We start from the raw sequence: 57671 nt of genomic DNA, 5'->3' as shown, positions 1-57671 counted from the left end.
TGTCGGCGATCGACCCCTGGAAGAGGAAGGACTCCTGCGTGGCGATGCAGACCTGCCCGGGTGACGGACGGCCGATCTTTGCCCCGTCGATCCGGACCGACCCCTCGGTGGGCGCGTGCAGGCCGGCGAGCAGGTGGCCGAGCGTCGTCTTGCCCGAGCCGCTCGGGCCGACGACCAGCGTGGTGGATCCGGCCGGGAGGGTGAGGTTCACGCCGTCCAACGCCGGACGGTCCTGCTCCCCTGCTGCGTACCGGAAAGTGGCCTCGCGGACGGCGAGCGCGCCGGGCCCGAGGGCGGGGTCTGGCCGCGGATCAGGCCCGGGCTCGGGCTCCATGTCGAGGTAGTCGAAGACCCTCTCGAAGGCTCCCTGGGCGGAGCGGAACTCGGTGGAGATGTGCAGGAGTTGCCACAGGGGCTGGTAGAGCCTGGCCTGCAGCACGGTGAAGGCGACCAGTGTGCCTGGGGTGATCCCGTCGGACAGTCCCGCCGCCACGAACACCAGATAGGGGGTCAGCACGAAGAAGACGTGTCCCGCGCTCAGCACCCCTTGGGCCACCAGTCCGGAGCGTACCCCGAGCCGGATCAGCCGCTGGCTTTCTGCGGCGAACCTGGTGGCCTCGTCCGCGCTTCTGCCGTGGACCCTGGCCAGGATGACGGCGCCCAGGCACAGCCGCTCCGCCACGATGGACGACAGTTGCGCGCGAGAGCGCTGGCTGACCTCCGACAGGTTCTTGAGCGCTCGCCCGGATCGGGAGGCCACCCAGACGACGATCGGCGCGAGGATCAGGGCGGCGCCCGCGAGCAGGGGTGACAGTGCCACCATCGCGCCGGCCGCGGCCACGAATCCGATGACGCCGGACAGCGTGCTGGGCAGGGTGTCCTTGACGGCGTGCTCGATCTGAGCGGTGTCGCTGGCCAGGCGCGACTGGATCTCGCCGCCTCGTGTCGCGGCGAAGAAGGCCAGCGACATGCGCTGGAGACGGCCGAACAGCTCCACGCGCAGCGCGTGCACCACTTGCTGCGCGACGCGGGCCGACACCCACGTCTGGCCGAGGTCCACCACGCCCACCGCGCAGGCGGTGGCCGCTGCCAGGCCGGCGATCAGCGCGAGCAGCGGCAGGTCGGGGCCGCCCGCGCCGAACAGCGCCCGATCGAAGACCAGCTGGGTCAGCAACGGGACGGCGGCGTTCAGAGCGGAGTAGGCCACGACGAGCAGGACGACGAAGCAGATGGCGGGCCGGTGCGGCATGAACAGCCGCACGACCCTGCGCCAGGTCCCGGGGGCGGGAGGCTTCTCCGAAGCGGAGAGGGGACGATCGTGCACGGGCCGGGCCTGTCCTTGTCTGGTGATCGAACGTCTGGTGATCGAACGTCTGGTGATCGAACGTCTGGTGATCGAACAGAGCCCCGCCCGCCCGTGTCCGGGCGGGCGGGTTCGGCTGTCAGTTGTCGGTGCAGCCGAAGTGCTTGATGCAGTGGGTCAGCCGGAGCGCCTCGTTGGCGCCGGGCTCGAGCTCCTGGAGCGCCTGCAGGTCCTGAACGTCGAAGGACATGGTCGTTCACCTCCTTGTGAATGCCGGGGCCGCCCGTGGTGCGGCCGTCTGTCATCGCCGTCCCGCTGCGGGAGCGGCGAGCCTGGGGGCCTCCTCCGGCATCCACAACCGGGCGGACCGGTCGCGCAGCCGGAGGAGGAAGGCGACGATCCCCGCCGTGCCGGCGAGAAAAGTCGGTGGGAAGTCTCCATGGGGTCCGGGGACGAGCAGGCGGCCGCGACGGTCGGCCGCGCGGATCTCCAGGCATCCGGCCAGATCTCGCGCCCACCGCTGGTAGCGGTCGTCATCGGTGAAGTCGGCCATGTCGAGCAGGAATTCACCGTCGCCGGGCAGTCCGTGACACGGCACCGGCCCTGACTGCCATCGGGTGCGGTGCACGGCCGCCGCGGCCTTGCGCGCCAGGTCCAACGCGGGCGGGTCGCCGGTGGCGCGCCAGTACCTCACGAGGAAGGAGCCGATCCCGGAGGAGCCGCTGCACCAGTACGGCCGGCGCGGGCGCACCGTCGACAGGTCGCCGCGCTGCGTCGGCCACCAGGCGGTGTCGCCGTCCACTTCGGCGTGTTCGTGGAGGGTGCGGGCGATCTCGTGGACGGTCGCCGTCCAGTCCGGCTGGTGGAGGGCCCGGCCCGCGTGGAGCAACGCGGTCCCGATGCCGGCGATGCCGTGCGCGAAACCGAAGTGGTTGGTCCCGGCCAGGCCCGAGTCGAACGTCTGCGGCGTCGGCCACTGCGGGTGGCCGCTGCTGTATGACCGCGCCTGGTGCAGGTTCTGGAAGGTCTCGGCGGCGCGGTCCCGCAGCGCGAGATCACCCGAGGCCAGTGCGATGTGCAAGAGCGCCATGCCGCATCCGGCCAGTCCGTGCGTCACGTCGGAGCTGGGGTGGTCGGTCGGCAGCTGCCGCGCTGTCCGCACCGCGAACCGTGCCAGCTCGGCGTCGCCCATGGCCGTCGCCGCGTCGTACAGCGCCCACACCGCGCCGGAGCGCCCGAAGTGAAGGCCGGGCGGCCAGACGTCGTCCTCGGCCGCCAGCCGCCGCCTCAGCCAGCGGGCGAGTTCGGCGGCCGCTTTCGCCTGCGGTTCGGCCCGCGTCAGGACGCTGAGGATTCCCGCAGCGCCGCCGTTGACCGAGCACGGATCGGCCTCGATGCCGTCGGCGGCGTTGGGCCACGGCGACGGGGCGTCCTCGCTCGTGTCCATGGTCTCCACCAGGTGCGCGATCCCGTCGTCGATCAGGCGGTCGATCCGCTGCGGTGGCCGGGCCTGGTGGTGGAGGGTGGCCCGCTCCGGTGTGAGCGCGGTGAGGAAGCGAAGGCATCTGTCCAGCGACCAGCGCCGCTCCGGTTCTGTCGCCAGCAGGCCTTCCACGAGCGGCCGCAGCAGGGCGAGCGTGGGGTTGGCCGCTGCCACCGCTGCCACCCTGGCCGCCCGGTCGGGGCCTGGCGGGTCCAGGTGGGCGCCGACCGCCAGGAAGTACACCATCGCGCCGAGGCTGTAGAGGTCGGCGCCCGTGTGCGGGGCGGGCCGGAACTCCCCCGTGTGGCCCGCCAGCTCCGGGGCGAGGTAGCCCGGAGTCCCGCCCACCATGACGGTGGTGCCCGGCACGGCCGCGTGTTCCAGGTCGATGAGCCGTAGTTCGCCGCCGGGCGAGAGCATCACATTGCTCGGCGACAGGTCGCCGAACACGTAGCCTCGGCCGTGCAGCGCCTTCAGCAACGCGGTCAGGTGGCTGATGACAGGAAGGACCTGCGCCGCCGCGTTGCCGAACCCGTCCTCGCCCAGCGGTCCGGCGTTCTCGTCCGACCAGCGCTGCAGCGTGATCCCTGGCACGAACTCTTCGACGAGAAAGGTGTGGCCGCCCTGCTCGAAGAAGTCCACCACGGCCGGCGTGATCCCGGCCGTGGCGAGGTCTTCCAGGCAGGAACGTTCGGCCGCGATCCGATCTCGCGCGTCGCGGCCGCTCAGATCGGCGCACGCGTGCGGACGCCCCTCTTTGACGACGACGTCGTGGCCGGTGGTGGTGTCCTCGGCGAGGTAGACGCCGCCGCGGTTCGCATGCCGTACGGCTTCGCGGACGATGAACCGGTCGTTGAGCATGACCGCGGCCGCCCGCGGGCGCCGGCTCGCCGCCGGAACCTCGAACGGGCAGGTCGCGAACGGTGGCGGGGAGAAGCTCGGCCGCCGTTCGTCGGGAACGAGCCGGCCCTGCGGCGAACGCAGCCGGATCTCGTAGAACCCGTCGTTGCCGAGCACGCGGTGCCCGCTGAAGGCGCCGTAGCGGTAGTGGACGATCCCGCCTGCCCGGTACGGACGGTCGGAAAGGATCACCGGGCCGGGAAGCCCCAGGGTGGCGTCGTCGAGCAGGGCGGCCAGGCGCACCGACTCGGCGTCGTCGAGGGGATAGACGGTGATGAACTTCCCGGCCTGCGCACGGCTGCAGTGCGGTTCGAGGAGTTTCCAGTAGTCGCTCAGCCGGGCGGGGAACTTGAAGGCGCAACGGGCCTCGGTGAGTACCCGCGAGACGCGGGCGAGCGCCAGCGGGGCGGAGAGCATCGTCGCGGAGACGTGCAGCTTCCATCCCTGGTCGGGCATCGGGTAGGCGTCGGGGGTGACCTTGCACCAGAGGTCGTCCTCGGCGATCGACCAGTCCTGCGCGCCCGCGCGCCCGAGTTCGGCGGTCACGATGTCGCGCAGAATGGCCGGGTCTTCCGAACGCATACCCACGTGAACCCACTTCCACTCGTCGCCGCTTTCCTGCGGAACCGAGAGTCGCGAAGCGCCCTTGCAAATGAATGGAAAATGAATTGAATGCGAGGTGAAAGCTGGTTTCCCGGCCGGAGGGGGTGCCGTCCCATTTATCGGTCGTGTTTCTCCGCCTTTTTGTTCCGCCCGTTGAATGGTCCGGAAATCGGGTTCACGGACGTGCGTATGAAGTGGACAGGCGACGCCGTCCAGTCGGGTTTGCCCCCCCGCCCTGACCTGGCGCGTTGGTGAGGGATGGTCACGGATGGCAACCTGGTGCTCGAACTGACGAGCTTCGTCGGTCGTCGCCGTGAGCCGGCGCAGGCTCGACGGTCCTTCGCCGAGACGCGCATGCTGGTCCCGCGGACTGCGCGGGTCGAAGTCGTCTGCGCGATCTCCGCACCAGACCCCTGACGGGAGATGCCCGGTCGCGGCGGCGGGCTGGTCGTCGAGCAGCCAGGGGGCAAAGATCAGGCCAAACGAATGAATCTTGCCCGTCCTGCGTCTTCGGGCCGGTGGGCGCATCGGCTAGCGTCCCGACTGGAGTCAGGCCATGAATGGTTCAGCCCGAAGCGAGGTCGTCGTGAGTGCCGTACACCTTCCGTCGAACGGAAGCCGCCCATCCTCGGCCTGAACGTGCTCTTGGCGGCGGTCTCGGCTCGTTCCTCTGATCGTCCACGTGATCGACGTGGACGAGGACCGCGCGGGAGAGACAAGCGGTACGTCGAGGGGGCGGCCACGCCGACGTGCGCCGGGCGGCTTCCGTGAGGAGACCCATGGTTGAGGTCTGCGCTTCGGCTGTCGTCCCTCCCGTCCCCGCTCGCCGACTGGGGCCGCTCCGCTCGCGCCGGCTACCGGCCGCGCTCGTCGCCCTGCTGGCGATCGTGACGCTCAACGCCAACGGCGTGCCCCTGCCCCAGATCGGAGTGTTCTGCGCCTACGTCCTCGTCGGCGTGACGCTGCCCGGAATGGTGTGGTGGCGGGCACTCTCCGGCACGCCGCGGTCGCCGGTGGCCGATGTCGCGGCGGGAACGGCCTTGGGCTACGCGCTGGAAGTGCTGACCTACATTCCCGCGCGCTGGCTGGACGTCCCGCAGGCGTACCTCGCCTGGGTCGTGGTGACCTACCTGCTCTTCGGCACGGTTCCCTCGTTGCGACGGCACTGGCTGGTCCGTGGCGAATCGGTCAGGGCGCCCCTGGGGTGGTCGTGGGCGATGGCGGGCCTGGTCGGGTTCGCGATCCTGTACGGCGCCGCCACGTTCTTCCGAGGTCACGGGCTGACCTGGCCGGGCAACGGTGACCCGTACATAGACATCCCCTATCACCTGGCGCTGGCAGGCGACGTCAAGCATCACGTCCCGGCGATGTTCGCCAACGTGGTCGGCGAGGCGCTGCACGACCACTGGTTCGTCTACGCCGACCTGGCGGCCACCAGCTGGGCAACCGGTTTGGAGCTCCAGACGCTGCTGTTCCGGCTGTCACCGATGCCGATGATCGCGGCCTTCACCGCTCTCATCGCGGTGGCGGCCTATCGCCTGAGCGGACGGTGGTGGGCGGGCGTCGCGGCAGTGGTGATCACGTTCTTCGTGACCGAGCCCGACCCTTACGGGTGGACGGGCGGGCCGGTGCCGAGCGGTGGCGTTCCGAGCCTGTTCTGGGTGAGTCCCACCCAGACCTTCGGCGCACTGCTGTTCGTGCCCCTGATGCTCGTGCTGATCGACCTGGTACGTCGCCCGGGCGGGTCGAACGGGCGATGGGCGCTGGTGGCGGTGCTGATGCTCGCGGAGGTCGGGGCGAAGGCCACATTCCTTCCGCTGACTCTGGCGGGCGTGACGCTCGTCCTGACCGTCCACCTGATCGTGCATCGCCAGGTGCACAGGGCGGCGGCGGTGCTGACGTGTCTCTGCTTGGCGCTGGTGGTCTTCGCCCAGATCGTGGTGTTCCAGGGCGAAGACAAAGGACTGCGCTTCGCGCCATTTCACCTCATGCGGTGGCACGAGGCCAGGCTCGGCCCAGGTGTCGGGCTGCTTTTCCCCGGACAGGGTGAACCGCCGGTTCTGCTGCTGCTCGTCGTGGCGATCTACGTGGTGGGCTGGGCGGCGACATGGGGCGGTGCCGCGGGGTTGCCGCGCAGGCAATGGCGGAGAGATCCAGCCGTGGTACTGCTCGCAGGCGTCGGCATGGCGGGGATAGGCGCCGCGTGCGTGTTCGGGCACCCAGGGGTGAGCCAGGGGTACTTTCTCCTGTCGGCGACGCCGTACCTGACGATCCTCGCGACCGCGGGTCTTTCCGCCACGCTGCCCCAGAAGCGGCCATGGCTGGTGGTCCTGCCCGCGTTGACGGCGGGAGCCGTCGCCATCTGGGCCGTCCAGTCGTGGACCGCCACCGCGCGGCCGCAGGGCGGGGACGTCGTGACCGGGCGGGCGGTCCCGTACGCGCTGCTGGTGGGGGTGGCGGCAGTCGTCGCGCTGGTGCTCGTCCTGACCGGACGGCGTGGCCTGACGTGGTGTGTCGTGCCGGTATTCGCACTGGGATGGGGGCTGTATTCGGGCGGCGCGCAGCGTCTGCATCCTTTGTGGAGCATCACGGAGCCGGCGCCGATCAGGGACCCGGAACGGCTGCCCGTCCCGGACGGCGGGGTGATCGCGGCGCGCTGGCTGCGGGATCACACCTCTCCCGACACTCTCGTCGCCGTCAACGCGCACTGCCGCGCGCCGGCAGGCACGTGCGACAATCGGCACTTCTGGATCTCCGCGTACGCGGAGCGCAGGATCCTCGTCGAGGGCTGGGGATACATCAACGGCGCGAACAGCAGGGCTGCCCTGATAGGGGCGCCCGGCATGGGCGCCGTCTCGTTCCAGCACCCGCAGTTGCTGGCGGACAACGACGCCGCCTTCCTCGATCCCACGGCGGAGACGGTCGGCAGGTTGCGGGACACGTACGGGGTCCGGTGGCTGTTCGTCGACGACAGGTACCCTGCGCGGACGACCGAGCTCGGCCGGTTCGCCGCCCTGATGTTCCGGACGGGCCACTGCTGGGTCTACGAACTCACCGACCCGCGCCGGTCGCGACACAGCAGGTGAACTCCACGTTTGCGCGATCCTGCGGGTGCCGGCCGCGCCAGGCGATGGAGCGCCGGATACCTCAGGGAGCAGGTCGAGGACGTAAGCTCCCGCCGTCGTGCGTCGCGGAACCGGTGGCCAGACCGGTCAGGAATCGAGAAGCGCCGATCACCGAGGCGCATCTAGTGTGACCGGCATGGACATCGCCATTCACGCGAGCTTCCGCCCGCGCGACACCCTAGGCCTCGAGGTCCGAAAGGACGTCGCATGCGGCGGGATGCGCTGGATCACGGACGGTCCCGCCGACCGGCCCGGCACGTCGAAGTCCCGACTTCCCGTTCGTCTTTGAGCCAGACGATCCCGACCAGACCCACGACTTCAGGAGTGACCATGACCGGCTCTTCCACCCAGGGGATCAAGACCGTGCTGCATCCCGTTTCCGACCTGGCGGTGGCCAAGGCGGTGTACGCCGCAATGGTGGCCACCGTCACCGACCCCGATGGCAACGTCCTCGGGCTGCTTCAGGACCGATGAGCGCCGACCCCCTCCCGGCGTCGCCGCGCGCACCGGGCTCGACCCGCGTGCGCGGTACGCCGCGTGGCCGGGGCCCATAGGCTTCACGGGCCGAAGCGAAGGAAACCAGACATACTCTCGAAGCCGGTCAGATCGAGCCAGGCGACACCGACGGAGACCGCAGAGGCGGCTCCGCCCAAAAGATGGAGACACGATGAGCATCGCCACGAGGACGGACGCGCAGTCGCCTGCGCCGCACGCTGCAGACAGCCACGATCTGATCCGCGTGCACGGCGCGCGCGTGAACAACCTCAAGGACGTCAGCATCGAGATCCCGAAGCGCCGGCTGACGGTGTTCACCGGCGTCTCCGGCTCGGGCAAGAGCTCGCTGGTGTTCGGCACGATCGCCGCGGAGTCGCAGCGGCTGATCAACGAGACCTACAGCGCCTTCGTGCAGGGCTTCATGCCGACGCTGGCGCGGCCGGAGGTCGACGTACTCGAAGGGCTGACGACCGCGATTATCGTCGACCAGCAGCGGATGGGCGCCGACCCCCGCTCCACGGTCGGCACCGCCACCGACGCCAACGCGATGCTGCGCATCCTCTTCAGCCGACTCGGGCAGCCGCACATCGGCTCGCCCCAGGCGTTCTCCTTCAACGTCCCCACGGTCCGAGCGAGCGGTGCGGTCACGATCGAACGCGGTGCCGGCAAGACCGAGAAACAGACCTTCACCCGCACCGGCGGCATGTGCGCGGGCTGCGAAGGCAGGGGCACGGTCACCGACATCGACCTCACCCAGCTCTACGACGACTCCAAATCGCTCGCCGAGGGTGCGTTCACCATCCCCGGCTGGAAGTCGGACAGCTTCTGGACGGTGCGGGTCTACGCCGAGTCGGGCTTCGTCGACGCGAACAAGCCGATCCGCAAGTACACCAAGAAGGAGCTCCACGACTTCCTCTACAAGGAGCCGGTCAAGGTGAAGGTCGACGGCGTCAACCTCACCTACGAGGGGCTGATCCCGAAGATCCAGAAGTCCTTCCTGTCCAAGGACAAGGAGGCGATGCAGCCCCACATCCGCGCCTTCGTGGAGCGGGCGGTCACCTTCACCACCTGTCCCGAGTGCGGTGGCACCCGGCTCAGCGAGGCCGCCCGGTCGTCGCGGATCGGCGGGATCAACATCGCCGACGCGTGCGCGATGCAGATCAGCGACCTGGCCGAATGGGTTGGCGGCCTCGACGAGCCGTCGGTGGCGCCGCTGCTCGCCACGCTGCGGCAGACTCTCGACTCGTTCGTGGAGATCGGGCTGGGCTACCTCTCGCTCGACCGGCCGGCGGGCACGCTGTCGGGTGGCGAGGCGCAGCGCGTCAAGATGATCCGCCACCTCGGCTCCTCGCTCACCGACACCACCTACGTCTTCGACGAGCCCACCATCGGCCTGCACCCCCACGACATCCAGCGGATGAACGACCTGCTGCTGCGGCTGCGGGACAAGGGCAACACGGTGCTCGTCGTCGAGCACAAGCCGGAGGCGATCGCGATCGCCGACCACGTCGTCGACCTCGGCCCCGGCGCCGGTACGGCGGGCGGCACCGTCTGCTTCGAGGGTACCGTCGAGGGGCTGCGGGCCAGCGGCACCATCACCGGCCGCCATCTCGACGACCGGGCCACCCTCAAGGAGACGGTGCGGACGCCCAAGGGCACGCTGGAGATCCGCGGCGCCACCGCCAACAACCTGCAGGACGTCGACGTCGACATCCCGCTCGGGGTGCTCTGCGTGGTCACCGGTGTGGCGGGCTCCGGCAAGAGCTCGCTCGTGCACGGGTCGATCCCCGCCGGCGCGGGCGTGGTGTCGATCGACCAGGGCGCGATCCGCGGCTCGCGACGGAGCAACCCGGCGACCTACACCGGACTGCTCGACCCGATCCGCAAGGCGTTCGCGAAGGCCAACGGCGTGAAGCCGGCGCTGTTCAGCGCCAACTCCGAGGGCGCATGCCCCAACTGCAACGGCGCCGGCGTCATCTACACCGACCTGGCGATGATGGCCGGCGTCGCCACCACCTGCGAGGAGTGCGAGGGGAAGCGGTTCGAGGCATCGGTGCTGGAATACCACCTCGGCGGCCGCGACATCAGCGAGGTGCTCGCGATGTCGGTGACCGAGGCCAAGGAGTTCTTCGGCGCCGGTGAGGCGCGCACGCCTGCCGCGCACGCCATCCTCGACCGGCTCGCCGACGTCGGGCTCGGCTACCTCAGCCTCGGCCAGCCGCTCACCACGCTGTCCGGCGGCGAGCGGCAGCGGCTCAAGCTGGCCACCCACATGGCCGAGAAGGGCGGCGTCTACGTCCTGGACGAGCCGACCACCGGCCTCCACCTCGCCGACGTCGAGCAGCTGCTCGGCCTGCTCGACCGGCTCGTCGAATCCGGCAAGTCGGTCATCGTCATCGAGCACCACCAGGCGGTCATGGCGCACGCCGACTGGATCGTCGACCTCGGCCCCGGCGCCGGCCACGACGGCGGCCGGATCGTCTTCGAGGGCACACCCGCCGACCTCGTCGCCGCTCGCTCCACCCTCACAGGCGAGCACCTCGCGGCCTACGTCGGCGCCTGACCGAGGCCCTCGCGGCACCGTGGGACGAGTTCTCTCACCTGTTTCGACTCGTCCCCCACCCCGCCGATGGCCGATCCGACCCCGCTTCCGCCGCCCTCAGGAGGTACCTCGGACAGGGTGTTCGCCTGGCTCGGTGAGAGGGCCAGGCCCTGTCCATGCCCGCGATCAGCGGCGCCAGCGTCGGGTTGTGCAGTCGACGGTGACCTGCCCGCGGGCACCCCGTGACCATCCGGCCGTAACCTCCGGGCCACCCGGGCCGTCTACCGTGCGCGCATGATGATCCGCAGGTTACTCGCGGGCGCGCTGGCCGTCCTGACGGGCGGTACGGTCGCCGTTGTGCTGTTCCAGTCCAATCCCGCCACGGCCGAGCGCCGTGGGCATGCACCCATCGTGATCGGCCACCGCGGCGCCAGCGCCCACCGTCCCGAGCACACGCTGCTGTCGTACGAGGCCGCCATCGCGATGGGCGCCGACTACATCGAGCCTGACCTGGTCTCGACCAAGGACCACGTGCTGGTGGCCCGGCACGAGAACGAGATCTCCGGCACCACCGACGTGGCCGCCCATCCCGAGTTCGCCGACCGGCGCACCACCAAGACGATCGACGGCAGGCCGGTCACCGGCTGGTTCACCGAGGACTTCACCCTCGCCGAGCTCAAGACGCTGCGCGCCAAGGAACGCGTGCCCGACCTGCGCCCCGACAACGCCGCCTTCGACGGCCTGGCGGAGATCCCCACGTTCGAGGAGGTCGTCCGCCTCGCCCAGCGCCACGGCGTGGGCGTCTACCCCGAGACCAAGCACCCGACCTACTTCGACTCCATCGGCCTGTCGCTGGAGGAGCCGCTGCTCGAGGTGCTGAACACCCACCGGGTGCGCAAGGTCTTCATCCAGTCGTTCGAGACCGCCAACCTGCGCGACCTGCGCACCAGGACCAGGCTGCCGCTGGTCCAGCTGATCACCTGGGGCGGAGCGCCGTACGACTGGGTCGCCGCCGGCGATCCGCGCACCTATGACGACATGGTCAAGCCGGAAGGGCTGCGCGAGGTGGCCGCGTACGCCGACGGGATCGGCGTGGACACCCGCCGGGTCGTGCCCGTGGGCGCGGACGGCAGGCTGCAGCAGCCGACCACGCTGATCGCCGACGCCCACCGCAGGCGGCTGGAGGTGCACGTCTGGACCGTGCGCAACGAGAACTCCCAGCTGCCCCTCGACTACCGGCTCGGCAACCCGGCGAGCCCGGTCTTCTCCCGGGCCACGGGCGACGTGATGGGCTGGCTGAGCCGACTGGTGGAGCTCGGCATCGACGGCGCGTTCTGCGACGACCCCGGCATGGGCCGCGCCGTGATCACGGGGCGGCCCGCACGCCCAGGGGTGTGAGGAGGGGCCTCGCCGGTCGCTGACCGGTGAGGCCGGTCCTGACGAGGCGCCAAGCTCCGCGCGACCTCCTGCGAAGTGCGGAAAGATCTCAGATTCAGCTTTGCCCGTGCGGGTTATCCTCGGCTCGCCCCCGAGCCTTGGAGCCCGCGATGTCACGCAAGCTCAGGACCCTGTTATCACTCTTCGTGCTGGCCGTGACCGCGCTGGTCGCCGGCCCGTCGCCGGCCGCGGCCGCGGCAGCGGACGAGGAGAAGTGGATCACCCTGGTCACCGGAGACCGGGTGCTGCTGCGGCCGGACGCGCCACGAGGACAGGACGTGGTGGTCAGGCCCGCCCGTGGCCGCGAGCATGTGCGCTTCCGGAGCTACACGGACCGCGGCGACACCTATGTGGTCCCGTCCGACGCCGCGGGACGGGACCGTGAGCTGTTCAATCTGACCAAGTCGGGAGGAGCGCGCAGGGCGGCGGTCACGGCCACAGCGGTGGAGACCTTCGACGTCACCATCCGCGTGCTCGATCACAACGGCCGGCGCACCGCGACCTGGTCGGCGGTGTTCAACAGCCTCGACACGGAGCAGTCATTCTCCCCTTACGACCCCTCGGGCACGGTGGTGGCCAAGCTCCCGCGCGGCTCCTACTACCTGCAGGCGCAGGTCGAAACCGGCCCGCTCATCACGCACGTCGTCGAGCCGCTGTTCGTGGTCGACGGGGACCGCACGCTCGACCTGGTGGCCACGGAGGGCAAGCCGGTCGGCATCACTCTGGACCGGCCGGAAGCGGTCGGTGGTGAGGTCGCGTTGATCTTCGAGCGGTACACGCCGGACGGCCGGTTCGTCGGGCAGGGGCATCACGCCGTGAACTTCGACAACACCCTGGTGCGTCCCTCCACCACGGCGGCGCCGCCCGGACAGTTCACCTTCTACGTCGCCGGGCGCTTCGCCAAGCCCGACGGCGCAGGCGGCTTCGCGGGCAGCCCGTACCTGTACCACCTCCAGTGGGTGCAGTCCGACAGGGTGCCCGAAGACCTGGTGCGGCGCATCTCCGACGATGACCTCGCGATCGTCAACTCCACGTTCGCCGCGTCCGCCCGGGGCAAGGTCGGCCAGAAGGACTACCTGGTCTCGGCGCGGCTGCCGTTCTCCCTCAGGGAGTACTACATCCCCGACACTCATTGGCTGTCGTCGTTCGGCCAGTTCGACGGTGCGGTCGGGGACAGCCCCGAGATCATCACCTACAGCGGGCCCAAGATGTTCACGGCGGGTACGGTCTCGGACGAGAGCTGGGGCGTCGCCGCGTTCGGGCCGTCCTTCCCGCCGTCGTGGCCGTGGTCCTGGACCAGGGCGGTACGGTCCGGCGAAACCCTGGACTTCGAGATCCCCCTGTTCACCGACCAGAACCCGATCAGGGAGGCGCGCTCCACGGTCGACCGGGCCTCGACCGTCCTGTACCGGGACGGCAGGGAGGTCGGGCACACCGCGCTTCCCGGTAAGGGCACCTTCACCGTGCCCCCGGGCGAGGCCTCCTACCGCCTGACGACCACGGCCCGCCGCAGCGGCGTCTCGGACCTCTCGGCCGAGGTCCGCGCGTCCTGGACGTTCAAGTCGAGCACGGGGGAGCAGCGGCTGCCCCTGGCCGTGGTCCGGTTCGCGCCCGACCTGGACGAGTACAACCGGGCAGCGTCAGGGCCCTTCTCCTTCCCGGTCCACGTGCAGCGACAGGACGGTTCCACGCCCGGCGCCGTGCGGCGGCTGAGCGTCGAGATCTCCTACGACGACGGCCGGTTGTGGCGGCCGGTGCGCCTGGCGGGCGCGGGCGATCAGTGGACGGCGACGGTCGTGCACCCCAGGTCTGGTCACGCCTCGCTGCGCGCCACCCTCGTCGACGCTTCGGGCAACCGCGCCGAGCTCGCGATCCTGAGGGCCTACCGAATCCGCTGAGCGTGCAGAAGAGGACCCCGCCACGGCGATGGCGGGGTCCTCGTACATGGCGAGCGAGCCGCCCGCAATGCGACACGCCACAAGAGGTGGCTGACGACCGATGGGTTCAACCGGTCAGGAGGAAGGAGCGGATCAGGCCGACCATCTCGGCCGTCCTTTCGAAGATCGCGAAGTGGCCGCTGTCGACCTCGGCGTAGATGCTGCCGGGAATGGCGGCCTGCAGCTCCCGCGAGCGTTCCACGGGAACGACCTGGTCGCGGGCCAGCCCGATCACGAGCGTGCGAGAGGAGATCTTGGGCAGCAGTTCCCGGACGTCGGCCTCGAGGTCCAGCTCGATCTGGCGGGCCAGGCCGGGAGCGGGCAGGTTGGCGGCCAGCACGGCGTTCAGCCCCTCGTCGCTGAGCGTGCTGAGGTAGCCGGGGGTGAAGCCCTGCAGCATGCCGAACCTGCTGAACAGGTCGAAGTCGGCCCGGGCCAGGTCGCGCCAGAGCCCGAAGTTCAGCCGGTGCCGTACGTCGTCCCCGTGCGCCCAGCCGGCGATGAGCACGAGGCTCCTGATCAGCTCGGGGTGGTGTGCGGCGGTGGCGGCGGCCACGACGGCGCCCAGCGACGCGCCGACCAGGTCCACCGGACCGGGCGGGGCCATGCGGGCGACCGCCACGACCTGGTCGGTCAGTCCCTCGACGCTCAGGGGCGCGCCGCCGTCCGTGGTCCTGCCACTGCCGCTCAGATCGGGGGTGATGACGGTACGGCTGTCGCCGAAGCTGCCGGCCACGTGGCCCCAGCTGGCTTCGGCTCCCGCCTGCGTGCCGTGCAGCATGATCAGGCCAGGGCCGGAGCCGGAGAGTGAGTAGTGCACCTTGGCGCCGGCCACGTGGACCGTGGGCATGAGCTACTTCCTCCTGGGCGGGTAGTCGGTGACGGGGGTGAAGGCGACAGGCAGGCTGGCCAGGCCGCGGAACATGGAGCTGCGCTGGTAGACGAACTGCTCCTCGGGGATCGTCACGCGCAGGTCGTCCAGCCAGATGAGGCGCTCCAGGGCGGCGGCGATCTCCAGCCGGCCCAGGATGGCGCCCAGGCAGTAGCGCATGCCCGCGCCGAACGACATCGGGTGCACGCCGGCACGGGTGATGTCGAAGCGGTCGGGGTGGGGGAACTCCGCCGGGTCGCGGTTGGCCGCGCCCATGAGGGCCACGACGAAGTCGCCCGCGGGCAGCGTGACGCCGCCGAGCTCCACGTCCTCGGTGAGCCTGCGGCTGTTGGACTGCACGGCCGAGTCGTAGCGGAGGCACTCGCTGACCGCGTCGGCCATGCGGCCCGGGTCCTGCCTGAGCAGCCGGAGCTGCTCGGGATGGTGGATGAAGGCCAGGATGCTGTTGGAGATCTGGTTGGTCACCGTGTCATGCCCGGCGAAGACCACCGAGATGATCGTGCTGATGATGGCGCTCAGCGTGAGCGGCCGCTCACCGCCACCCTTGCCCTCCTCCAGGGCCTCCAGCATGACGCCGATGAGGTCCTCGCTGGGTCCCTTGGGCCGTTCGGCGATCAGCTGGGCCAGGTAGTCGCTGAACTCGCCCATGGCGATGTGGCCGAGCCTGATCTCCTCCTCGGTCGGGACGAGATCGAGGGTCGGTGCGATGTCGAGCGACCAGAGGCGCACCTTCTCGTGGCCTTCGTACGGCACGCCGAGCAGCTCGCAGATGAAGATCAGCGCGAGCGGCGCGGCGAAGTCCTTGACCAGGTCCATCTCGCCGCGGGGGACCAGCGGTTCGAGCAGTTCGTCGACCACGCGGCGGATCTGCGGCTCCATCGCCCGCATGCGCTTGGGCTTGAAGGCCGGGCTGATGAGGGAGCGCAGGAACCCGTGCTGCGGGTCGTCCTCGAAGAAGATCGTGTCTCGCATCACCTCCTTGAGCGCGCCGGGGCCGACCATCTCCTCCCAGTGGTCGCGGACGTTGGCGCAGGCGAAGCGCTTGTCGCTCATGGCCGTGCGCACATCGTCGTAGCGGGTGACGTACCAGGTGCCGTCCTTGCCCCGGTGGACCGGGTCGTGGCGGAGCAGCCAGTGGTAGAAGGGGTAGGGGTCTCGCTGGTAGGCGGGGTCCAGGCAGTCCAGGCCTGTGGCGGGCACGGGGGTGTCGGTCAGCTGTATCGTCATCGCTTGTCTCCCGGTCAGCCGCGGACGGCTTCGACGGCCCAGGCGGGCAGTCGTCCCCGTCCGCGATCGTCGGTGTCGAGGTGGAGCCCGGCGGATCGGAAGAACGCGTTGGCCGTCGCGGTGACCAGGAAGGCGTCCACGCGCAGCGCGGTGATGGTCCAGCCCGCGCCGCCCAGGGTGGTGCGGAGGTTCTGCGCGGAGATCGTGAAGACGCCGGGGACTTCGACGGGCAGCGCGTCGGAGAAGCAGACGACGAACAGCTTGGCGCCGGGCTTGGCGGCGCGGTGGAGCGCGGCGGCGTAGCGGTCGCGCTGCTCGGCGTCGAGGCAGTCGAAGACGGCGCTGTCGATGATCGTGTCGAAGCGGCGGTCGTAACCGCGGAGGTCGGTGACGTCGGCGACGGCGTACTCCACCTCGGCGCCGCGGTCGCGCGAGCGCTGCCGTGCCCACTCGATCGCGGTGGGCGCGATGTCCACGCCCGTCACCCGGTATCCGCGGGCGGCGAGGAAGATGGCGTTCTCGCCCGCGCCGCATCCGGCGTCGAGCACTTCGCCGCCGACCTGCCCCGTGCCCTCGAACTCGACGACCGCCGGTTGCGGTTCTCCGATGTCCCATGGGACTGTTTCGAATTCCATACCTGGCACCGGAGACGCACCCCGGTAGAGGGTTTCGAAATCGGCCACCACTGTCTCCGGCATGACAACTCTCCTCCAGAAATGCCCTTTTTGCTCGTTTCTATAGGAAAGGGGAGAGTGTGAGCCGGGGGCGTTTCCTGCTGCTGACAGATTCTTTTCGGTATCCGCCAGATTCCGCCTGGGCGGGATACGTTGTCGCCATGGCTGAAAAAGCGGTACCTGAGCGTTTGGTCTGGGCGGTGGAGACGCTGGAGCTCGCGCCCTCGGATCGTGTGCTGGAGATCGGATGCGGTCGCGGCGTCGCCGCCGCGCTCGTCCTCGACCGGCTCAAGGAGGGCAGCCTCGCCGCCATCGACCGATCCCACGTGGCCATCGAGGCGGCCATGCGGCGCAACGGCGAGAGTGTCGCGGCCGGCCGTGCGAGCTTCGAGGTCGTGGGCCTGGAGGACGCCGAATTCGCCGACGGCTCCTTCGACAAGATCTTCTCGGTCAACGTCAATCTGTTCTGGACGCGTTCCCCTGCCAAGGAACTGGCCGCGCTGCGCCGCTGGCTCGCTCCCGGCGGGAGCCTCCACCTGTGCTGGGAGCCGCCCGGCGCGGGACGGGCCAGGGAGATCGTCGACAAGGTGGTCCCGGTGGTCGAGGAGCACGGGTTCGAGGCCTCTCCCTTGACCGGCGTCACCTCGACCTCGGCCGGCCTCGTGTGCGTCGTGGCCAGGCCGCGCGACTGAGTGGTCCGAAGGTTGTACGGCGGGCTGCGTCTTTCGGTCCCGCGATCCGACCTTCGGTCCGGAGCCATTGATGGAGCCCGCCCGCCGCGTAGCGTCGCGGACATAGCCGATCCCGGTCGAGCCTCTGGAGGGGATGGCTGTGAAGGTGAACGGATCCAAGAGCGGGCTCCCCATCCTGGAGCCGGCCAGCTATCACCACACGCTGAACAGGGAGAGCGCCGGCTTCCTGCGGGTGGCCATCCATGTCGAGAACGACCTCGTCAGGCACGGCCTCAACGTCATGCTCGGCGCGCTTCCCCCCGTGCGGCATGTCCGGCTGTGCGCGCTCCGGTCCGAGGTGCTGGAGCTGGCCCGCCAGCAAGCGTTCGACCTGCTCATTCTCGGCCTCGGTGGGCTCAACGGGGCCGAGGTGTGCGTGCTGGCCGCCGAGGTGTGCCGTCACGACGTCAAAGTGCTGGTGCTGATGGCCGGGGTGGACGACGAGGGCCTCGACTCGGCCACCGCGGTGCCGTGCAACGGCTTCCTCGTCCAGGAGGAGCTGACCGCGCAGGCGCTGGCCGCCGCCATCTCCGGGGTGGTGGCCGGCGACGTGCCGATGCCGTCGTTCCTGGCCAACCGACTGCTGAGCCGGGCGAGGGAGGACATCCGCCAGTCCCGGTCGCGTATCAACACCCTCACCCCGCGCGAGCGTGAGGTGCTCGACCTGCTGGTCGAGGGGCTCGGCAACAAGCAGATCGCGCTGCGCCTGCATATCTCCCAGCACGGCGTCAAACGTCTGGTGTCCAATGTTCTGGCGAAACTCAACTGCTCGAACCGGACCCTCGCTGTAGCCATTGCATTGCGCAGCACATACAACCCCTGACGAATAAGTCATTCTTCGATCACGTCCCCGTCCGATGTGCGGGGGCGTGATTTTCGCTGCTTGGCGGCTTTTGAGGCTAGCCAGACGGCTACCCCTAGGGGAGTGCCCATCTAGGTCTTCAGATAAGGCGTCGCCCGTGCTGATATGAGGAAAATGGTGGTGATTTGTACAGATAAATGAGGAAGGCAAAGGGCGATGCGCCAAATACGAGCGAAAAAGCCTAGAAGGACGCCTGTCGTACTCGAAAATCTTGATCTTCGCAGCCCTGCGGGCCGGGCCCTGTCCTACTAGATCCAGTGAGGTAGACCATGACCGCGACACCGCTACGTCGCGCGCTCGCCCTCGATCCTGGGCGGCTCACCCTGGCAGGGCTAGGCTTCCCCCAGGCCGCCCCCGGTGTGCGGGACCGGCTCGAAGAGGTGGTCCACAGCTTCGTGCTCGGCTACAACGATGGCCTCGCCCGAGCCTCCGGCCCGCTCGACCTGTCCGGCGTGGCGCCGGAGTTCCGCGGATTCGCCTACGAGGGCGCGGGCATGAGCAGGTGCCTGCTCGATGTGCTGAGCCTGTCGGGCGGACGGCGGCTCCAGGAGCTCCGCGAGGAGCAGGGCGCGAGCTACATCCATCTCATCACGGTCGGCGCGGGATGGGCCTACGCCCGGCTGCGGCTGCCCGTCTGGAAGCTCACCCGCCCATGGCATCCCCTGCTGGGCTGGCTGGCCTGGGACGGCTGGGGCTTCCACCAGGCGTTCTTCCGGCCCGAGGCGGTCTTCGGCCGGCGGTGGATCGAGCGCGCGGCCCGCGGTCCTGTCAGGGCGATCAGGGACCAGGGCGTGGGCCGCGCACTGTGGTTCTACGGAGCAGCCGAGCCGGAGCGCGTCGCGAAGACGATCGAAGGATTCGCCCCGGAGCGCCGGGCTGATCTGTGGGCCGGGATCGGGCTGGCCGCCTGCTACACCGGCGCGCTGCCGGCCGATGGCGTGGACGACCTGGCCACTCTCGGTGCGAGCTATCGCGCGGACCTCGCCCAGGGAGCGGCCTTCGCGGCCAAGGCGCACCACCTGTCCGGCATCAGGCCCCCGGGCTCGGCTATCGCCGTGGAGAGATTGACCGGCACGGACCTGGCCACCGCGGCGGCCTGGACCGACCGCGCGTTCGAGCAGGTGGCATGCCCGCCGAGCTCCCCGGCCGCCTACGAGGCGTGGCGTGCGCGGATCCGCCACGCCTGGGCGGAGGCTCACCAGGCGAAGGAGACGACATGATCGAAAGACTGCGGGCGGGTGCGGCCGCCTTCTGCTCGGTGGTGCTGATCACCGGCGGGATCTTCGCCGCACGGCTCCCGTCCACCTCCCTGGCGGAGGAGGACCGGCTCGCCGACCGCTTCTCCTTCCGGCAGACGGCGCTGAACCAGACCGACACCCGGCGAACGGTCCGGGCGGTCGCGCCCGCCTACAAGCGGATCAGCCACTGGATCTCCTCCGTAGGCGCCGGTCTCGCCCTGGACGACGTGGACGGCAACGGGCGCCCTGACGACGTGTGCCTGGTGGACACCCGGGACGACTCGGTGACGATCCGCCCGGTGCCAGGCACGGGCGCCCGGTATCCGGTCGTCACGCTCACGCCCGGCGGCCTGCCGTACACCTCGACCATGGCGCCGATGGGCTGCGTGACCGGCGACTTCAACCAGGACGGCCGCACGGACGCGATGGTCTACTACTGGGGCCGATCGCCGGTGCTGTTCCTGCGTTCGGGGGGCGCTCCGGCGTTCACCGCGCAGGAGCTGGTCAAGCCGTACCAGGTGTGGAACAGCAACGCGGCCTCGCTCGCCGACGTCGACGGCGACGGCAGGACCGACATCGTCGTCGGCAACTACTTCCCCGACGGCGCGAGGGTGCTCGACCCGGCTGCCCGGCAGGATGAGCTGCACATGCAGGCCTCCATGTCGGCCTCGGTCAACGGCGGGGCCAACCGCATCCTGCTGAACGCGGGCAAGCCGGGTGAGGCACGGTTCTCCGACGTGCCGGGCGTGCTGGACGCGGCCGTGGCCAAGAGCTGGACGCTGGCCATCGGCGCGCAGGACCTGAACGACGACGGCCTGCCCGAGCTCTACTTCGCCAACGACTTCGGCACCGACCACCTGCTGCGCAACCTGTCGACGCCGGGCCGGCCCCGCTTCGAGGTCCAAGGCGGCATCAGGCACCTGACGACACCCAAGTCCAAGGTCATCGGGCGCGACTCCTTCAAGGGGATGGGCGTGGCCTTCACCCACCTCAACGACGACGGCGCGCCCGACATGGTGGTGAGCAACATCACCGAGCAATTCGCCCTGCTCGAGAGCAACTTCGCCTGGGTCAGCACCCGGCGCGAGGCGCTGGGGGAGGGAGGCACGGCCCATTACGACGACCTCAGCGAGCCGCTCGGGCTGTCCAGGTCGGGCTGGGGCTGGGACATCAAGGCCGGGGACTTCGCCGGGGACGGCGACGTGCAGGTGCTCCAGGCCACCGGGTTCGTCGCCGGTGGCGACAACCGATGGGCGAACCTGCAGGAGCTGGCGATGGCCAACGACGGCGTGGTGAGCAATCCCGCCCTCTGGCCACAATTCATCCCAGGCGACGATATTTCGGGATCTGACCCCAATCCGTTCTTCGCACGCAACCGGGCCGGCCGCTTCCACGACATCGCCGACCGGCTCGGCGTGGCGGACCGAGGCGTCTCCAGGGGAATCGCCCTGGCCGACGTGGACCACGACGGCAAGCTGGACTTCGCCGTGGCCAACCAGTGGCGAGCCTCCTACGTCTACCGCAACACCAGGCCCACCGACCTGCCGTACCTGGGCCTGACCCTGAAGCGGCCCGCGGGCTGCGGCTCGTCGACCACCACGACCGCGGCCGTAGGCGCGAGCGTGACGCTGCGCTCGGGCGCGGCCGGCATCGCCTCCGCCCAGCTCTACCCGGCCAACGGCCACGGTGGAGTCTCCGCCTCCGAGCTGCTGTTCGCGCTGGCCGACCCGGCGGCCGCGGTCCCGGTCACCGTGACCTGGCGTGACGGCTGCGGCGTGCGCCACACCACCGACGCCGCCTTGAAGCCCGGCTGGCACGAACTGCTCCTTCGTCCGGAGGTATGACCATGACGCGCGACCCCAGGACGGCGGCCCTTCGCAGGTTCGCCATGTCCATCACGGCCTTCAACATCATCGGCCATCTTCTTCTCGGCTTCGAGCAGGCGTTCATCACACCGATCGCCGCCGTCCTCCTGGCCTACGCGGTGGAGCTGGGACTGGAGACCATCGACGCGCGGGCCAGGCGGCGCCCGGCCAAGTACCTGGGCGGCTGGGTCAAGCTCATGGACTTCCTGCTGCCCGCGCACATCAGCGCCCTGGCCTGCGCGATGCTGATGTACGCCAACGCCCGGCTGGAACCGGTGCTGCTCGCGGTGGTGATCGCCATCACCTCCAAGTACCTCTTCCGCGTCACCGTGATCGACCGCTCGGGCAGGAGCAGCGTCCGGCACGTGCTCAACCCGTCCAACTTCGGGATCGTCGCCGTGCTGCTGCTCTTCCCCTGGGTCGGCATCGCCCCGCCGTACCACTTCACCGAGTTCGTCTCGGGCCCGGTCGACTGGATCATCCCGTTGGCCATCCTGTCCGCGGGCACCATGCTCAACGCCAAGCTCACGGGCAAGATGCCCCTCATCTTGGGCTGGGTCGGCGGCTTCGTGGCGCAGGCGCTCATCCGAACCGCCGTGGACGGCACCTCGACGTGGAGCGCCCTGCTGGTGATGACAGGGACGGCGTTCATTCTCTACACCAACTACATGATCACCGACCCGGGGACCACGCCGGTGGCGCCCTGGCGGCAGGTCGCGTTCGGGGTGGGGACGGCCGTGGTCTACGGCCTGCTGGTCTCACTCCACATCGTGTTCGGCCTGTTCTTCGCGCTGAGCATCGTGTGCGCCATCCGCGGCGTCGGGCTCGCATTCGTCTCGATCTCGCGGCGCAGGGCCGCGCTCGCCGGCGAGCCGGTCCGGGTGCGGGAACCCGCCGTGGCCGGCTGAGGAGCTGATCATGAGTTCTGCCATCGCCATCGTGGGGACGGGCTGCCGTTATCCGGACGCCCGCGATCCCGGGCAGCTGTGGGAACTGGTCCTGTCCCGCCGCCGGACGTTCCGGCCGATCCCCGCGGTCCGGCTGGACCCGGGCTACCGCAGCTTCGATCCCGGCGACCCCGACCGCACCTACGTCGAGCACGCCGCGGTGCTGGAGGGCTGGGAGTTCGACCGGTCCCGCTTCCGCATCCCAGGACCTGTTCACCGGGCCACGGATCCGGCGCACTGGCTGGCCCTCGAAGTCGCCGCGGACACGCTGGCCGACGCCGGGTACGGCGGGGCCGAAGGGCTGGACCGGCGACGGGTGGGCGTGGTGGTGGGCAACACCATGGCCGGGGAGTTCAGCAGGGCGGCCGCCCTGCGGCTGCGCTGGCCGTACGTGGAACGCGTGATGCGCGAGGCGCTCGCCGCCGAGGACCCCGACCGTCTGCGTGGTCTGCTGGCGCGGGCCGAGCAGATCTTCAAGGCCCCCTTCGCCGAGCCGTCCGACGAGACCCTCGCGGGCGGGCTGGCCAACACCATCGCCGGCCGCATCTGCAACTACTTCGACCTGGGCGGCGGCGGTTACACCGTGGACGGGGCCTGCTCGTCGTCGTTGCTGGCGGTCATCGCTGCCTGTACGGCGCTGCGGGACGGAGAGATCGACTTCGCCCTGTCGGGCGGGGTGGACCTCAGCCTCGACCCCTTCGAACTGGTCGGGTTCGCCAGGACCGGCGCGCTGGCGAACGGAGCCATGCGCGTCTACGACGCCCGGCCCACGGGTTTCTGGCCCGGCGAAGGCTGCGGGATGGTCGCGCTGATGCGCTTGGACGACGCACTGGCCGCGGGTCGCGTCCCGGTCGCGGTCATCAGCGGCTGGGGTGTTTCATCAGACGGTCAGGGCGGCATCACCCGTCCCGAACGCGGAGGGCAGCTGCTGGCGATCGAGCGGGCCTACCGGCGTGCCGGGTGGGGGCCCGAGACCGTCGCACTGTTCGAGGGGCACGGAACCGGCACCGCTGTCGGCGACGGCGTGGAGCTCGCCGCCCTCATGGAAGCCCAGCGCGGCGGCCGCGAGCTAACGCCCGCCGCGTTGGGCTCCATCAAGGCCAACATCGGCCACACCAAGGCGGCGGCCGGGGTGGCGGGACTGCTGAAGGCGGCCACCGCGCTGCAACGCCAGGTCATCCCCCCGACCACCGGCTGTGAGGAGCCGCACGAGCTGCTGCGCACGTCGGGTGTCCCGCTTCGCGTCGTCGCCGAGGCCGAGCCTTGGCCCGATGCCCCCCTGCGGGCGGCGGTGAGTGCCATGGGGTTCGGCGGCATCAACGCCCACGTGGTGCTCGAAGCCGCCATGCGGCGGGTGGGTCGCCCCCTTTCCACGACCGAGCGCCGCATGGCCAGGCGTCCGCGCAGCCACGAGGCGTTCGTCTTCGCCGCCGACACCGTCGAGGAGCTGGCGGCGACGCTGGCGAGGACCGCCGCGGTGGCCGCGACGATGTCCTTCGCCGACCACGTGGACCTCGCGGCGAGCCTGGCGGCCTCGACCGGCAGCCGCCGTCACCGCGTCGGGATCGTGGCGCGGGAGCCGGCACAGCTGGGCAGGCGCGCCGAGCAGGCCGCCGCGATGCTGGCCGAGGCAGGCGAGGGCAGACTGCTCACCGCTCCGGGGATCTTCGTCTCCGACAGCGCCGAGGGCCGGGTGGGCCTCCTGCTCACGGGGCAGGGCGCACCGGTGCCCACCGGCCCCGGCGCTCTCGGCTCCGTGCTGTCCGAGGTCTCCTTCGGCACAGGGGAACGCGACGACGGGCCCGTGGACACCTCGATCGCCCAGCCCCAGATCTTCTCGGCGTCCATGGCCGGCCTGCGCTGGCTGGACCGGCTGGGGGTGAACGCCGTCGCGGCGGTCGGGCACAGCCTCGGCGAGATCACCGCCCTGTGCTGGGCGGGCGCCTTCTCCGAATCGGACGCCCTGGACCTGGTCACTTTCCGCGGCCGGGTGATGAGCGAGGAGGGCGAGGCGGGGACCGGCATGGCCGCCATTCAGGCCCCGGCCGAGACCGTGGCCCGGCTGATCGACGACACCGAGCTGGTGATCTCGGCCGACAACGGCGCCTCCCTGGTCGTCGGCGGCCCGGTCGGGGACCTCGAGCGCGTGCTGGCAAGGGCGCGAGGGGACGGCATGCAGTGCACCAGGCTGCAGGTGAGCCACGCCTTCCACACCAGGGCCATGCTCGCGGCGGAGTGGCCCCTGTCCAATCACCTGGCCACGATGCCGATGAACCCCATCTCCCGGCCCGTCTACTCCACGATCCTGGGAGCGAAGGCGACGCCCGCGACGGATCTGCGACGGGCGCTGGCCGCGCAGGTCACCGGCCCTGTGCTCTTCCGCCAAGCCGTCGAGCTGCTCTCGCGGGACTGCGACCTGCTCGTGGAGGTGGGGCCGGGCCGCGGGCTGGCGACCCTGGCCGAGGGCATCACCGACGTGCCCGCCGTCTCCCTGGACGTGGGGGCGGCCTCGGCCGAGGGACTGTGCCAGGTGGCCGCCGCGCTGCACGCTGTCGGTGCCGTGGACGATCTGCGAGCCATGTTCGCCTCAGGCTTCCACCGTCCCTTCGACCTGTGGCGGGACCCGTCCTTCCTGGTCAACCCATGCGAGCGGACGGATGGGCAGACCCCGGCCCGCACCGAGCCCGAGACGGGCCCAGCGGGAGGCGACGTCGACGCGCTGGTGCGCGATCTGGTCGCCGCGGCGCTCGAGCTGCCGAGCGAGGCGATCAGCGAGACCGACCTGCTGATCGGGGACCTCCACCTCAACTCGCTGCGCGTGGCCCAGCTCGTGGTGGACGCGGCCAACGCCTGTGACAGGGCGGTGCCCGAGCTGCCGCCCTCTCTGGCCGACGCCACGGTGGCCGACCTCGTCGCCGCCGTGCGGGAGCTGCCCTCCGGGGCACGGGAGGCCGAGCCGGCGGTGCCACGCGGCCTGTCGCCCTGGCATCGCCTCTTCGTCCCCGAAGCGCATCCCGTGGAGCTCGCGGAGGCCCCCGCCGAGCCCCATGCCTGGCAGGTGCACGGCCTCGCGCCCTTGCGTGACGTGGTCGAGCCGCGCCTGGTCACGGCGCCGCACGCGCCTGCGGCCATGCTGGTCTTCCTCCCCGCCAACCCCGGCGAGCAGGACATCGCCGTCCTCATCGACGCCTCCCGTCAGGCCGTGGCCTCAGGAGCGGCGCTGGTCGTGATCGATCAGGGTGACACCGCCTCAGGCTTCGTCGGAACACTCCGCCAGGAGCACCCCGGCCAGGTCATCCGCCTGGTGCGCACCGACTGCCCCGGCCGCTGCCCGGTGGCCGCCGAGGCGCTGGCCAAGGTGATCGCCGCTCCCGGCGCCATGGCCGAAGAGCTGCTCGTCTGCGACGACGCGCAGATCTTCGCCGTCACCCACCGGCCGCTGGAGTCCGCCACGGGGACGGACATCGGGCTCGGGCCCGATGATGTGGCGCTCATCACCGGTGGTGGCCGGGGCATCGGCCTGGAGACCGCTCTCGGGCTGGCCTCACGAGGGGTACGGCTGGCGCTGCTCGGCCGCGGAGACCCTGACCACGACGAGGAACTGCGCGCCAACCTCGAAAGGCTGAAGGAGACCGGAGCGGTCTTCCACTACGCCGCGGCCGACGTCTGCGACGCCGGGGCCGTCCGCCGGGGGGTCGCAGCCGCCACGCGGGCCCTGGGCCCTGTCACGGCTCTCGTGCACAGCAGCGGCGTCAACCGTCCGGCCAGGTTCACCGACCTGAGCGCCGCAGACTTCGCCGAGCACGCCGCACCCAAGGTGCGCGGTCTCCGCACGGTCCTGGACGCGCTGGACACCGACAGGTTACGCGTCCTGATCACCTACGGATCCGTGATCGGCAGGTACGGCCTGCACGGCGAGGCCCACTACGCGCTGGCCAACGGCCGCATGCGTGAGCTCATGCGCAGCCTGCGGTCCCGCCTGCCCGGCGCCTACGTGTGCAACCTCGACTGGACCGCCTGGTCGGGCGCGGGCATGGGGGAGCGGCTGCACGTCCTGAGCGACCTCGAACGGGTCGGTGTCACGCCGTTGCCCGTGGCCCGCGGCGTTCAGTTCCTGCTCCAGGTACTGGCGACGCGCCCGCAGGCGCCCTCGCTCGTGATCTCCGGCAGGCATCCCTCACTGGACCGTGCCGCGGTCACCGAACCGGGGACGGCTCGCTACCTGGAGCACGTGCGACTGCACGTGCCCGGTGTCGAGCTGGTGGCCGAAGCCGTGCTCACCACGGAGCGGGACTCGTTCCTGGCCGACCACAGGATCGACGGGCTGCGCGTGCTGCCGGCGGTATGCGCCATGGAGGCCATGGCACAGGCGGCGCGGCTGCTCACCGGGCGGGCCGCGACCTCACTGGAGCTGGGCCGCTTCACCCGCCCGATCGTGGTCCCGGAGGAGGGTGGCCGCACCATCCGCATCTGCGCCCAGGTGCGCGAGGACAAGGGGGTCGACGTCGCCATTCTCAGCGACGAGACCGGCTTCGCCGTCGACCATTTCAGCTGCAGGGCCGGTGACCCCGCGGATGGCGCGGCGGTCCCTGAGGTGCCTGCGCACCGGTCGCCGGTGCCGCGGCACGCCGCCGCCCGGCTCTACGGCCCGCTGTTCTTCCACGGGCCCGCCTTCCAGCTGCTGCGAGGCTACGAGCATCTGTCGGCCACCGCGTGCACCGCCGTGCTCGCGCCCGGTGGTGAGGCAGGGGACACCGAGCTGGGGGACCACGCGCGCAACGACGCCACCATCCACGTTCTGCAGGCGTGCGTTCCGCACCGGCGGCTGCTGCCGGTCGGCTGCGACCGCATGACGATCCATCAGCGGGTGGTCTCGGGCGACCACCTGGTGCTCGCCGCGGCCGAGCGGTCAAGGGAGGGCGCCGACTACACCTACGACGTGGTGGTCTCCCAGGTCACGGGGGAACCGGTCGTCACCTGGGAGGGACTGCGGCTGCGGGACGTCGGGCCGCTGCCGGCCTTCACCCGCTGGCCGAGACTCCTCCTGAGGCCCTACCTGACCCGCGCGCTCGCCTCCCACCTGCCCGGTGTGGATGTCGAGCTGGGCCTCGGCGAGGACCTCGAACTCGAGATCCTGCCGCCGGACTCCGCGATGCTGGCGCGCGCCGAGGTCGCGCGAGCCGTACCGGATGGTGTGGATCCCTGGCCCGGCCTGACCGGTGAGCTGGTACGGCTGGCCGCCGAGCCGGTGGGCCACGTCCTGGCGCGCACGCGCGGCATCAGGGACTGCCTTGCCACAGCCGGACGGCACGGCGAGGCGCCGCCGGTGATCCAGGGCGTCTACGACCAGGGCTGGGCGGTCCTCAGGGCGGGCGACGACCTGCTGGTCTCCGCCCTGGTGGAGGTCGAGGGGGAGCAGGACCCGGTCGCCGTCACCGTATTCATGGAAGGAGAACAGTGCGCCCTTACTACGCCTATGAGCACCTCGTGACCTTCGCGGACACGAACCTGGTCGGCAACGTCTACTTCGCCGAGCACCTGACCTGGCAGGGGGAGTGCAGGGAACGTTTCCTGGCCGAGCACGCTCCGGAGACACTGGCTCAGCTGAACGACGGTCTCGCGATGGTCACGCTGGCGTGCTCGTGCGACTACTTCGGCGAGCTGTACGCCTTCGACCGGGTCTCCATCCGCATGACCCTCAGCGGCCTGGACCACAACCGCGTCACCATGGACTTCGCCTACTACCGGGTCAACATCGACCCCGCGCAGCTGGTGGCGCGGGGATCCCAGACGATCGCCTGCATGCTTCGCACGGACACCGGGCTGACGCCGGTGGCCGTCCCAGGCCAGCTGCGGCGGGCTCTCGAGCGCTATTCGGACCAGTTGATAGGTGGAGGAGTGCAGTGACCACACAGACCTTACGGTGGCGCGAAGGCACGGCGCGGCGCAGGGCCGCGGCCATGCCTTCAGGAACCAAGACCGCGATCAGCATCGTCGGAAGCGGTCAGATGGGCACGGCGCTGGCGCGGGCACTGTCCGGCAAGGGCACCCGGCTGTTCTTGACCAGTCGGGTGCGCCGGTCCGCCGCCCAGCTGGCGCGCCAGGTCCAGGGCGCCGTCGCCGGCCCGCTGGAATGGGTGGTGGCCAACGGCGACGTGGTGATCCTGGCGACACCGGTCGAGGCCACGTGCGAGGAGATCGCTCCGCGCATCCGGGGTCTGGTCAAGGACAAGGTGCTCATCGACGTGTCCAATCCCGGCTTGATGGAAGGCCGGGAGCGGCCCGAGATGTCCGCCGCCGAGCGCATCGCGCAGGCCATGCCCGCAGGGCACGTGGTGAAGGCGCTGAACTGCGTGGCCGCCAAGCGGCTCGGCGAGCTCGGCTCCGGCCACGAACGGCTGACCATTCCCGTGGCGGGTGACGACATGTGGGCCAAGGCCTGCGTGGCCGACCTCGTCCAGCGCATCGGCTTCGACACGGCCGACGCGGGAGCGCTGTCGAGCAGCCGCTGGATCGAGGGGCTCAGCTGGCTGCTGTTGCAGATCGAGAACTCCACCGACGCGGACGCGACCGTGGGGCTTCCGCTGGTGCGGGTACCGGCCGCCGAGACGGCCGCCGTTCAGGGAGGGACGTCATGACTCTTACCCAGCAGCCCGTGCGGCAGGCCGAGGTGCCCACCCGCCGAACCCTGATCGTCATCCTGAGCGTGCTGGGCGGCGCCGTGCTGAGCATGATCTGGTCGGCGACGTTCGTCGACAAGGTCATCGGCGGCACCGTCGCCACCACCCTCCTGGGAGAGGACCCTCAGGGCTTCGCCTTCACGGGCACCGCGGCGGGGATGGTCTTCGCCTTCGTGACCGGCGTGGCGGGCACGTTCACCGCGTGCAACGTGGCCGTCTTCGGCGCCCTCGCCCCCCTGTTCGGCGAGGGGGAGGGCGTTCGCGGCCGCCTGGTGAGCGCGCTGCGCCCGCTCGGCTGGCTCGTCGTGGGCATGGTGGTGGTGTCCGCCACCTACGGCGTGATCGCCGCCGTGCTGGGCGAGGGCATGCCGCAGGCCTCGACGGCGCCCTCCGGCTCCGGGCTCTCGCCGCGTTCGATCCAGTCCATGGTCGCCTTCGGCCTGATCGGGCTGGTGATGATCTATCTCGGGCTGGCCGCGCTTGGCGTGGTCCGTGACCCGCTGCGGCGAGTCGCGACGCGCTTCCCGCACGCCCGCGTCCTGCTCATGGGCGCGTTGATCGGCGGCTTCCTCGTCGGGCGCCCGTACGGCCTGTTCCGGCAGCTCTTCCGCGACACCGCCGCCAGCCAGGACCCCCTCTACGGCGCGCTGGCCTTCGTCCTGCAGTCGGTCGGCAACATCCTCCTGGTTGCGGTGATCTTCCTGCTCCTCGCCGGGCTCGCGGGTGGCCGGCTGCACCGGTGGTTCACGGCCAAGCCGGGCCGGGCGGCAGTGGTCGCCGGGGCCGCGCTCCTCGTGGTGGGCGTCTTCACCCTGCTGTACTGGGACGTCAGGCTGCTGGCCCGGCGCGATCTCATCTGGTATCCGATGGCGCCCTGGTCCTAGCCGATCGACAGCACCTCGCGCTGGACCCGCTCCACTTCCGGGGACGGGTCCACGCCGAGTTCACTGGCGAGTACGGCACGCAGGTGCTCGTAGGCCAGCAGCGCCTCGCTCCGCCGCCCGGACCGGTGGAGAGCCGTGATGAGCTGCGCGTGGAACCACTCGTTCAGCGGATGGGTCGTCACCAGCCCGCGCAGCTCGCCCACCAGCTGGCGATGCAGCCCCAGCTCCAGCTCGGTCCTGATGACCAGCTCGTGTGCGTGCAGCCGCTTCTCCTCCAGGAAGACCGCGTGAGCCCGCAGCGCCGGCCCCTGGGTCACGGTGGCCAAGGCGTCGCCGGACCACAGGCCCAGCGCCTGCCTGAGGGTGCGGGCGGCGGCTTCCCTGTCTCCCTCCTCGAGCAGCCGGTGACCTTCGCCGAGACGCCGGTGGAACAGCGTGGCGTCCACGGCGTCCTCCTCCGCGCGCAGCAGGTAGCCGTGCGGCGTAGTGACGAGGTGGGTTCTCCCCAGCTGCGTGCGAAGGCGGTAGACGTAGGTCTGCGCGGTAGTCACAGCGGTCTTGGGAGCGCGTTCCCCCCAGAGCTCGTCCAGCAGCGCGCCGAGCGGAACGGCCTGATTCCTCTGGAGGAGCAGCAGCGAGAGCACCTGGCGCAGGCGTGCCGCCCTGGGCGTGATGTCGCGGCGGTCACGGCACACCGCGACCGGGCCCAGCACGCGGAACTCGATCATCTGAGCACCGTCCTTCCGCCCCATGGACGGCTCGACGGTACGGCCGGCCCCTCCCGTGGACAAGACCGCTCACCGAAGGTTCGCTTCGTGGTCCGAAGGATACAAAAGGCCGCGGACTGGCCCTAAGGTAAGGGGGTTTGGGGGTTTCATGGCAACCGATGTCGACCGCGTGAACACCGGGCCCCGCGTCGTGACCGCGACCGTCGTGGGCACCGTCATCGAGTCCTACGACCTGGCGCTGTTCGGGCTGGGCGCCGCGCTGGTCTTCGGCGAACAGTTCTTTCCCGAGACCCGGCCTGGCACGGCGATGCTCGCCTCGCTGGCCACGTTCGCCGTCGGCCTGCTTGCCAGACCGATCGGCGGCATCGTGATGAGCCACCTGGGCGACCGCCTGGGCCGGGTCCCGGTCCTGGTGCTCACCTTGCTGCTGATGGGCACGGCCACGGTGGGCATCGGTCTGCTGCCCGGCTACGAGACCATCGGCGTGGCCGCCCCCATCCTGCTCGTCGTCCTCCGCGTGGCGCAGGGGTTCGGCGCCGGAGCCGAATACGTCGGCGCGATACTCGTCGCGGCCGAATCGGGCCCGCGGGAGCGCAGGGGCATGCGGGCCGGGCAGCCGAGCATCGGCTACTTCGCCGGCATCGTGCTGGCCACCGTGATGTTCGCCGGCTTCGCCACCCTGCCCCCGGACCAGTTCGCGGCCTGGGGCTGGCGAGTTCCGTTCCTGCTGAGCGTCCTCACCCTGGCGGTGGGCCTCTACACGCGGACGCGGATCTCCGAGACCGAGGCGTTCCAGGCGTCCTCGGAGCGGCGGGTCCGGCTGCCGTTATGCGACCTGATCCGCCGCCGGCCCGGCCGCCTCCTGGTCGCGTTCGCGGCCAACGGGCCCTTCGTCGCGGTCTACTACCTGGTGTCGGTGTACCTGCTCTCCTATGTCAGCCGGACACTGGGCCTGCCACCGGCCGTCGGGTTGACGGCCAACGTGGTGGCGGGCACCGCCGCGGTGTTGGCCGTACCGCTCTTCGGCCGGCTGGTCGACCGGGTCGGACGGCGACCCGTCTGGTTCTTCGGCTGTCTGTTCTTGATGGCCTTCGCCGGGCCGATGGTCCTTCTGCTGGACACGGGAAGGCCCGTGCTCATCGTGGCCGCGGCCACGATGGCGATGGCCTTCGGCCTGGTGGCCATGGGCGTGGCCCAGGCCTCGCTGTTCATCGAGATGTTCGAGACGCGGCATCGCTTCAGCGGTGTCGTGGTCGCGCGGGAGACAAGCGCGGCCCTGTTCGGCGGCCCCACGCCGTTCGTCGCCGCCGCCCTCGTCCAGGCGGCCGGTGGGGCGTCGTGGCCGCTCGCCGTCCTGATCGTGGTGCTGGCGGCGGCCTCGCTGGTGGCGGTCCTGTTCGCGCCGGAGACCCGCGCGGTCGACCTGGCCGGTCAGGTGGTGGCCTCCCGCCGTCCCGGCAGCGGGACCAGCAGCTCGACGTGAGCGCCGCGACCCGGCCATGAGGAGACGGTGAGCGTGCCGCCCATCAGCTCGGCCCGCTCCCGCATCGACGACAGCCCGACGCTGCGCGCCCTGCCCGCCCGGTCGGTCTCGAACCCGACGCCGTCATCTTCGATGGAGGCCCGCAGGTCATGCGGTGAGATGTCGATCCTGACCAGCACCACGTCCGGGTCGCCGTGGGCGACGGCATTGCGGATGGCCTCCCTGATGACCAGGAAGGACTCATCGCGTACGGCAGGCGGCGCCCACGCCTCGTCGCCGTTGACGCTCACCCTGATGGTCACCTCGTCGGTGCGCAACGTCTCGGTCAAGGTGAGCAGCGCCTTCTCCATGCTTGTGACGGTGTCCTCGAAGCGCAGCTCCGAGGTGACGGCGCGCAGGCTGTGCATCGCCTCGCCGACGGCCTGCTTGGCCTTTCCCGCGCTGGAAGCGGCCCGCGTCGGCCCGCTCGTGGAGAACATCTCGAAGAGCTCCAGCTGGCGGTGGGCGACGCTGAGACCTGGCCCCACCCGGTCGTGCAGCTCCCTGGCGATCCGGCGACGCTCGTTGAGATGCGCCTGGTGGATGATGTTGAGCAGGTAGCCGGTGTACGCGCTGGCCGCCTCCCTGATCCTGGTGTTGATGCTCTCGTTCACCGCCAGGGCGGTCAGCGTCAGCAGCTCCAGTGGGCCCCGCTCGGTGGCGACGCGGCGCTCCACCTGGGCCAGGATGATCTCGAAGAGTGTGCCAGCCGCCCGAAGCGAGTCACGCGGGTCGAGTCGGCTCGCGGCCCTGCTCTCCCCGATGTCCCTGGTGAGCAGCGACCGCTCGGTTTCCATGGTGACCTGCCGGTCCCTCAGGCTGCGGATCAGGTCGGTCAGGGTGGCGTCCGCCTGGGCCAGTGCCTGGGCTCTCGACTCCCGCTCGCGGACGATCGGATTGCCTGCCTCGTGCAGCTCCCTCTCGTAGGCGAGCAGCATCGCGGCTCGCTCCCCCTCCAGGGACTGGGCTAACTCGTCCCACGGCGACCCATGCGGTTTGGCGTCTGCGGCCACGGGTCCTCCACTCGCGGCAAACCAACCGGAGCCCGCCATGCGGGGAGCAACGGTGTCAACTGGACACCATTGAGGGTACGCCGACTGACACGAGTTGACACAGATGAGTCACGTACTGCGAAGCCATGAAGGCTCGGTACAGGCGGCGTTTCCTGGGGCGGCAGCCCCGCGTCACGTGGGTCAGGGCCAGCGCGGCGACAACGCTCGCCCCCAGCGTCAACACCCAGGCCGCCAGGCCCAGTTCCGGCGCGACGGCCGCCGCGGCCAGCCAGAGGCCGCCACACAGGGCGCCGGCCGCGAGCGCCATCATTCGGCGCAGAAGCGGCTCGCCGTACAGCACCGCGACCGTGCGCCGGCCCGCCGCGGCGTCGCCCAGCGCGTCCGGGAGGTCCTTTGCCAGCGTGCCCACGAGGCCGACCCACAGCGACATCACGACCGAGAACACGAGTGCCCCCGTGCCGGGTGCCGTCCCTTGGGCGACGCTGGCGTAGCCGGCCACGTAGCTGAGGAGTGCGGCTCCCACCCCCGTGCCTGCCGCGCCCACAGCGTGGCGTTTGAGGCTGAGCGGGGGCATCGAGTACGCGTAGCCGAGCACCAGCACGGCCGCTACCGCCAGCGCGAGCGTGGGGCCGAGGAGGACGGCGCCCACCAGGGACAGCGCCGCGGCCGCCTTCGCGACCGCCGCGGCCGACTCCGGCCGTAGCTCGCCTGCCGCGATGGGGCGGCGGGAGTCGTTGGCCCTGTCCTCCTGGACGTCGCTCACGCCGTTGAGCAGGTACGCGGACAGGATCGCCAGGACCCATACCGCTGCCCCGCCCAGCACCTGTGGCGCCGACCACCCCAGCCATTCCGCGGTTCCTCCGGGACCCCGCGCCACCGACGACCCGGTCCGCTCGGGCGTGGCGCCCGCCACCCCCGGCACAGAGCCCCCGATCATGGAGGACACCCCGAACGCCGCGCCGGTGGCGAATCTGAGCAGGTACATCGCCAGGACCGACGGGCGAGCCTCGACGAGGCACTTGAGGAGCGTACGAGCGGGGACGCGGTGCGGAAGGGCTTCCTGGGTCACCATGGCGTGATTATGAGCCAACCGAGGACTTCCGTTAATGCAGATCTCCGAAGGGGGTAGCGGATCCTACATCTTTCGATACCGGCGATTGTCCGGTCCTCGCGCCACCCGTTCTTTCGGGCCTGGACTTGTTGGTGTCGCGTTCCGTTGTTAACGTCGGCCTACCGTCTCGGCCATCTTATTATAAGAGAGGACGGCTTCCCGGAAATGAGAAGCGGAACAGGCGCGGTAATTTTCGACTGGAACCGGTCAGACATCCGCCCGCCCGAGACGCAGCCGGCCGGGCAGGTGGAGCTGAACGACGAGTCGCTGCGTGACGGGCTGCAGAGCCCCTCCGTCCGCCAGCCCACCCTCGAGGAGCGGGCCGAGCTCCTGCGGCTGATGGCCAGGCTGGGGATCGACGCCGCCAGCATCGGCATGCCGGCCACCGGGCCCGAGGCCGCGCTCTTCGCCGCCCGGCTCGCTCAGCACGCCCAGGACCTGCGGTTGCCGCTGGACCTCCATTGCGCCGCGCGCACCGTCCCGGAAGACATCATTCCCATAGCCCAAATCAGCCAGGCCACGGGTCGCGCCGTCGGGGTAATGGCGTTTATCGGAACGAGTCCCATTAGGATATACGCGGAGGGCTGGACGGAAAACCATCTGGTAAATACGGTCACGGCGGCCATGCAATTCGGGCGGCGGGAGAATCTTCCGGCGTGCATCGTGGTGGAGGACGCCACGCGAACCTGCCCTGACATGCTCCGGCTCATCGCCCACGTGGCTCTGTACGAGGGCGCCCAGCGGATCTGCCTCTGCGACACGGTGGGCCACGCCACGCCGCGCGGGACCAGGACGCTCGTCGGATACGTGAGCGAGGAGATCCTCGCCGGCCACGGCTTCGAGTCCGTGCCCATCGAATGGCACGGGCACAACGACAGAGGGCTGGGCCTGGCCAACGCGCTGGCCGCGATCGAGGCGGGCGTCGACAGGGTGCACGGCACCGCGCTCGGCATGGGGGAGCGCTGCGGCAACACCGCCATGGACCAGCTGCTGGTGAACATGCACCTGTCCGGCGACACCCGTGATCTGCGCGCGTTGCCCGACTACTGCGCGCTCGCGGCGGCCGCCTGCGAGCGGCCGATCCCCGTCGACTACCCGGTGGTCGGGGCCGACGCCTTCCGCACCGCGACCGGCGTGCACGCCGCCGCCGTGGCCAAGGCCGAGCTCTCGGGGAACCTACGGCTCGCGGACCGGGTCTACTCCGCCGTCCCCGCCTCCGAGGTGGGAAGGTCACAGCAGATCGACATCGGGCCCGCCAGTGGCCGGTGGAACGTGTTGCACTGGATGCACCGGCGCGGGCTTCCCGCTGACGGGGAGGTGGTCGACGACATCCTTCGCCTGGCGCATCGATCCCGCCGGGTGCTGACCGACTCCGAACTCCTTGCCATGGCGGGAGCGAGAAGCTGACGCGACGCATCGCGCCGGCCCGTCGACGTGGGTTACTCTGAGTCCGGCTTGTCAGCTGACGCCGGATACATCCCAGAGGGGCTATCACGTGGATGGACCGCGATGACACGGGAGGCCAAGGAACCCATCAGGGTCTTGCTCGTCGATGACCATGTTCTGGTCCGGGAGGGGCTGCGCGAGCTCCTGGAGGCACAGGCCGGGATGGTCGTGGTCGGGGAGGCCGGCGACAGCGAGTCGGCGGTCGCCCTCACGGCCAAGGAACGGCCGCACGTCGTGCTGCTCGACGTCGAGATCCCCGGTGACGACGCTCCGACGACCGTGGCCCGCATCCATCGGCACTCGCCCGAGACCCAGGTGCTGATCCTGAGCATGTACGACGGGCCGGAACTGCTCCGCAGCCTGCTCGCCGCGGGGATCAGGGGCTACCTGCTGAAGAGCGCCAGCATCCAGGAGGTCGTGTCGGCCATCTACAGCGCCCGATGCGGCGACGGGCGGGTTCTGCTCGCCGTCTCCCGAGAGAGTCTGGCACAGGTCGACGGTCAACCCTCGGACCTGCTGTCCGACCGGGAACGTGAGGTGCTCACCCTGGCCGCTCAGGCGCTCACCAACACCCAGATCGGCTCTCGGCTCGGGTTGACGGAGGCCACCGTCAAGCGGCACCTGCGCAACATCTTCGTCAAGCTGGGCGCCGTGTCCAGGATCGACGCGGTCAACAAGGCCGTCAGCGCGTCCCTGATCAAGGTCGACAAGGTCCACAACGGGCGGTGATCGGGCTCCTGCCTTGGCCGGCGCGGATGACGCGCGGGCCTCAGGGAGTGAAGACGCGCTCCAGCCTGGCACGCTGCTCGGGCGTCAGCCGTACGTTCTGGGCGGCGACATTCATCTCCAGGTGCAACGGGTTGCGCGTGCTCGGGACCACCACGATGTCGTCTCCCTGGGCGAGCAGCCAGGCCAGAGCCAGGCGGGACAGGCTGACGTTGAGCTCGGCGGCCATCTCCTCGGCGAGCGGCAGCAGCCGGACGCTCTGAAGTAGCCGCTCGCCACGGAAGCGGGGGTCGAGCCGGCGCGGGTCGCCGGAGCCCAGGTGTTCGGGAGCGCGGATCCTGCCGGTGAGGAGTCCCCTGCCGAGCGGGCGGCCGGCGATCACGCCGATGCCGAGGGAGCGCGCGACGGGGAGCACCTCCGCCTCGATGTCGCGATGCACGAGGGAGTACTCCCTCACGAGCGCGGTGACGGGATGAACCCGGTGCGCCCTGCGGAGCTGGTCGGCGGAGACGTCGGAGAGCCCGATATGGCGGACCTTTCCCGCGGTGACCAGGGCGCCGAGCCTGCCCACCACCTCTTCCAGCCCCGGTGGGGAATGGCTCACGTAGAACAGGTCGAGGTGGTCCGTGTCCAGCTCGCGCAGCCATGTGTCGCAGGCTCCCTCCACGTCCCCCGTCTTGTCGCCCGCTACCACGATGGCGCGGTCGCGGCGGCCGTGCAGAGCCTGCCGGAGGACGCCGTTGGCCCGGCCCGAGCCGAGGCCGGTCTCGAAAAGGGCGATGCCGAGTCCGAGCGCCTGCCGGATGACCCGCACGCCGTCGGCACCCTTCACCGCGCCGTAGAAGCCGCTGAGGGCCGCGCAGCCGAGGCCGATCGCCGGGAGCGTCAGCTCGTGCGCGCCGATCTTCCTGAGGTGCGCGGTGGTCGGTGTGCTCTCAGGCATCAATCCAGAGCAGCACGCGAAGTCCGATGCATCTGGTGTGGAGGGTGTGCTCGCGCCACAAGTCGGCCGGGATCTCGTCCGCACCGTCCACCCGGGCGCGGATCGCGCCATGTCGCCGAGTCGTCATCGTCTGCCCCTGGCTCTTCCGCCGGGGAGGGCGGGCCCTCCCCGCATGCCTCAAGTGTGCTCCTCCGTCTTCGCGGCCGCTTAGCGAATGCCTAGCTTGGGGGCCCGCCCTTCGTGCCTGCTCGCCCGGGCAGCCCTCGCCTGGCCGTCCGGGCACTCCAAGCGGCTACGGACTGCGCGGGTTCTCCTCGGCACTTGAATAAAATAGAGTGGCGAGGTGAAGGTGGTCACCGTCGGCGCGTTGGAGGCGGCGCATGGTCCATGCCAGGCGTAACTACGGTCAGTACTGCGGGCTCGCCGCCGCCCTCGACGTCATCGGTGAGCGGTGGACGCTGCTCATCATCAGGGAGCTGCTGCTGGGGCCGCGCCGCTACAGCGACCTCATCGCCGCGCTGCCGGGTGTCGGCACCAATCTCCTGGCCGAGCGGCTGAAGTTCCTCACCGCCGAGGGCGTGCTCCGCAAGGTGGCCGACGATCAGGGCAAGGATCGGGGCTACGAGCTCACCGAGATCGGCGGGCAGCTGCGTGAGCCGGTGCTCAGCCTGGCCCGCTGGGGGCTGCCGTTCCTGGACGAGCCGATGCCCGAGGAGGTCGTGCGGCCGCACTGGGGGTTCCTGGCGGTGCAGGCGATGATCGATGACTCGCGGGTGCCCGATCTGGATGAGGTCTACGAGTTCCGGGTCGATGATGTGCGCTTCCACGTTCTCGTCAGGGACGGGAGTGCCGTCGCGGTCGAGGGTGGGTATTCCGGGTCGCCCACGGTGACCGCGATCACGGATGCCCGCACGTTCATGGAGATCGGTTCCAAGCGGCTTTCGCCTTTCGGCGCCGTGGTTTCGGGGCGGCTCACGTTGCAGGGCCCCCCGGAGGCGATCCTGCGGGTGAGCGCCTTGCTCGGCCTGGTGCCCGAGGGGACGCCCGACCAGGCGCGCGGTGCTCCAAGCCGCTGAACCGGGAGGTCAGGACGATACCGGCACCTCCGGCGATGGCGCGGGCTCTTCCACGCCGGTCACGTGCAGGGCTCCCCGTCGCAGGCTGACGAGCACGTTCTGGCCGGCGCGCAGCTCGCCGTAGAGGATCTTCTCCGACAGCATGTCCTCCAGTTCGCGCTGGATGGTACGGCGCAGCGGCCGGGCGCCCATGACCGGGTCGTAGCCCCGGTCGGCCAGCAACCGCTTGGCCTCCGCGGAGACCTCCAGTCCCATGCCGCGATCGTTCATCCGGTCGGCCACCTGCGAGAGCATCAGGTCGAGGATGAGGATGATCTCCTTCGGCGTGAGCTGGTGGAAGACCACGATGTCATCGACCCTGTTGAGGAACTCCGGCCGGAAGTGCTGCTTGAGCTCCTCGTGCACCTTCGCCTTCATCCGCTCGTAGGTCGACTCGCTGTCGCCGGACTTCGCGAATCCGACCCCGATGCCCTTGGAGATGTCCAGCGTGCCCAGGTTGGTGGTCATGATGATGATCGTGTTCTTGAAGTCCACCACCCTGCCCGAGGCGTCGGTCAGCCGGCCGTCCTCCAGGATCTGCAGCAGGGAGTTGAAGATGTCCGGGTGCGCCTTCTCGATCTCGTCGAACAGCACGACCGAGAACGGCTTTCGCCGCACCTTCTCCGTCAGCTGACCGCCCTCCTCGTAGCCGACATAGCCGGGTGGGGAGCCGAACAGCCGGGACACGCTGTGCCTCTCCATGAACTCGGACATGTCCAGCGAGATCAACGCGTCCTCGTCCCCGAACAGGAACTCGGCCAGCGCCTTGGACAGCTCGGTCTTGCCCACCCCGGAAGGACCGGCGAAGATGAACGACCCACCGGGACGCCGCGGGTCCTTCAACCCGGCACGAATGCGGCGAATCGACCGGGACAGGCCCTTGACGGCGTCGCCCTGACCGATGATCCGCTTGTGCAGTTCGTCCTCCATGCGCAGCAACCGCTGCGACTCCTCCTCGGTCAGCTTGACGGCCGGGATACCCGTCGCTCTGGCCAGCACTTCGGCGACGAGCTCCTCCGTCACCTCGCTCGGCACGGGATGGGCGCCTCTGCGGATGCGTATGCGTGAACCGGCCTCGTCGATGAGGTCGATCGCCTTGTCGGGCAGGAACCGGTCGCTGATGTAGCGGTCGGCCAGCTGCGCGGCGGCCACCAGCGCGCCGTCGGTGATCGACACACGGTGGTGGGCCTCGTAGCGGTCACGCAGCCCCTTGAGGATCTCGATCGTGTGGGTGAGGGAGGGCTCGGCCACCTGGATCGGCTGGAAGCGCCTCTCCAGAGCGGCGTCCTTCTCCAGATATTTCCGGTATTCGTCGAGCGTGGTGGCCCCGATGGTCTGCAACTCGCCACGCGCCAGCATGGGCTTGAGGATGTTGGCGGCATCGATCGCACCCTCGGCCGCCCCCGCCCCCACCAGCGTGTGCAGCTCGTCGATGAACAGGATGACGTCGCCTCGGGTGCGGATCTCCTTGAGCACCTTCTTCAGCCGCTCCTCGAAGTCGCCTCGATAGCGGGAGCCCGCGACCAGAGCCCCGAGGTCGAGCGTGTAGAGCTGCTTGTCCTTGAGCGTCTCGGGCACGTCCCCCTCTGCGATCATCTGGGAGAGGCCCTCGACGACGGCGGTCTTGCCGACGCCGGGCTCGCCGATCAGCACCGGGTTGTTCTTGGTCCGCCGCGAGAGCACCTCCATGACCCGCTCGATCTCCTCCTCACGGCCGATCACCGGATCCAGCCTGCCCTCGCGGGCCGCCTCGGTGATGTTCATGCCGAACTGGTCGAGGATGGAGGGCTTGGGCTTGGGCGGCGCGACAGGGGGCCGCTGGTCGTCCTCGTCCCCTATCTCGTCCCCCTGGAGGATCCTGCTGACCTCGTTGCGGATCCCGGTGGGGTCGGCGCCCTGGGTGGCCAGCACCTGCGCGGCCACCCCTTCGCCCTCCCTGATCAGGCCGAGCAGCAGGTGCTCGGTGCCGATGTGGTCGTGGCCGAAGAAGAGCGCCTCGCGGAGCGCCAGCTCCAGCACGCGCTTGGCGCGAGGGGTGAAGGGGATGTGCCCGAGATGCGGGCGCTCGCCGGGCAGGCTGATCGAGACGACCCCTGTCTGAACCGCTTCCAGCCCGATGCCGAGCTTGGTCAGGGCGAGCGCCGCCACGCCCTGTCCCTCCAGGAGCAGGCCGAGAAGGATGTGCTCGGTGCCGAGATAGTCGTGGTTGAGTTTCCTGGCCTCCTCCTGAGCCAGGACGAGAACCCGCCGCGCGCGGTCGGTAAATCTCTCGAACATTCCTCGCTCCCGGAGGGCCGACGTTTACTACTACTTTCTAAAGTTCGCTCGTTCAGAGGTTCATGGCAAGAGGTTCTGTCACAGGTGATGCGGCTCGATCCGCCGGGTGAGCTATCGCTGTCAGGACGAAACCGTCGGCCACGCGCCACCCTCCCGCGAACTCCGTCAGGAGCCCGCCCCCGTGGACAGTGGCGATCTTCGACAGGTGGGCGTGGAACGTCCCAGCTGACGGGTCGATCGTGACGGTGGCCTCCGAGAAGTCCAGCCAGCGCCGCGTGAGGGGGAACCAGGCCTTGTAGACCGACTCCTTGGCGCTGAAGAGCACGCGATCCCAGTGCACGCCGGAGGGCAGTCCGGCCAGCGCCCAACGTTCGGTTCGCAGCGAGATCATGTCGAAGACCCCGGGAGGCAGCGGCTCGTGCGGCTCGGCGTCGATCCCGATGGTCAGGACCTGCGTGTCCATCGCGACGGCGCAGGCGCGGTAACCCGCGCAGTGCGTGATGCTGCCGACCACGCCGTCGGGCCACGAAGGAGCGCCGCGCTCGCCTCGGGGCACGGGGACAGGCGGCAGCCCGAGCCGGGCCAGGGCGCGCCGCGCGCAGGCGCGGCCGCTGGTGAACTCGCGGCGCCTGGAGTCGACGGCCCGCCGCACCGCGACCGCCTCCTCCTCGAACAGCGTGGTACCGGGCCGGTCGGCGAACAACTCCGCCACGGCGACGCCCTTGGGCAGGATCTCCTCGATCACGCCGGCTCCAGAACGGGAAGGACCTGGCGGAAGATGTCGTGCGGGTAGCCACGCCGCTCCCACTCGCGCGGGTAGCCGACGGAGACCTCCTCGAAGCGCACGCCGTCATGCCAGGTGACTCGAGGGATGTGCAGGTGGCCGTAGATCACCGCCGCCGTGCGGAACCTGCGGTGCCAGTCGGCAGTCAGCTCGGTGCCGCACCACAGCGCGAACTCCTGGTGGCGCAGGATCGCCGTCGGCTCGCGGACCAGCGGGAAGTGGTTGACCATGACGATCGGCACGTCCGGATCGCAGGCCGCCAGCCTGCGCTCGCTCTCGGCCACCCGCGCCCGGCACCAGGCCTCCCTGCTCGGGTAGGGGTCGGGGTGGAGCAGGAACTCGTCGGTGCAGACCACGCCGGCCTCGTGGGCCAGGGCCAGCGCCTCCTGCTTGGTGGTGCAGCCTGCCGTACGGAAGCTGTAGTCGTACAGGACGAACAGGGGGGCGATCGTGACGGGCCCGCCCTCTCCAGTCCAGACCGGGAAGGGGTCCTCCGGGGTCAGCACACCCAGGCTGCGGCACAGCTGGACCAGAGCGCGGTACTTGCCGTCACCCCGCAACTGGAGGCGGTCGCCCGGTACCGTCCACAGCTCGTGGTTGCCAGGGGCCCACACCACCTTGGCGAAGCGATCGCGCAGGGTGGTCAGCGCCCAGGCGATGTCCTCCCAGCGCTCGGCCACGTCACCGGCGATCACCAACCAGTCGTCCGTCGCCTCGCGAGGCAGATCCTCCAGCAGTTCCCGGTTCCTCGCGTAGGCGACGTGCAGGTCGCTGACCGCGACCAGTCTTCCCGCCACCACACCTCCTCGATCGCCCATACTCCGACGATCGCCTGACAAGTGCTCGATTGCCTAGTGAGCTGTCGTCCCGCCGACAGATGCCGAGCGGGCCCCGTCGATGCCTGCCTACCTTGCCGAGTATGGCTACCGAAGCAGCCCGTCCACGGCACTGGGACGGCGGAGTGAACGGTGACAGTGCCAGCTCGACGGCCGCGGTCCGGGACACCTGGGTGGGTGCCGGGCTGCTCGTCCTTCGTGTGGCGCTCGGCGCCACCTTCCTGCTGCACGGCGTGCAGAACCTGTTCGGCACGTGGACCGGATGGGACACCGCCAAGATGGCCGGCTACCTCGGCTCCAAGGGGGTCGGGGCGTCCCACGCCTTCTCATGGATCACCGCGATCACCGAGATGATCGCCGGAGTCCTGCTCCTGGCAGGGCTGCTCACCTCGGTGGGCGCGGCGATCGTGGTGGTCACGATGGCGGTCTCCAGCTACATCAAGCTGTCCGCGGGTGGCGGCTTCTTCATGCCGAAGGGCTTCGAGTGGGAACTGGCCGTGCTCGCGGGCGGGCTGGGCCTCCTGCTGGCGGGAGCGGGCAGGTTCGCCCTGGACGGCAAGCTGTCCGCCCGGGCCCTCGGCCGCGCCAGGACGATCTCGATCGTGCTCGCGGTGCTCGCCTTCGTGGCCATCATCCCGTTCATCAGCTGATCTTCGGCCGGCGGGCCGCCGTACCCCCAAGGAGACCCGGTGAACAGAGCTCTTGTCGCTCTGGTGACGTTCGTGTCCGTGGCGGTCGGCGGCTGGCTGGCCCTCGCGCTGGGCGCGGAGGAGCGCGGCGGCGTGCCCCACCGCCCGGTGCTCGTCGACGGTCGTGTGCCTGCCACGCTCTACGTGCCTGGCGCGGTCACGGCTCCGGGCGTCCTGGGCATGCCCGACCCGCCTCCGCCGGGGAGCAGGCCGCCCGTGGTCGTGCTGGCGCACGGCCACTCGGCTGATCAGGCCACCATGAGCGTGCTCGCGCGGCGCGTCGCCGCCGCGGGGTACGCGGTGGTCACCTTTGACTTCCGCGGCCACGGCCTGAGCACCGAACGACACCAGTCCGCCGGGTTCGAGGGCATGCGCTCCGATCTCGACGCGGTCCTCACCTGGTTGGGCACGGTGCCCTACGTGGACCCTGCCAAGGTCGTCGTCGTCGGCCACTCGATGGGCGCCGCAGGAGTGCTCGACTTCGCGGTGCGCGATCGACGGCCCGTCGCGACCGTCGCCATGGGCGGCGCCATGGGAGGCGTCGAGGCAGGCGCCAGAGCGAGGAACGTCCTGTTCGTGGTGGCGGAGGGCGACGCGGGCGTCGTGCGGGAGGGCGCCGAGCGTACGGCACGCCTGTGGTCGGGCGCCCCGCTCTCCTACGGTCAGGTCCACGGCGACCAGGCCCAGGGCACTGCCGTGGCCCTGCGGGAGGTGGCCGGGACCAACCACCTGACAATGCTCTTCTCGGGCCTGACCGCCGGCTACGTGGTGGACTGGGTGGCGAAGGTGACCGGCCATCCCGCCACGGCGTCAGGGGCCGCGGATCGGCGGCCCTCGCTGACGATGCTCTACCTGCTCTGCGCCGCCGTCCTTCTCACGCTCGTAGGCTTCGTCGGCGGAGCGCTGGCCCGCAGCAGCCGGCCGCCTGCCGAAACGGGGCGCCCCTCGCTCGGCCTCCTGCTCGTGGGCGGCGCGCTGCTGCTGCCGTTGCCGTGGCTGGCCTGGGGCGACGCGGGCCACCTGCTCGGCCTGGAGGCGGGCGGCGCGCTGGCGTTGCTGCTGGGCATCGCAGGAACGATCCTCCTCGCCGTGGGCAGGCTCACTCCGGTGCGGCGCTGGTTCCCTGCTCAGGAAGCGTCGTCCTCCTTACGGCACATGCTCGCGCCCGCCGCTCTGGTCCTCGTGGGCGTGATCGTGCTGCTGACACCGCTCGGGGCGGTGACGCACGGCCTGGTGCCCACCCCCGAACGCGTGCTGCTCTGGGTGCTCGCGGCCGCCCTGATGCTGCCCTTCTTCCTGGCCGTCGACCGGATGCTGCGCCGCGGCCGCCCGCCGGCCGCCTCGGCCAGGTCGCTCGCCGCCCGCCTCCTGGTGCTCGCCGTTGTCCTGATGGGCGTCATCACCGGGGTGCTGCCTGGCATGCTGGGGTTGTACGTGATGGTGCTGGGGCCGATCCTGCTCCTGCTCGAACTGGCCGCCTACGGTCTGTACGCGCTGGGCCGCGACCACAGGCTCGCCGCGCTCGTGCAGGCGGGGGCCGTGGCCTGGGTTCTGAGCTGGTTGTCCCCGATCATGTGGTGAGGTGGAGTCGAGGTGCCACGTCCCGGTCTGTTCGAGTCGGCCACGCCCGAGTACGTCAAGGCGCGGGCCGAACTGCTGAGCGCCGAGCGCCGGTTGCGTGATCTGGGGGAGCAGGTGGCCGCGCGGCGGCGCGCCCTGCCCAGAGGACCCGAGCTGGACGAGGACCCCTCGCTCACCGCGCTCGACGGCTCGCCGGTGCGCTTGAGCGGGCTGTTCGGCGACCATCCCACGCTGCTCGTCTACAACATGATGTTCGACGAGGGCTGGCCGGAGCCGTGCCCCCTGTGCTCCATGTGGGTCGACGGTATCGACGCCGTCGCCCCGCACCTGCTCGAGCGCACGGCGGTGGCCGTCATGGCGCCCGCAGGGTCCGCGCGCCTGGCCGAGGTGGCGCGGCGCCGGCGGTGGCGGTGGGTTCCCGTCTACTCCACCCAGCCCGGCGACCTCACCGACCGCCTCGGGCTGCGCGCGCATCCCGGCGACCTCGAACCCGTGGTGACCGTCTACGACAGGTCCGACGGGCGAATCAGGATCTCCTGGCAGGGCTCGGCCATGCTGAGCGACCCGGCGGACGAGCCGTACCAGCCGGGTGACGGTGGTGACGCTCGCGGCCTCGACCTGCTCTGCGCGACCTGGTCGCTGCTGGACCTGCTGCCGCAGGGCCGTGGTGACTGGTATCCCAGTCGCCAGGCCCGCTGAGGGTGTCGTCGGCCCGCTCCCGCCCTCAGGGGCAGAGCTTGATCATTGTCTCGATCGCCCTGTCGAGCTGCTCCACGTCGTTGTACAGGTGCGGGGAGATCCGCACCGCGGGCAGCTCGTCCCGCACGCCGGGGTGGGCGAAGCGGGTGATTTCCACGGTGATCCCGTGCTCATCGGCCAGTTGCCGCTTGAGCTGGACGAATACGCCGAGGTTCGCGGAGTCGCGGAAGGGGTCGAAGGCCACGAGACCCGAGTGCAGCCGCGGGTCGTCCATGGGGCTGAAGAGGGCGGCCCGCCCCCAGTGACCGACGATGCGCTCCTTGAGGTGGGTGCTCAGCTCCAGGACGTGGCGCTGGATGCGGTCGCGGCCGATTCGGTCCCACAGCTCGCAGGCGATGCGCAGGCCCTGCGCTCGCGACAGGTCGGCCGAGTCGCTCTGCTGGAGCATGCGGCCGAGGTCGTGGGGCCGGGGAGGCAGGCCGTCTCGGAGCGGGTAGAGCAGGGAGACGACCGGCCAGAAGACCGGCAGGGGAAGGGGCCGGTTGCGCGCATAGATCAGGCCCGTGCCCATGGGGCCGCACTGGTATCTCGACCCCGACGCGCTGAGGAAGTCCACACCGAGGTCCCGGAGCCGCATGGGGAAGTGGCCGAGCACCTGAGAGCCGTCGAGCACCGCGACCAGGTCGTGCCGCCGCGCCAGGTCGACCAGCTCGGCCGTGGGGAAGGCGGCTCCGGTGGTCAGGGTGATCCCGGCCCACTGGAGCACCCTGGTGCGCGGCGTGATCGCCGACCGCACCAGCTCGACGATCTCCTCGGCTCGCTGCCCCGCCCCGACCGGCGGGGTGAGCTCCCTCAGGACGACGCCACGACGGTCGCGCAGTTGGCAGAGCGGCGCGCGCACGGTGTAGCACTCGTGGTCGGTGGTGATGATCTCGTCGCCTTCGCGCAGGTCGAGCCCGGCCAGGATCCGGGCGTTGGCGTCGGTGGCGCTCGGCACGATCGCCAGCTCGTCGCTCTGGCACCCCAGCCCTCCGGCCAGGGACTCCCTCACTTCGGTGAGCGCGGTGTCGGCGAACGGGTCGCGCGGCGACCTGGCGTAGACCCGGTCGGCGCTGCCGATGACGTCCAGCACGGGGCGCGGCGCCGAGCCGAGGCCCGCAGTGTTCAGGTGGATGAGGTCAGGGTCGATCGTGAACAGCTCGCGGACCTGCCGCCAGTCCATCATGTGCGTCTTCCCATCCGTTCAGGGCCGTGATGTGGGCAGGGGTCGTGCCGCAGCAGCCGCCGAGCAGAGCCAGGCCGTACCGCCGGCGCCAACTCGACATCAGCGCGGCGAAGCGCTCGGGTGGCACAGGGGGGCCGTTGCGCGGTTCGAGGTTGGGCATGACGCCGACGGCGCCCGTGCCGAGGGCGGCGAGTTCGGCGACGCAGTCGCGCGCCACATCCAGCGAGGTGCAGTTGACGAGCACAGCCGCGGCGCCCGCGTGCCGCACGGCTTCGGCGGCGCGGGCGACGGGCTCGCCCGACAGCAGGGTGGCGCGGGGACCGCAGACGAAGCTGACCCAGGCGGTCAGGCCCGCGCCTCGCGCCTCCTCCACCGCGACCCGCGCCTCGCGTACGGTGTTGACCGTCTCGATCAGGGCGAGGTCGGCCCCCGCCGCTGCCAGTTGCCCGGCCATCCACCCGTGCTCGGTACGGAGTTCGGCGTCGGAGGGGACGAGGTCGGGCCGGTAGCAGTCCTCGACCGGGGCCATCGAACCGGCCACCACCACGTCGTCGTGACCGTTCCGCGCCGACCGCGCCAGATCCACGGCGAGCCGGACCATGTGGCCCGCCTGCCGCTCGTCCAGCTCTGCCCGCCGCAACGCCCGCAGGTTGCAGCGGAAGGTGTTGGCGGTCAGCAGCCTGGCTCCCGCCTCCAGGTATCGCCGGTGGACGGCACGCAGCAGTCCGCGGCCGTGCTCGGTGAGCAGGGCCCGGGTGGTCCACCATGGCGCGGCCATGGGCAGCCCGCGCCGCTCCAGCTCCGTGGCCACCGCCCCGTCAAGGAGGATCATGGCGGGTCCGCTCCTCGCATGGCCTCCAGCAGATCCTCCAGAAGGTCGCGCTGGTCCTCCAGTCCGACCGACAGGCGGATGAGGCGATCGGACAGCCCCATGCGGAGCCGTACCTCGCGGGGGACAGGACGCTGGGTCATCATGGCGGGGCACTCGATCAGGGAGTGCACGCCGCCCAGGCTCACCGCGCAGCCGAAGAAGCGCAGCCGGGCCATCAACTCGACGGGGTCGCCGGCGTACTCGAAGCTCAGCACCGAGCCGGGGCCGGACATCTGACGCTTGGCGACGTCGTACTGGGGGTGGCCGGGCAGTCCGGGGTAGTGGACCAGGGGAACGGACGGGTGGCCGCTGAGCGTCGCGGCGATCGCCTCGGCGGTGCGGACCTGCCGCTCCACCCGGACCGACAGGGTCCTGAGGCCGCGGTGGATCAGGAAGCAGTCCAGCGCCCCCGGGACGCCGCCGGTGGCGGTGCGGTGGGCGAGCAGGTGGTCGTGCAGCTCCGGACGGTTGTAGACGAGCGCGCCGCCGATAACGTCGAGATGCCCCGAGATGGACTTGGTGGTGCTGTAGAGCGTGATGTCCGCGCCCCAGCTCAGCGGCTGCTGAAGCAGCGGACCCGCGAGCGTGTTGTCCACGACGACGGTGGCTCCCGCGGTGTGGGCCGCGCGGCAGACGAGGTCGAGGTCGGCGATCCTCATCAGCGGGTTGGTGGGGCTCTCCACCCAGACCAGGTCGGCACCCTGGACCGCACGTTCGACCAGGGCCGGCGCGGCCAGATCGGCGTACTCGACGGCGATGCCGTACTTACCGATCCACTCCAGCAGGGACCGGGTGCCGCTGTAGACGTTGTCGGAGCAGACCACCCGGTCTCCCGGAGACAGCAGGCTCACCACCGCGGTCGCGGCGGCCTGCCCGGAGGCGTAGGCGGTGGCGAACGCGGCGTTCTCGAGTGCCGCCAGGCAGAGCTCGAGATCCTCGCGGGTGGGATTCTCGCCGCGGCCGTAGAAGTACTGCGGCGGGTCCTGCAGCCGCCGGTCGTAGGTGGCGGACAGGTGCACCGGCGGGATCACGTCTCCGGTGCCCGGTTCCCTGGGGCGTCCGGCGTGGATCAGCTTGGTGTCGAGCCTCACCGGGCACCTCGCACGTACAGGCAGGTCGAGGTGAGGTCGAGCGATCCGTCCGGCGTGGCGTGGGCCGCGGCCGCCTCGGCGACCGCGTCCCAGATCCGCGGGTCGGCCGCCTCCCGCACGAGCGAGCGCATCCTAGGTGGGAGCACGTCCCTGGAGAAGGCCACGAAGTGCGACACCGACTCCATGACGAACGGCACCTTCTGTTCGGTGACGGTGACCTCGGTGAAGCCTGCCTCCGCGAGATCGGCGGCCACCTCCTTCGGGTCCGACATGGAGAAGGGGCCGGGCAGACCCGGGGGCGGAGGAGCCAGCGCGAGCCGCTCGGCGATGACGCGGAAGGCAAGACTGATCATGGGTACGGCAGGCGGCGGTGCCCACGTCGCCGCGGCGAGCACGCCACCGGGCCTGAGCAGCCCGGCCAGCGCACGCAGCGTGGCGACGCGGTCGGCCGCGAACATCAGCCCCCACCGGCTGAGCACGGCGTCGAAGCTGCCCGGCGCGAGCGCCGCCGTGGTCACGTCGCCCACGAAGAACTCCGCGAAGGGCACGTGCGCCGCCCGTGCGCGAGCGGCGCTGATCATGGCAGGGGACACGTCGATCCCGACCACCCTGCCCCGCGGCCCGACCACTGCGGCGGCGGTGAGGGCCGGTTCACCCAGCCCCGTCCCGACGTCGAGCACCGACTGGCCTGGGCGCAGGCCGCCCAGGCGCACGAGCCCCGAGCTCACCGACGCCGCTCCTCGCTCGAAGACGTTCTGCCAGCGCCGCCAGCCCTCGCTGACCGCGTCCCAGATCTCGCGCTGCTCGTTCACGACCGATGTCATGGCGCACCTCAGAGGAATCGGGTGGTCGGCTGCTCAAGCGACCAGAAGCCTGGCTCGACGGTCGACAGGACCTCGTGAAGCCGCTCGATCTCCGCCGGCGTGTTGTACACGCCGAACGAGATGCGAACGGTCCCGACCAGCCCGAGGTGGTCGAGGAAGGTGCTGGCGCAGTGCACGCCGCAGCGGACGGCGATGCCGTGCCTGTCGAGGTGGCCGCCCACGTCGTAGGGGTGCAGGCCCTCGAAGGCGAGGGAGACGATCCCGCAGGGGTCGCTGCCGGGATCGCCGACGACGTGCACGCCCTCCAGGTCGGCCACGGCCTCGAGTGTCGTGCGCACCAGTGTCTCGTCGTGCCGCCGCACGGCCTCCCAGCCCAGGCCCTCCAGGTACTCGAAGGCGGCCGCGAGCGCCACCGCCCCCGCCACGTGCGGGGTGCCCGCCTCCAGCCGGTTGGGCACGGGCACGTACTCGACCGGCTCGGCGAAGGTCACCCCCTTCACCGTGCCCCCGCCCACCTGGTAGGGCGGCAGCTCGGCGAGCAGCTCTCGCCTGCCGTACAGCACGCCGATGCCCATGGGCCCGTAGACCTTGTGCCCGGAGAAGCAGTAGAAGTCGGCTTCCAGCTCGGCGAGGTCCACCGGCCGGTGGGGCACCGCCTGGGCGCCGTCGACCATGACGATGACGCCGTGCCGATGCGCCTCGGCGATCAACTCTCGGACCGGGTTGACCGTGCCGAGCACGTTGGAGACGTGCGCGACGGCCGCGAGCCGGGTGCGCGGCCCGAGCACGGCGGCGAAGTCGGCGGTGTCCACGCGGCCCTGGGGATTGACGGGCACGACGACGAGCTCGGCTCCGGTCTCCTCGCACAGCCGCCGCCAGGGCAGCAGGTTGGAGTTGTGCTCCATGCCGGTGACCACGACCTCGTCGCCCGCCCGTACCAGCCGCCTGCCAAGTGTGTCGACCACGAGGTTGGTGGCGTCGGTCGTGCTCCTGGTGAAGATCACCTCTTCGGGGTGCCGGGCCCCGACGGCGCGCTGGACGACCGCCCTGGCGTGCTCGTAGCGCTCGGTCGACTCCATGCTCAGCCGGTAGTAGCCGCGCCCGACGTTGCTGTTGCTCCGGGTGTAATAGTCGATCAACGCGTCGAGGACGGCCCGCGGCTTCTGCGTCGTCGCGGCGTTGTCGAGGTAGATGAGCGGCTCGCCCTGCCGAAGGAAGGGGAAGTCCTCCCTGACCGCCTCGGACAGGACGAAGTGCTCCAGACTGTGTGTCATCCCAACTCCCGTGTGGAGAACATGCTGTGGAACCTGTCGATGTACTTCCGTTCGAAGGGGAAGACCTTCTGCGTGGCGTACGGCCTGGCCGGAGGCGGTACGTAGCCGGGCTCGCCCGGCCCGGGCAGCAGTCCCGCCGCGTCACGCAGGTGCGGCCCGTAGAAGAACCAGCAGATCTGGCCGACGTGCTCGATGAAGATGACCGGATGCACGTCGTCGGAGTACATGTGCATGTGGCAGTAGGCCGCCAGCAGCTCACCCCGGGGGCCGAAGCTGTTGCCCGGCATGACGTGGCCGAAGACGTCGTGCACGACGCGGAAGATGTCGTTGTGGGTGAACTCGACGCCCCGGATCACGATCCCGGAGCCCTCCCTGAGCGGGTGGTAGCCGTGGATCCCGCCGGGGCCGTGCCCCGCACGGGTCAGGAAGACGTGGATCCGGCCCGTCTCGAGCACCCCGGCCCGCAGGTCGAGCGAGTTCCGGTACGGCTGGCCTGAGCCGAGCCATGGCTCGACCTCGATCCCGGCCGCGGTGATCGCGTGGAACTGATCGGCGTTCTCCTCCTTCATGCGGTCGTAACTTCGCCTGACCGCGGGGGAGTAGGCCATGCGGGGGGCGCGGTCGTAGTGGTCGGCGACCGCGACGCAGTAGTCGAGATCCAGGTCGAGGGTGACCGAGGAGAGCCTGGACAGCGGCTGACGCCCCGACGCGAACACCGAGGCACCGTCGACGTACTTCTGTGCCACGGCCACCAGCTCGGGGCCATCGATCAGCGGCTGGTCGGTCACCTTTCCCCCACGGATGATCAGGGACCGGCCAGGCGGGGGGTGATCCAGCCTGTGAGGTCGTATTCGGACAGGCACAGGTCGACGAGGTCGAGCATGGATCCCGCCACTCCCGCGGCCTTGCCCTTGCGCAGCACCTGGACCCGGTTCTCCTCCGCGTTGCCCGCGTAGCTGCGCTCGTACAGCTCCTGCCGCCCGGCGAACTCGCTGCCGACCGCGTCCCAGAGCAGCTTCATGACCTTGACCCGGTTCTCCGCGGTGTGCCCGTGCGATCCGCGCAGGTACTGGTCCAGATACGGCCGGATCTCCTCGTTGTGGAAGTCGGCCACGCCGGAGTTGAGGTAGATCAGCCCGCTGCCCGCGGTGTGCAGAACCAGCTCCCTGACCTTGCCGTAGGCGATGGGGGCGAGCACCCGGTAGGCCAGCGCGTACTCCTCGCTGGGCTGCACGAAACGCTCGTTCCACGGGCGGCAGCCCTGGATCATCGCGTCCGACAGCGCCCACATCAGGTGCCGCCAGACCATGGCCTCACCGATGTTGGCCTGGACGCCCCTGAAGTCGTCGGTGCCGTTGATCTCCACTGCCCTGATCAGCAGCCCGCAGATGAAGTCGAGCTTCACGGCCAGCCGGGTGACGCCGTGGAGGGCGAACCTCGGCAGGAAGCCGGAGTTGTGGAAGAAGGTGTTGGCCTTCTCCACGTCGCCGTAGATCAGCACGTTCTCCCAGGGGATCAGCGCCCGGTCGAAGACGATCACCGTGTCGTTCTCGTCCATGCGGCTGGCGAGCGGGTAGTCGAACGGGCTGCCCACGGTGGCCGCGGCCAGCTCGTAGGAGGGGCGGCACAGCAGCTTGACGCCGGGAGTGTCCATGGCGGCGATGAACACCACGCCGAACCGCTTCTCCTTCACCGGCAGGCCGTGGTGGGCGATGAAGTTGTAGTGCGTCAGGGCCGAGCCGGTGGCCACCACCTTGGCGCCGCTCACCACGATGCCCTCGTCGGTCTCCCGCTCGACGTGCACGTAGACGTCGGCGACTTCGTCCGGGGACCGGTGCCGGTCCACCGGCGGGTGCACGAGCGCGTGGTTGAGATGCAGCACGCGCTCCTGCGCCAGGCGGTACCAGTGGCGGGCGTTGCCCGCGTACTCGCCGTAGAAGTCGGCGTTGGCGCCGAGGGTGGCCAGGAAGGAGGCCTTGTAGTCGGGGGAGCGGCCCAGCCAGCCGTACACCCGCCGCTGCCAGGCGGCGATCGCGTCGCGGCCCTGCCGCAGCTCGGCGGCGTCGGCGGGGGAGCGGAAGAACCGGTGAGTGAAGCCGCCGTTGCCGGTGTCGGTCTCCGTCGTCAGCACGTCCCTGTCGGGGGAGTCCCACAGGGCGTCGTAGAGACCGGCGATGGTTCTGGCGTTGTTGCGGAAGGCGGGATGTTCCGTCACGTCCTTGACGCGCTCGCCGTGGATCCAGATCTCCCGTCCGTCGCGGAGACTCTGCAGATACTCGTCGCCGGTCAACGGCCGCCGGATCGCCGTTCCATCAGCAGCCATGGCAATCATCTCCTCATCTGGGCGGTGTCGAGCACCAGCAGGGCAAGTCGGCGCGCCCCCTCTTCGAGGTCGGTGGCGCTCACCGAGCTGCAGGACAGCCGCATCGCGCGGTGTCCGCCGCCGTCGGCGAAGAAGTAGCTCATGGGCGTCCACACCACGCCGTAGTCGCGCGCGGAGACGGTGAGCAGGTTCTCGTCCGCTGGGAAGGGCACCTTCAGGACCACGAAGAAGCCGGCGCGAGGGGCGTTCCACGACACTCCGAGCCGGTGCCTGAGGTCACCCGGTAGCCGGCGGTCCAGTGCGCGGAGCAGGGCGGCCAGGTTCTCGCGATAGAAGCGGATCCGCTCGGCGTTGTGCTCCCGCAGCCGGCATCGAGCGCGCACGAGGATGCCGCCGATCACGGCCTGGGCCACCGACGAGGTGTTGACCGTGATCATGCTTCGGATCAGGGCGAGCTGGTCCGCCAGCGTGGACCGCGAGCCGTCGGCGTGCCGTACCACCTGGTCGGCGACCACGTAGCCGACCCTCGCACCGGGGAAGCACGTCTTGGCGAAGGAGCCGATGTGGATCACCCGGCCCGAGGTGTCCAACGACTTGAGGCTGGGCAGCGGGGGGTCGGCGAGAAAGCCGTAGGGGCTGTCCTCCAGGATCAGCAGCCCCTCTTCCTCGGCCACCTCCAGCAGAGCTCCGCGACGCTCCGCGCTGAGCGTGTGGCCGCTGGGATTGGAGAAGTCGGGCACCAGATACAGGGCACGGGGGCGCTGTCCGCTGCCGCGCAGGCGCCGCGCCAGGGCTGCGACGGCCGCCGGATCCACGCCGTCTTCGTCCTCGGCCACCGCGGCGCTCCTGATGCCGAGGAGCCTGGCCGCCCCGAGAATGCCGATGTAGGCGGGAGAGGTGGTGAGCAGCACATCGCCGGGGACGTTGCAGAGCGCTCTGAGCGTGATCAGCATGCCTTCCTGCGCCCCGTTGACCACGACGATCGACTCGGGCGGCACGTGGATGCCCTCGTCGTTGGCGATCAGTTCGGCGATCAGGTCGTGGATGTGCCCGGCGGTCCTGCCGTACTGGAAGAGGCGGCGGGTGACCTCGCGGGGGGACAGACCCTCGCGCCCGGTCAGGTGCTCCTGGTAGGCCCGCAGGTTGTCGCCGAGCTCGGCGGGGTCGAAGAAGCCGTCGTACGGCCGGCCGGCGGCCAGGGAGATCGCCTCCGGGTAGCGGCTGGAGACCTCGTTGAGGAAGATGGCCGACCTCAGCACGGGATGCCTCAGCGCGGGACACAGGTCCTCGGCTGGGATCTCGTTGAGCAGCGCGGTCATGGCGCGCTCCACGAGAGAAGGTCCGGACCGAGATCCGCCGTGGTGGCGGCACCGCACAGCCGCATGGCCTCTCTCAGCTCCTCGAGGATCAGCGCGAGCACCTCTCGCACGCCAAGCCCGCCCGCCGCCGCGAGGCCCCACATGGGTGCGCGGCCGAGCAGCACCGCGTCGGCCCCGGCGGCCAGCGCGACCAGCACGTCGACGCCCCTCCGCACACCTCCGTCCACGAACACCGGCACTCGGCCGCCGAGCGCGCGCGTCACCTCGCGCAGGGCGGTGAGCGAGGCCTGTGCCCCGTCCAGCTGCCGCCCGCCGTGGTTGGAGACCACGACACCCTGGGCGCCGTGCCGGACGGCCAGCTCCGCGTCCCGCTCGGTGAGCACCCCCTTGACGATCAAGGGCAGCCGGGTGGTGGAGCGCAGCCACTCCAGGTCGCGCCAGGTGGCGGTGGGATCGAAGGTCTTGGCCGCGTGCGCGCGCACCCCCGACTCGCCTTCGCCTCCGCGCGCCTGCACCCCGGCGGAGCCGAGGTTGACCGGGCCGAACTCCGGCTCGATCACGAAGCGGTTGCGCAGGTCACGCAGACGCCTGGCCATCACGGGCATGTCCGAGGTGATGACCAGAGCGCCGTATCCGGCACTCTCGGCCCGCTCGACGAGTTCGGTCATGAGGGCGCGGTCCCTGGTCCAGAAGAGCTGCAGCCACAGCGGAGCGTCGGCCGCCGCCCTGATGTCCTCCAGCGTCCGGCTGGCCAGCATGGGCACGATCGTGACGGCGCCGAGCGCTCCCGCTCCCCGCACGGTGGCGACCTCTCCCTCCGGATGCAGGAGCCGGTTGCACGCGACGGGGGCGATCGCGAAGGGCACCGGCCACCGGTGCGCGAACAGGTCGACGCCGGTGTCCGGTTCGGCCGTGCCGGTCAGGATCCGCGGGCGCAGCCGTACCGCGTCGAACGCCCGCAGGTTGTCGGCGAGCGTGCGCTCCGCGCCGCTGCCGCCGGACAGGAAGTCCCAGACGGCGGGGTCGAGCCGGGCCTGGGCCAGGACGGCGAAGTCCTCCGTCCGCAGGGCGACGGAGGGCTCCTGGCCGAGCGCGGAGGTCGTCATCACGGGTTCGCCGCGAGGGAGGCCCGGCGCTCCTGCTCCACGGCTTCGTACAGCGCGCGGACGTTGCCGCTGCCGAACGTCCTGGCCTGTCGCCGCTCGATGAGCTCGAAGAAGAAGGCGCCGGCGGGATGGACGGGCTTGGTGAAGATCTGCAGCAGCACACCCCAGTGATCCCGGTCCACCAGCACGTTCCGCTCGCGCAGGACCTGGATGCGGTCGGTCACGGTGGTCACGCGCTCCGCGAGGGTGTCGTAGTAGCGCAGCGGGGCGGAGAGGAACTCCACGTCGCGGCCCTCGAGCTCGGCCACGGAGCTCACGATGTCCTCGGTCATGAGCGCCACGTGCTGCACTCCCGCGCCGCCGTGCCGGTCGAGGAACGCGTCGATCTGCCCGGGGGCGCGGGCGATGTCCGGCTCGATCAGCGTGAAGGTGATGCCGCCCGACGGGCTCTGCACCACTTTGGAATCCATGCCCTGATCGCCGATCTCGATCTTCTCCTCGAAGATCGTGTCGAAGCCGAAGACGTCACGGTAGAACCTGGTGGAGGGGGCGAGCATCCCGGCGGGCAGGCACATGGCGACGTGGTCGACCAGGCGCAGCGGGCCGGCTCCCGAGGGCTCGCGTTCCGGCCTCTCGACGAGCGAGTGCACGATGTCTCCCGGCCCGGCCACGACCCCGATGACCGCCTGCCCGAACGTCGTGGGCTCCCGCACGGGCCTGGCCCCGCGCGCGACGGCCGAGTCGAAGGCGGCCTCCGCGTCGGCGACGCGGAGAGCGATGTCGGCGACCCCCTCGCCGTGCCTGGCGACGAAGGCGGCGGCCCGCCCCCGCTGCCGCGGCGCGCTCACCACGAGCTCGATTCGTCCCTGGGTGAGCAGCACCGATGTGCGGTCCTCGCCAGGGAAGGGCGCGTCGGCGTGCTCGGCGAAGCCCAGGCCGTCTCTCAGGTAGGCGGTCAGCCGGGCGGGCTCGCCGGTGAACAGCTCGAGGTGGTCGATGGCGTGCGGGGTCACGTCGGTGTTCCTCCCGGAGCGCGGCGGATGAGGGTCAGCCCGTCCCGCACGCTGAGCAGCACCGAGATCAGGTCCGTACGTGCGGCCACGAGGTCGTTGAAGCGGCGGATGCCCTCAGTGCTGTCCAGCGTGTCTGACTTGTCGAGCACGGCCCCGCTCCAGAGGGTGTTGTCGACGGCGAGCACGCCCTTGTCCCCGAGCTTCGGCACGAGCTCGTCCAGGTACTCGGGGAAGTGAGCCTGGTCGGCGTCCAGCAGGATCAGGTCGAAGGGGCCGGGCAGCGTGCGGATCGTCTCCATGGCCGGGCCGACGACAACTGTGATGCGGTCCTCGTGGCCCGCCGTCGCGATGTGCTTGCGCGCTATGTCGGCGTGCTCCTGGCTGAGTTCGCAAGTGACAATGTGCCCGTCGGGCGGTAACTCGCCGGCCATGGACAACGCGGAATAGCCGGTGAATGTGCCGATTTCCAGGATGGTCCTGGGGTGTAGCGCCCAGACCAGGAATTGCAGGAACCGCGCTTCCACCGGCCCCACCATCATGTGCGGCCGCTCACACCTGGCCTGGGTCTCCGCGGCGAGCGACAGCAGGCTCGGGGGGTCCGGAGTGGTGTGCGCAAGAGCGTATTCCTCGATGCCGGGCAAAGTGATTGGTTGCATATCAGTAGATATATGGCGCGCTTCTCGGAAATAGGTGGAATCTTTCGAGATCCAGCAATCGATGGCTATTGCTATTCGTATATGCGGCACGCTGGAGGACACCGCCGACCGAGGGGCCCGCAATGGCATTTCGAACCTGGAGCCGTGCCCTTGCCATCGCCGCAGTCACCGTGCGCAGGGGCTGCGCCGCTCTGCCTGCGCTCGCCCTGAGCGGCTCGGGAGCCCGTCGCGCGGTGTTCAGGAAGCACCTGCGCACGATGCTGACCGATCTGGGGCCCAGCTTCGTCAAGGGCGCGCAGTTGCTCAGTACCCGGCAGGATCTTCTGCCGCGAGAGATCTGCGAGGCGCTCGGCCGGCTCCACGACCAGGTGGCGCCGATGAGCGCGCAGGATGCCGAGGCGGCGGTGCGGTCGGCCTACGCGGGCCGCCCCTGGCCCTTCGCCGACTTCGACTGGGAACCGGTCGCCAGCGGCAGCATCGCGTGCGTCTATCGGGCCGTGCTGGCCGACGGGCGGCAGGTCGCCGTCAAGGTGCGCAGGGTGGGGATCGGTCCGCGCATGCGCGCCGACTTCGCCCTGGCCGAATCGGGCGCCCGCCTCATGGAACGCCTGCCCGGTATGCGCGGCCTGCCCGCGGGCGAGATCGTACGGCAGTGCCGGGACGCCGTGCTGGCC

At 70.4% G+C, this 57671-nt stretch carries 45 protein-coding genes and 1 pseudogene (2 of these 46 running past the window's edge); 23 read left to right on the top strand and 23 right to left on the bottom strand.

Translation table 11 applies throughout. The features are described 5' to 3' along the window. Both AB0B45_RS24590 and lanL read right to left on the bottom strand, forming a co-directional pair. Positions 1-1324, bottom strand: partial view of an ABC transporter ATP-binding protein gene (locus AB0B45_RS24590; RefSeq protein ID WP_358134458.1) — the 5' portion only. The gene continues 446 nt to the left of window position 1, outside the view; the window shows 1324 of its 1770 coding nt (coding positions 1-1324); its start codon is at positions 1322-1324; the stop codon falls past the left edge of the window. Between the two features lie 280 nt (positions 1325-1604). Continuing rightward, complete coding sequence (gene lanL / locus AB0B45_RS24585; RefSeq protein WP_358134455.1) at positions 1605-4268, bottom strand: class IV lanthionine synthetase LanL; 2664 nt, start codon at positions 4266-4268, stop codon at positions 1605-1607. Between the two features lie 800 nt (positions 4269-5068). Here lanL and AB0B45_RS24580 point away from each other — a divergent pair. The 6 genes and pseudogenes from AB0B45_RS24580 to AB0B45_RS24555 all read left to right on the top strand — a co-directional run bounded on the left by AB0B45_RS24580 (position 5069) and on the right by AB0B45_RS24555 (position 13786). Next, positions 5069-7375 carry a hypothetical protein gene (locus tag AB0B45_RS24580; protein ID WP_358134452.1) on the top strand — a complete coding sequence of 769 codons (2307 nt, stop codon included), beginning with the start codon at positions 5069-5071 and terminating at the stop codon, positions 7373-7375. 175 nt (positions 7376-7550) lie between these two features. Then, a pseudogene (locus AB0B45_RS24575) lies at positions 7551-7676 on the top strand (VOC family protein); the annotation flags it as partial. Between the two features lie 68 nt (positions 7677-7744). Beyond that, a complete protein-coding gene (locus AB0B45_RS24570; protein WP_358134449.1) occupies positions 7745-7888 on the top strand; it encodes a hypothetical protein in 144 nt (47 codons plus the stop codon). 193 nt (positions 7889-8081) lie between these two features. Further along, the gene (locus tag AB0B45_RS24565; RefSeq protein ID WP_358134446.1) at positions 8082-10472 is read left to right on the top strand and encodes an excinuclease ABC subunit UvrA; all 2391 of its coding nucleotides are present in this window, start codon (positions 8082-8084) and stop codon (positions 10470-10472) included. Positions 10473-10745: 273 nt separating this feature from the next. Next, positions 10746-11849: a glycerophosphodiester phosphodiesterase gene (locus AB0B45_RS24560; protein WP_358134443.1), complete on the top strand. Its 1104-nt coding sequence runs from the start codon at positions 10746-10748 to the stop codon at positions 11847-11849. Positions 11850-11998: 149 nt separating this feature from the next. Then, on the top strand, positions 11999-13786 hold the full coding sequence (locus AB0B45_RS24555; protein WP_358134441.1) for a hypothetical protein: 1788 nt from the start codon (positions 11999-12001) through the stop codon (positions 13784-13786). A 106-nt stretch (positions 13787-13892) separates the two neighbouring features. Here the strand turns inward: AB0B45_RS24555 and AB0B45_RS24550 are convergent, their stop codons facing one another. From AB0B45_RS24550 to AB0B45_RS24540, 3 genes are read right to left on the bottom strand one after another with little or no spacing between them, the layout of a single operon-like run. Further along, positions 13893-14675, bottom strand: a complete 783-nt coding sequence (locus AB0B45_RS24550; protein WP_358134439.1) for an alpha/beta hydrolase — start codon at positions 14673-14675, stop codon at positions 13893-13895. A gap of 3 nt (positions 14676-14678) precedes the next feature. Further along, positions 14679-15944, bottom strand: a complete 1266-nt coding sequence (locus AB0B45_RS24545; protein ID WP_358134437.1) for a cytochrome P450 — start codon at positions 15942-15944, stop codon at positions 14679-14681. 14 nt (positions 15945-15958) lie between these two features. Next, positions 15959-16579, bottom strand: a complete 621-nt coding sequence (locus AB0B45_RS24540) for a class I SAM-dependent methyltransferase (RefSeq protein WP_358134434.1) — start codon at positions 16577-16579, stop codon at positions 15959-15961. 200 nt (positions 16580-16779) lie between these two features. Between AB0B45_RS24540 and AB0B45_RS24535 the strand changes: the two genes are divergently transcribed. The 9 genes from AB0B45_RS24535 (at position 16780) to AB0B45_RS24495 (ending at position 29825) form a co-directional block, all read left to right on the top strand. Beyond that, a complete protein-coding gene (locus AB0B45_RS24535; protein ID WP_358134431.1) occupies positions 16780-17310 on the top strand; it encodes a class I SAM-dependent methyltransferase in 531 nt (176 codons plus the stop codon). Positions 17311-17449: 139 nt separating this feature from the next. Next, complete coding sequence (locus AB0B45_RS24530) at positions 17450-18172, top strand: response regulator transcription factor (protein WP_358134429.1); 723 nt, start codon at positions 17450-17452, stop codon at positions 18170-18172. Positions 18173-18480: 308 nt separating this feature from the next. Next, complete coding sequence (locus AB0B45_RS24525) at positions 18481-19431, top strand: DUF1702 family protein (protein WP_358134426.1); 951 nt, start codon at positions 18481-18483, stop codon at positions 19429-19431. Beyond that, positions 19428-21293 carry a VCBS repeat-containing protein gene (locus AB0B45_RS24520; protein ID WP_358134425.1) on the top strand — a complete coding sequence of 622 codons (1866 nt, stop codon included), beginning with the start codon at positions 19428-19430 and terminating at the stop codon, positions 21291-21293. The genes AB0B45_RS24525 and AB0B45_RS24520 overlap by 4 nt, the downstream gene beginning before the upstream one ends. A gap of 2 nt (positions 21294-21295) precedes the next feature. Beyond that, positions 21296-22222 (top strand): enediyne biosynthesis protein UnbU, encoded by a 927-nt coding sequence (locus AB0B45_RS24515; protein ID WP_358134423.1) that lies wholly within the window; start codon positions 21296-21298, stop codon positions 22220-22222. 10 nt (positions 22223-22232) lie between these two features. After that, positions 22233-27752 carry a type I polyketide synthase gene (locus AB0B45_RS24510; protein ID WP_358134422.1) on the top strand — a complete coding sequence of 1840 codons (5520 nt, stop codon included), beginning with the start codon at positions 22233-22235 and terminating at the stop codon, positions 27750-27752. Then, on the top strand, positions 27719-28168 hold the full coding sequence (locus AB0B45_RS24505) for an acyl-CoA thioesterase (RefSeq protein WP_358134419.1): 450 nt from the start codon (positions 27719-27721) through the stop codon (positions 28166-28168). The genes AB0B45_RS24510 and AB0B45_RS24505 overlap by 34 nt, the downstream gene beginning before the upstream one ends. Then, entirely contained in the window at positions 28165-28899 is a 735-nt protein-coding gene (locus AB0B45_RS24500) for an NAD(P)-binding domain-containing protein (RefSeq protein WP_358134416.1), read from the top strand. Before AB0B45_RS24505 ends, AB0B45_RS24500 begins: the two co-directional genes overlap by 4 nt. Beyond that, on the top strand, positions 28896-29825 hold the full coding sequence (locus AB0B45_RS24495) for a hypothetical protein (RefSeq protein WP_358134413.1): 930 nt from the start codon (positions 28896-28898) through the stop codon (positions 29823-29825). The genes AB0B45_RS24500 and AB0B45_RS24495 overlap by 4 nt, the downstream gene beginning before the upstream one ends. On the opposite strand, the gene AB0B45_RS24490 is transcribed toward AB0B45_RS24495, so the two are convergent. Beyond that, the gene (locus AB0B45_RS24490; protein WP_358134410.1) at positions 29822-30553 is read right to left on the bottom strand and encodes an AfsR/SARP family transcriptional regulator; all 732 of its coding nucleotides are present in this window, start codon (positions 30551-30553) and stop codon (positions 29822-29824) included. The two genes, AB0B45_RS24495 and AB0B45_RS24490, sit on opposite strands and share 4 nt — an antisense overlap. Before the next feature lie 148 nt (positions 30554-30701). Here AB0B45_RS24490 and AB0B45_RS24485 point away from each other — a divergent pair, with 148 nt between their 5' ends. Then, positions 30702-32036, top strand: coding sequence for an MFS transporter (locus AB0B45_RS24485; protein ID WP_358134409.1), 1335 nt, complete (start codon positions 30702-30704; stop codon positions 32034-32036). Here AB0B45_RS24485 and AB0B45_RS24480 read toward each other — a convergent pair. Both AB0B45_RS24480 and AB0B45_RS24475 read right to left on the bottom strand, forming a co-directional pair. Then, complete coding sequence (locus AB0B45_RS24480) at positions 31985-33088, bottom strand: ATP-binding protein (protein ID WP_358134406.1); 1104 nt, start codon at positions 33086-33088, stop codon at positions 31985-31987. The two genes, AB0B45_RS24485 and AB0B45_RS24480, sit on opposite strands and share 52 nt — an antisense overlap. Positions 33089-33143: 55 nt before the next feature. Further along, on the bottom strand, positions 33144-34160 hold the full coding sequence (locus tag AB0B45_RS24475) for a UbiA family prenyltransferase (RefSeq protein WP_358134403.1): 1017 nt from the start codon (positions 34158-34160) through the stop codon (positions 33144-33146). A gap of 204 nt (positions 34161-34364) precedes the next feature. Here AB0B45_RS24475 and AB0B45_RS24470 point away from each other — a divergent pair, with 204 nt between their 5' ends. Together AB0B45_RS24470 and AB0B45_RS24465 are read left to right on the top strand one after the other, a co-directional pair. Next, a complete protein-coding gene (locus AB0B45_RS24470; protein ID WP_358134400.1) occupies positions 34365-35606 on the top strand; it encodes a LeuA family protein in 1242 nt (413 codons plus the stop codon). A 102-nt stretch (positions 35607-35708) separates the two neighbouring features. Continuing rightward, positions 35709-36374, top strand: coding sequence for a response regulator transcription factor (locus AB0B45_RS24465; protein WP_358134397.1), 666 nt, complete (start codon positions 35709-35711; stop codon positions 36372-36374). A gap of 40 nt (positions 36375-36414) precedes the next feature. On the opposite strand, the gene AB0B45_RS24460 is transcribed toward AB0B45_RS24465, so the two are convergent. Further along, the gene (locus AB0B45_RS24460; RefSeq protein WP_358134394.1) at positions 36415-37314 is read right to left on the bottom strand and encodes an aldo/keto reductase; all 900 of its coding nucleotides are present in this window, start codon (positions 37312-37314) and stop codon (positions 36415-36417) included. Between the two features lie 380 nt (positions 37315-37694). Here AB0B45_RS24460 and AB0B45_RS24455 point away from each other — a divergent pair, with 380 nt between their 5' ends. Continuing rightward, positions 37695-38390, top strand: a complete 696-nt coding sequence (locus AB0B45_RS24455; protein ID WP_358134391.1) for a winged helix-turn-helix transcriptional regulator — start codon at positions 37695-37697, stop codon at positions 38388-38390. Positions 38391-38399: 9 nt separating this feature from the next. On the opposite strand, the gene AB0B45_RS24450 is transcribed toward AB0B45_RS24455, so the two are convergent. From AB0B45_RS24450 to AB0B45_RS24440, 3 genes are read right to left on the bottom strand one after another with little or no spacing between them, the layout of a single operon-like run. Continuing rightward, positions 38400-40706 (bottom strand): ATP-dependent Clp protease ATP-binding subunit, encoded by a 2307-nt coding sequence (locus tag AB0B45_RS24450; protein ID WP_358134388.1) that lies wholly within the window; start codon positions 40704-40706, stop codon positions 38400-38402. A gap of 52 nt (positions 40707-40758) precedes the next feature. Continuing rightward, positions 40759-41451: a 4'-phosphopantetheinyl transferase superfamily protein gene (locus AB0B45_RS24445; protein ID WP_358134385.1), complete on the bottom strand. Its 693-nt coding sequence runs from the start codon at positions 41449-41451 to the stop codon at positions 40759-40761. Next, positions 41448-42287: a metallophosphoesterase gene (locus AB0B45_RS24440; protein ID WP_358134382.1), complete on the bottom strand. Its 840-nt coding sequence runs from the start codon at positions 42285-42287 to the stop codon at positions 41448-41450. The genes AB0B45_RS24445 and AB0B45_RS24440 overlap by 4 nt, the downstream gene beginning before the upstream one ends. Positions 42288-42409: 122 nt before the next feature. Between AB0B45_RS24440 and AB0B45_RS24435 the strand changes: the two genes are divergently transcribed. From AB0B45_RS24435 to AB0B45_RS24425, 3 genes are read left to right on the top strand one after another with little or no spacing between them, the layout of a single operon-like run. Next, positions 42410-42976 (top strand): DoxX family protein, encoded by a 567-nt coding sequence (locus tag AB0B45_RS24435; RefSeq protein WP_358134379.1) that lies wholly within the window; start codon positions 42410-42412, stop codon positions 42974-42976. A gap of 39 nt (positions 42977-43015) precedes the next feature. Beyond that, complete coding sequence (locus AB0B45_RS24430) at positions 43016-44596, top strand: alpha/beta fold hydrolase (RefSeq protein ID WP_358134376.1); 1581 nt, start codon at positions 43016-43018, stop codon at positions 44594-44596. A 12-nt stretch (positions 44597-44608) separates the two neighbouring features. Next, positions 44609-45295 (top strand): DUF899 family protein, encoded by a 687-nt coding sequence (locus tag AB0B45_RS24425; RefSeq protein WP_358134373.1) that lies wholly within the window; start codon positions 44609-44611, stop codon positions 45293-45295. Between the two features lie 25 nt (positions 45296-45320). Here AB0B45_RS24425 and AB0B45_RS24420 read toward each other — a convergent pair whose 3' ends face one another. The 11 genes from AB0B45_RS24420 to AB0B45_RS24370 are packed head-to-tail and all read right to left on the bottom strand — an operon-like array spanning position 45321 to position 56982. Beyond that, on the bottom strand, positions 45321-46520 hold the full coding sequence (locus AB0B45_RS24420) for an aminotransferase class V-fold PLP-dependent enzyme (RefSeq protein ID WP_358134370.1): 1200 nt from the start codon (positions 46518-46520) through the stop codon (positions 45321-45323). Further along, positions 46474-47352 (bottom strand): homocysteine S-methyltransferase family protein, encoded by an 879-nt coding sequence (locus AB0B45_RS24415; RefSeq protein WP_358134367.1) that lies wholly within the window; start codon positions 47350-47352, stop codon positions 46474-46476. Before AB0B45_RS24415 ends, AB0B45_RS24420 begins: the two co-directional genes overlap by 47 nt. Next, on the bottom strand, positions 47349-48482 hold the full coding sequence (locus AB0B45_RS24410) for a PLP-dependent aspartate aminotransferase family protein (protein WP_358134364.1): 1134 nt from the start codon (positions 48480-48482) through the stop codon (positions 47349-47351). The genes AB0B45_RS24415 and AB0B45_RS24410 overlap by 4 nt, the downstream gene beginning before the upstream one ends. Beyond that, positions 48479-49306 carry a class I SAM-dependent methyltransferase gene (locus tag AB0B45_RS24405; protein WP_358134361.1) on the bottom strand — a complete coding sequence of 276 codons (828 nt, stop codon included), beginning with the start codon at positions 49304-49306 and terminating at the stop codon, positions 48479-48481. The genes AB0B45_RS24410 and AB0B45_RS24405 overlap by 4 nt, the downstream gene beginning before the upstream one ends. 8 nt (positions 49307-49314) lie before the next feature. After that, positions 49315-50580 carry a cysteine desulfurase gene (locus AB0B45_RS24400; protein WP_358134358.1) on the bottom strand — a complete coding sequence of 422 codons (1266 nt, stop codon included), beginning with the start codon at positions 50578-50580 and terminating at the stop codon, positions 49315-49317. Next, positions 50577-51368, bottom strand: coding sequence for a crotonobetainyl-CoA--carnitine CoA-transferase (locus AB0B45_RS24395; RefSeq protein WP_358134356.1), 792 nt, complete (start codon positions 51366-51368; stop codon positions 50577-50579). Before AB0B45_RS24395 ends, AB0B45_RS24400 begins: the two co-directional genes overlap by 4 nt. Before the next feature lie 17 nt (positions 51369-51385). Continuing rightward, positions 51386-52903, bottom strand: a complete 1518-nt coding sequence (locus AB0B45_RS24390) for a 4-hydroxyphenylacetate 3-hydroxylase N-terminal domain-containing protein (RefSeq protein ID WP_358134354.1) — start codon at positions 52901-52903, stop codon at positions 51386-51388. A gap of 5 nt (positions 52904-52908) precedes the next feature. Beyond that, positions 52909-54222 (bottom strand): PLP-dependent aminotransferase family protein, encoded by a 1314-nt coding sequence (locus AB0B45_RS24385; protein WP_358134351.1) that lies wholly within the window; start codon positions 54220-54222, stop codon positions 52909-52911. Further along, positions 54219-55328 (bottom strand): alpha-hydroxy acid oxidase, encoded by a 1110-nt coding sequence (locus tag AB0B45_RS24380; RefSeq protein WP_358134348.1) that lies wholly within the window; start codon positions 55326-55328, stop codon positions 54219-54221. Before AB0B45_RS24380 ends, AB0B45_RS24385 begins: the two co-directional genes overlap by 4 nt. After that, a complete protein-coding gene (gene hppD, locus AB0B45_RS24375; protein ID WP_358134345.1) occupies positions 55328-56341 on the bottom strand; it encodes a 4-hydroxyphenylpyruvate dioxygenase in 1014 nt (337 codons plus the stop codon). Before hppD ends, AB0B45_RS24380 begins: the two co-directional genes overlap by 1 nt. Further along, entirely contained in the window at positions 56338-56982 is a 645-nt protein-coding gene (locus AB0B45_RS24370) for an O-methyltransferase (protein ID WP_358134342.1), read from the bottom strand. Before AB0B45_RS24370 ends, hppD begins: the two co-directional genes overlap by 4 nt. A 137-nt stretch (positions 56983-57119) precedes the next feature. Between AB0B45_RS24370 and AB0B45_RS24365 the strand changes: the two genes are divergently transcribed. Beyond that, positions 57120-57671: the beginning of an AarF/UbiB family protein gene (locus tag AB0B45_RS24365; protein ID WP_358134339.1), read on the top strand. Its footprint extends 726 nt past the window's final position; only the first 552 of its 1278 coding nucleotides appear in the window; the start codon lies at positions 57120-57122; its stop codon lies off the right edge, out of view.

The sequence above is a fragment of the Nonomuraea sp. NPDC049152 genome (genome assembly GCF_040648355.1).
Lineage (GTDB): Bacteria > Actinomycetota > Actinomycetes > Streptosporangiales > Streptosporangiaceae > Nonomuraea.
The sequence above is the reverse complement of the archived record's forward strand: the minus strand, read 5'-3'. Positions and strand labels throughout refer to the sequence as shown.

Excerpts from the sequence above, each read along its gene's own strand:
- AB0B45_RS24455 (WP_358134391.1), top strand. The coding sequence starts at position 37,695 with ATGGTCCATGCCAGGCGTAACTACGGTCAGTACTGCGGGCTCGCCGCC.
- AB0B45_RS24515 (WP_358134423.1), top strand. The coding sequence starts at position 21,296 with ATGACGCGCGACCCCAGGACGGCGGCCCTTCGCAGGTTCGCCATGTCC.
- AB0B45_RS24390 (WP_358134354.1), bottom strand. The coding sequence starts at position 52,903 with ATGGCTGCTGATGGAACGGCGATCCGGCGGCCGTTGACCGGCGACGAG.
- AB0B45_RS24545 (WP_358134437.1), bottom strand. The coding sequence starts at position 15,944 with ATGACGATACAGCTGACCGACACCCCCGTGCCCGCCACAGGCCTGGAC.
- AB0B45_RS24460 (WP_358134394.1), bottom strand. The coding sequence starts at position 37,314 with ATGCCTGAGAGCACACCGACCACCGCGCACCTCAGGAAGATCGGCGCG.
- AB0B45_RS24550 (WP_358134439.1), bottom strand. The coding sequence starts at position 14,675 with ATGCCCACGGTCCACGTGGCCGGCGCCAAGGTGCACTACTCACTCTCC.
- AB0B45_RS24495 (WP_358134413.1), top strand. The coding sequence starts at position 28,896 with ATGACTCTTACCCAGCAGCCCGTGCGGCAGGCCGAGGTGCCCACCCGC.
- AB0B45_RS24485 (WP_358134409.1), top strand. The coding sequence starts at position 30,702 with ATGGCAACCGATGTCGACCGCGTGAACACCGGGCCCCGCGTCGTGACC.
- AB0B45_RS24400 (WP_358134358.1), bottom strand. The coding sequence starts at position 50,580 with ATGACACACAGTCTGGAGCACTTCGTCCTGTCCGAGGCGGTCAGGGAG.
- AB0B45_RS24380 (WP_358134348.1), bottom strand. The coding sequence starts at position 55,328 with ATGACGACCTCCGCGCTCGGCCAGGAGCCCTCCGTCGCCCTGCGGACG.
- AB0B45_RS24540 (WP_358134434.1), bottom strand. The coding sequence starts at position 16,579 with ATGGAATTCGAAACAGTCCCATGGGACATCGGAGAACCGCAACCGGCG.
- AB0B45_RS24420 (WP_358134370.1), bottom strand. The coding sequence starts at position 46,520 with ATGATGGACTGGCGGCAGGTCCGCGAGCTGTTCACGATCGACCCTGAC.
- AB0B45_RS24435 (WP_358134379.1), top strand. The coding sequence starts at position 42,410 with ATGGCTACCGAAGCAGCCCGTCCACGGCACTGGGACGGCGGAGTGAAC.
- AB0B45_RS24470 (WP_358134400.1), top strand. The coding sequence starts at position 34,365 with ATGAGAAGCGGAACAGGCGCGGTAATTTTCGACTGGAACCGGTCAGAC.
- AB0B45_RS24475 (WP_358134403.1), bottom strand. The coding sequence starts at position 34,160 with ATGGTGACCCAGGAAGCCCTTCCGCACCGCGTCCCCGCTCGTACGCTC.
- AB0B45_RS24405 (WP_358134361.1), bottom strand. The coding sequence starts at position 49,306 with ATGACATCGGTCGTGAACGAGCAGCGCGAGATCTGGGACGCGGTCAGC.
- AB0B45_RS24450 (WP_358134388.1), bottom strand. The coding sequence starts at position 40,706 with ATGTTCGAGAGATTTACCGACCGCGCGCGGCGGGTTCTCGTCCTGGCT.
- AB0B45_RS24415 (WP_358134367.1), bottom strand. The coding sequence starts at position 47,352 with ATGATCCTCCTTGACGGGGCGGTGGCCACGGAGCTGGAGCGGCGCGGG.
- AB0B45_RS24520 (WP_358134425.1), top strand. The coding sequence starts at position 19,428 with ATGATCGAAAGACTGCGGGCGGGTGCGGCCGCCTTCTGCTCGGTGGTG.
- AB0B45_RS24385 (WP_358134351.1), bottom strand. The coding sequence starts at position 54,222 with ATGACCGCGCTGCTCAACGAGATCCCAGCCGAGGACCTGTGTCCCGCG.
- AB0B45_RS24510 (WP_358134422.1), top strand. The coding sequence starts at position 22,233 with ATGAGTTCTGCCATCGCCATCGTGGGGACGGGCTGCCGTTATCCGGAC.
- AB0B45_RS24555 (WP_358134441.1), top strand. The coding sequence starts at position 11,999 with ATGTCACGCAAGCTCAGGACCCTGTTATCACTCTTCGTGCTGGCCGTG.
- AB0B45_RS24490 (WP_358134410.1), bottom strand. The coding sequence starts at position 30,553 with ATGATCGAGTTCCGCGTGCTGGGCCCGGTCGCGGTGTGCCGTGACCGC.
- AB0B45_RS24465 (WP_358134397.1), top strand. The coding sequence starts at position 35,709 with ATGACACGGGAGGCCAAGGAACCCATCAGGGTCTTGCTCGTCGATGAC.
- AB0B45_RS24580 (WP_358134452.1), top strand. The coding sequence starts at position 5,069 with ATGGTTGAGGTCTGCGCTTCGGCTGTCGTCCCTCCCGTCCCCGCTCGC.
- AB0B45_RS24565 (WP_358134446.1), top strand. The coding sequence starts at position 8,082 with ATGAGCATCGCCACGAGGACGGACGCGCAGTCGCCTGCGCCGCACGCT.
- AB0B45_RS24535 (WP_358134431.1), top strand. The coding sequence starts at position 16,780 with ATGGCTGAAAAAGCGGTACCTGAGCGTTTGGTCTGGGCGGTGGAGACG.
- AB0B45_RS24570 (WP_358134449.1), top strand. The coding sequence starts at position 7,745 with ATGACCGGCTCTTCCACCCAGGGGATCAAGACCGTGCTGCATCCCGTT.
- lanL (WP_358134455.1), bottom strand. The coding sequence starts at position 4,268 with ATGCGTTCGGAAGACCCGGCCATTCTGCGCGACATCGTGACCGCCGAA.
- AB0B45_RS24525 (WP_358134426.1), top strand. The coding sequence starts at position 18,481 with ATGACCGCGACACCGCTACGTCGCGCGCTCGCCCTCGATCCTGGGCGG.
- AB0B45_RS24560 (WP_358134443.1), top strand. The coding sequence starts at position 10,746 with ATGATGATCCGCAGGTTACTCGCGGGCGCGCTGGCCGTCCTGACGGGC.